The 57,016-nt window shown below is 57.7% G+C and carries 50 protein-coding genes and 1 riboswitch; of the genes, 36 read left to right on the top strand and 14 right to left on the bottom strand.

What is annotated here, in order from left to right; translation table 11 throughout:
• Positions 1 to 233 precede the first annotated feature (233 nt).
• Both rhtA and RX972_RS21640 read left to right on the top strand, forming a co-directional pair.
• Positions 234 to 1,121 carry a threonine/homoserine exporter RhtA gene (rhtA, locus tag RX972_RS21645; RefSeq protein ID WP_255878610.1) on the top strand — a complete coding sequence of 296 codons (888 nt, stop codon included), beginning with the start codon at positions 234 to 236 and terminating at the stop codon, positions 1,119 to 1,121.
• A gap of 176 nt (positions 1,122 to 1,297) precedes the next feature.
• Complete coding sequence (locus tag RX972_RS21640) at positions 1,298 to 1,597, top strand: hypothetical protein (RefSeq protein ID WP_255878609.1); 300 nt, start codon at positions 1,298 to 1,300, stop codon at positions 1,595 to 1,597.
• A 47-nt stretch (positions 1,598 to 1,644) separates the two neighbouring features.
• Here the strand turns inward: RX972_RS21640 and RX972_RS21635 are convergent, their stop codons facing one another.
• Positions 1,645 to 3,453, bottom strand: coding sequence for an aminopeptidase P family protein (locus RX972_RS21635; RefSeq protein ID WP_316878373.1), 1,809 nt, complete (start codon positions 3,451 to 3,453; stop codon positions 1,645 to 1,647).
• Between the two features lie 57 nt (positions 3,454 to 3,510).
• Positions 3,511 to 4,689 (bottom strand): aminotransferase class V-fold PLP-dependent enzyme, encoded by a 1,179-nt coding sequence (locus RX972_RS21630; RefSeq protein ID WP_316878371.1) that lies wholly within the window; start codon positions 4,687 to 4,689, stop codon positions 3,511 to 3,513.
• 884 nt (positions 4,690 to 5,573) lie between these two features.
• Here RX972_RS21630 and RX972_RS21625 point away from each other — a divergent pair.
• From RX972_RS21625 to ssuE, 17 genes are all read left to right on the top strand, one after another.
• Positions 5,574 to 6,368, top strand: coding sequence for a hypothetical protein (locus tag RX972_RS21625; RefSeq protein WP_316878369.1), 795 nt, complete (start codon positions 5,574 to 5,576; stop codon positions 6,366 to 6,368).
• A gap of 33 nt (positions 6,369 to 6,401) precedes the next feature.
• Positions 6,402 to 7,523 carry a DegT/DnrJ/EryC1/StrS family aminotransferase gene (locus RX972_RS21620; RefSeq protein ID WP_316878367.1) on the top strand — a complete coding sequence of 374 codons (1,122 nt, stop codon included), beginning with the start codon at positions 6,402 to 6,404 and terminating at the stop codon, positions 7,521 to 7,523.
• A 5-nt stretch (positions 7,524 to 7,528) separates the two neighbouring features.
• The gene (locus RX972_RS21615) at positions 7,529 to 9,043 is read left to right on the top strand and encodes a lipopolysaccharide biosynthesis protein (RefSeq protein ID WP_316878365.1); all 1,515 of its coding nucleotides are present in this window, start codon (positions 7,529 to 7,531) and stop codon (positions 9,041 to 9,043) included.
• A gap of 3 nt (positions 9,044 to 9,046) precedes the next feature.
• Positions 9,047 to 9,973, top strand: a complete 927-nt coding sequence (locus tag RX972_RS21610) for a glycosyltransferase family 2 protein (protein WP_027899253.1) — start codon at positions 9,047 to 9,049, stop codon at positions 9,971 to 9,973.
• Positions 9,963 to 10,412 (top strand): low molecular weight protein-tyrosine-phosphatase, encoded by a 450-nt coding sequence (locus tag RX972_RS21605; RefSeq protein ID WP_099267206.1) that lies wholly within the window; start codon positions 9,963 to 9,965, stop codon positions 10,410 to 10,412. The genes RX972_RS21610 and RX972_RS21605 overlap by 11 nt, the downstream gene beginning before the upstream one ends.
• Positions 10,413 to 12,623, top strand: a complete 2,211-nt coding sequence (locus tag RX972_RS21600) for a polysaccharide biosynthesis tyrosine autokinase (RefSeq protein ID WP_316878360.1) — start codon at positions 10,413 to 10,415, stop codon at positions 12,621 to 12,623.
• A 46-nt stretch (positions 12,624 to 12,669) separates the two neighbouring features.
• Positions 12,670 to 13,470, top strand: a complete 801-nt coding sequence (locus RX972_RS21595) for a WbqC family protein (RefSeq protein WP_316878358.1) — start codon at positions 12,670 to 12,672, stop codon at positions 13,468 to 13,470.
• Positions 13,471 to 13,475: 5 nt separating this feature from the next.
• On the top strand, positions 13,476 to 13,988 hold the full coding sequence (rfaH, locus tag RX972_RS21590) for a transcription/translation regulatory transformer protein RfaH (RefSeq protein ID WP_316878356.1): 513 nt from the start codon (positions 13,476 to 13,478) through the stop codon (positions 13,986 to 13,988).
• 264 nt (positions 13,989 to 14,252) lie between these two features.
• Positions 14,253 to 15,254 (top strand): glycosyltransferase, encoded by a 1,002-nt coding sequence (locus RX972_RS21585; RefSeq protein ID WP_263267681.1) that lies wholly within the window; start codon positions 14,253 to 14,255, stop codon positions 15,252 to 15,254.
• Positions 15,251 to 16,495, top strand: coding sequence for a glycosyltransferase family 4 protein (locus RX972_RS21580; RefSeq protein WP_316878351.1), 1,245 nt, complete (start codon positions 15,251 to 15,253; stop codon positions 16,493 to 16,495). Before RX972_RS21585 ends, RX972_RS21580 begins: the two co-directional genes overlap by 4 nt.
• A 165-nt stretch (positions 16,496 to 16,660) precedes the next feature.
• Positions 16,661 to 17,857 (top strand): hypothetical protein, encoded by a 1,197-nt coding sequence (locus RX972_RS21575; protein WP_316878349.1) that lies wholly within the window; start codon positions 16,661 to 16,663, stop codon positions 17,855 to 17,857.
• A gap of 186 nt (positions 17,858 to 18,043) precedes the next feature.
• Positions 18,044 to 19,156 (top strand): glycosyltransferase family 1 protein, encoded by a 1,113-nt coding sequence (locus RX972_RS21570; protein WP_316878347.1) that lies wholly within the window; start codon positions 18,044 to 18,046, stop codon positions 19,154 to 19,156.
• Between the two features lies 1 nt (position 19,157).
• Positions 19,158 to 20,195, top strand: coding sequence for an acyltransferase (locus RX972_RS21565; RefSeq protein ID WP_316878345.1), 1,038 nt, complete (start codon positions 19,158 to 19,160; stop codon positions 20,193 to 20,195).
• 32 nt (positions 20,196 to 20,227) lie between these two features.
• Entirely contained in the window at positions 20,228 to 21,445 is a 1,218-nt protein-coding gene (locus RX972_RS21560; RefSeq protein ID WP_316878343.1) for a glycosyltransferase family 4 protein, read from the top strand.
• A 12-nt stretch (positions 21,446 to 21,457) separates the two neighbouring features.
• On the top strand, positions 21,458 to 22,882 hold the full coding sequence (locus tag RX972_RS21555; protein WP_316878342.1) for an undecaprenyl-phosphate glucose phosphotransferase: 1,425 nt from the start codon (positions 21,458 to 21,460) through the stop codon (positions 22,880 to 22,882).
• Between the two features lie 160 nt (positions 22,883 to 23,042).
• Positions 23,043 to 24,131: a polysaccharide biosynthesis/export family protein gene (locus RX972_RS21550; protein ID WP_231676770.1), complete on the top strand. Its 1,089-nt coding sequence runs from the start codon at positions 23,043 to 23,045 to the stop codon at positions 24,129 to 24,131.
• A gap of 239 nt (positions 24,132 to 24,370) precedes the next feature.
• Positions 24,371 to 24,952 carry an NADPH-dependent FMN reductase gene (ssuE, locus tag RX972_RS21545; protein ID WP_316878340.1) on the top strand — a complete coding sequence of 194 codons (582 nt, stop codon included), beginning with the start codon at positions 24,371 to 24,373 and terminating at the stop codon, positions 24,950 to 24,952.
• 120 nt (positions 24,953 to 25,072) lie between these two features.
• Here the strand turns inward: ssuE and RX972_RS21540 are convergent, their stop codons facing one another.
• From RX972_RS21540 to pcsA, 4 genes are all read right to left on the bottom strand, one after another.
• The gene (locus tag RX972_RS21540) at positions 25,073 to 25,678 is read right to left on the bottom strand and encodes a LysE family translocator (protein ID WP_122395945.1); all 606 of its coding nucleotides are present in this window, start codon (positions 25,676 to 25,678) and stop codon (positions 25,073 to 25,075) included.
• Positions 25,679 to 25,813: 135 nt separating this feature from the next.
• Positions 25,814 to 26,089, bottom strand: coding sequence for a hypothetical protein (locus tag RX972_RS21535; RefSeq protein ID WP_099267216.1), 276 nt, complete (start codon positions 26,087 to 26,089; stop codon positions 25,814 to 25,816).
• A 212-nt stretch (positions 26,090 to 26,301) separates the two neighbouring features.
• Positions 26,302 to 27,501, bottom strand: coding sequence for a hypothetical protein (locus RX972_RS21530; RefSeq protein WP_316878337.1), 1,200 nt, complete (start codon positions 27,499 to 27,501; stop codon positions 26,302 to 26,304).
• Positions 27,502 to 27,944: 443 nt separating this feature from the next.
• Positions 27,945 to 28,664 carry a phosphatidylcholine synthase gene (gene pcsA, locus RX972_RS21525; RefSeq protein ID WP_027898053.1) on the bottom strand — a complete coding sequence of 240 codons (720 nt, stop codon included), beginning with the start codon at positions 28,662 to 28,664 and terminating at the stop codon, positions 27,945 to 27,947.
• Positions 28,665 to 28,875: 211 nt separating this feature from the next.
• Positions 28,876 to 29,071: riboswitch (cobalamin riboswitch) on the top strand.
• 202 nt (positions 29,072 to 29,273) lie between these two features.
• Here pcsA and RX972_RS21520 point away from each other — a divergent pair.
• The 3 genes from RX972_RS21520 to RX972_RS21510 are packed head-to-tail and all read left to right on the top strand — an operon-like array spanning position 29,274 to position 32,148.
• Positions 29,274 to 30,314, top strand: coding sequence for an ABC transporter substrate-binding protein (locus tag RX972_RS21520; RefSeq protein ID WP_316878334.1), 1,041 nt, complete (start codon positions 29,274 to 29,276; stop codon positions 30,312 to 30,314).
• Positions 30,311 to 31,354, top strand: a complete 1,044-nt coding sequence (locus RX972_RS21515; RefSeq protein ID WP_049826706.1) for a FecCD family ABC transporter permease — start codon at positions 30,311 to 30,313, stop codon at positions 31,352 to 31,354. The genes RX972_RS21520 and RX972_RS21515 overlap by 4 nt, the downstream gene beginning before the upstream one ends.
• Positions 31,351 to 32,148 carry an ABC transporter ATP-binding protein gene (locus RX972_RS21510; RefSeq protein WP_316878330.1) on the top strand — a complete coding sequence of 266 codons (798 nt, stop codon included), beginning with the start codon at positions 31,351 to 31,353 and terminating at the stop codon, positions 32,146 to 32,148. Before RX972_RS21515 ends, RX972_RS21510 begins: the two co-directional genes overlap by 4 nt.
• 330 nt (positions 32,149 to 32,478) lie before the next feature.
• Here the strand turns inward: RX972_RS21510 and RX972_RS21505 are convergent, their stop codons facing one another.
• Positions 32,479 to 32,979 (bottom strand): GNAT family N-acetyltransferase, encoded by a 501-nt coding sequence (locus RX972_RS21505; RefSeq protein ID WP_316878328.1) that lies wholly within the window; start codon positions 32,977 to 32,979, stop codon positions 32,479 to 32,481.
• A gap of 41 nt (positions 32,980 to 33,020) precedes the next feature.
• Positions 33,021 to 33,905, bottom strand: coding sequence for a LysR family transcriptional regulator (locus RX972_RS21500; protein WP_122706127.1), 885 nt, complete (start codon positions 33,903 to 33,905; stop codon positions 33,021 to 33,023).
• A 261-nt stretch (positions 33,906 to 34,166) separates the two neighbouring features.
• Between RX972_RS21500 and RX972_RS21495 the strand changes: the two genes are divergently transcribed.
• A complete protein-coding gene (locus RX972_RS21495; RefSeq protein WP_316878325.1) occupies positions 34,167 to 34,637 on the top strand; it encodes a multidrug/biocide efflux PACE transporter in 471 nt (156 codons plus the stop codon).
• Here the strand turns inward: RX972_RS21495 and RX972_RS21490 are convergent.
• Positions 34,573 to 35,508, bottom strand: coding sequence for a LysR substrate-binding domain-containing protein (locus tag RX972_RS21490; RefSeq protein WP_316878375.1), 936 nt, complete (start codon positions 35,506 to 35,508; stop codon positions 34,573 to 34,575). The genes RX972_RS21495 and RX972_RS21490 overlap by 65 nt on opposite strands.
• A gap of 178 nt (positions 35,509 to 35,686) precedes the next feature.
• On the opposite strand from RX972_RS21490, the gene RX972_RS21485 reads away from it, so the two are divergent.
• The 9 genes from RX972_RS21485 (at position 35,687) to RX972_RS21445 (ending at position 46,025) form a co-directional block, all read left to right on the top strand.
• Complete coding sequence (locus RX972_RS21485; protein ID WP_316878323.1) at positions 35,687 to 37,207, top strand: ABC transporter substrate-binding protein; 1,521 nt, start codon at positions 35,687 to 35,689, stop codon at positions 37,205 to 37,207.
• A gap of 86 nt (positions 37,208 to 37,293) precedes the next feature.
• A complete protein-coding gene (locus tag RX972_RS21480) occupies positions 37,294 to 38,211 on the top strand; it encodes an ABC transporter permease (RefSeq protein WP_027902510.1) in 918 nt (305 codons plus the stop codon).
• A 209-nt stretch (positions 38,212 to 38,420) separates the two neighbouring features.
• Positions 38,421 to 39,326: an ABC transporter permease gene (locus RX972_RS21475; RefSeq protein ID WP_099267225.1), complete on the top strand. Its 906-nt coding sequence runs from the start codon at positions 38,421 to 38,423 to the stop codon at positions 39,324 to 39,326.
• 16 nt (positions 39,327 to 39,342) lie between these two features.
• Positions 39,343 to 40,359, top strand: coding sequence for an ABC transporter ATP-binding protein (locus RX972_RS21470; RefSeq protein ID WP_122395955.1), 1,017 nt, complete (start codon positions 39,343 to 39,345; stop codon positions 40,357 to 40,359).
• The gene (locus RX972_RS21465) at positions 40,356 to 41,345 is read left to right on the top strand and encodes an oligopeptide/dipeptide ABC transporter ATP-binding protein (protein ID WP_316878318.1); all 990 of its coding nucleotides are present in this window, start codon (positions 40,356 to 40,358) and stop codon (positions 41,343 to 41,345) included. Before RX972_RS21470 ends, RX972_RS21465 begins: the two co-directional genes overlap by 4 nt.
• Positions 41,342 to 42,766, top strand: coding sequence for a M20 family metallopeptidase (locus RX972_RS21460; protein WP_122395956.1), 1,425 nt, complete (start codon positions 41,342 to 41,344; stop codon positions 42,764 to 42,766). The genes RX972_RS21465 and RX972_RS21460 overlap by 4 nt, the downstream gene beginning before the upstream one ends.
• A complete protein-coding gene (locus RX972_RS21455) occupies positions 42,763 to 43,917 on the top strand; it encodes a M20 family metallopeptidase (RefSeq protein ID WP_316878315.1) in 1,155 nt (384 codons plus the stop codon). Before RX972_RS21460 ends, RX972_RS21455 begins: the two co-directional genes overlap by 4 nt.
• 109 nt (positions 43,918 to 44,026) lie before the next feature.
• Positions 44,027 to 44,464, top strand: coding sequence for a carboxymuconolactone decarboxylase family protein (locus RX972_RS21450; RefSeq protein WP_231667509.1), 438 nt, complete (start codon positions 44,027 to 44,029; stop codon positions 44,462 to 44,464).
• A 727-nt stretch (positions 44,465 to 45,191) separates the two neighbouring features.
• The gene (locus RX972_RS21445; RefSeq protein ID WP_316878312.1) at positions 45,192 to 46,025 is read left to right on the top strand and encodes a PhzF family phenazine biosynthesis protein; all 834 of its coding nucleotides are present in this window, start codon (positions 45,192 to 45,194) and stop codon (positions 46,023 to 46,025) included.
• Position 46,026: 1 nt separating this feature from the next.
• Here the strand turns inward: RX972_RS21445 and RX972_RS21440 are convergent, their stop codons facing one another.
• The gene (locus tag RX972_RS21440) at positions 46,027 to 47,178 is read right to left on the bottom strand and encodes an MFS transporter (protein WP_316878310.1); all 1,152 of its coding nucleotides are present in this window, start codon (positions 47,176 to 47,178) and stop codon (positions 46,027 to 46,029) included.
• A 296-nt stretch (positions 47,179 to 47,474) separates the two neighbouring features.
• Between RX972_RS21440 and rarD the strand changes: the two genes are divergently transcribed.
• Complete coding sequence (gene rarD / locus RX972_RS21435; protein WP_316878308.1) at positions 47,475 to 48,353, top strand: EamA family transporter RarD; 879 nt, start codon at positions 47,475 to 47,477, stop codon at positions 48,351 to 48,353.
• Here the strand turns inward: rarD and zapE are convergent, their stop codons facing one another.
• The gene (zapE, locus tag RX972_RS21430; protein ID WP_316878306.1) at positions 48,354 to 49,469 is read right to left on the bottom strand and encodes a cell division protein ZapE; all 1,116 of its coding nucleotides are present in this window, start codon (positions 49,467 to 49,469) and stop codon (positions 48,354 to 48,356) included.
• 277 nt (positions 49,470 to 49,746) lie between these two features.
• On the opposite strand from zapE, the gene RX972_RS21425 reads away from it, so the two are divergent.
• Positions 49,747 to 51,192 carry a SulP family inorganic anion transporter gene (locus RX972_RS21425; RefSeq protein ID WP_316878304.1) on the top strand — a complete coding sequence of 482 codons (1,446 nt, stop codon included), beginning with the start codon at positions 49,747 to 49,749 and terminating at the stop codon, positions 51,190 to 51,192.
• Between the two features lie 203 nt (positions 51,193 to 51,395).
• Here RX972_RS21425 and RX972_RS21420 read toward each other — a convergent pair whose 3' ends face one another.
• The 3 genes from RX972_RS21420 to RX972_RS21410 form a co-directional block, all read right to left on the bottom strand.
• Positions 51,396 to 51,716, bottom strand: a complete 321-nt coding sequence (locus tag RX972_RS21420; protein ID WP_027902473.1) for a hypothetical protein — start codon at positions 51,714 to 51,716, stop codon at positions 51,396 to 51,398.
• A complete protein-coding gene (locus tag RX972_RS21415) occupies positions 51,713 to 53,068 on the bottom strand; it encodes an acyclic terpene utilization AtuA family protein (RefSeq protein ID WP_316878301.1) in 1,356 nt (451 codons plus the stop codon). Before RX972_RS21415 ends, RX972_RS21420 begins: the two co-directional genes overlap by 4 nt.
• A 147-nt stretch (positions 53,069 to 53,215) precedes the next feature.
• Complete coding sequence (locus RX972_RS21410) at positions 53,216 to 54,508, bottom strand: CitMHS family transporter (protein ID WP_027902475.1); 1,293 nt, start codon at positions 54,506 to 54,508, stop codon at positions 53,216 to 53,218.
• A 158-nt stretch (positions 54,509 to 54,666) separates the two neighbouring features.
• On the opposite strand from RX972_RS21410, the gene RX972_RS21405 reads away from it, so the two are divergent.
• Together RX972_RS21405 and ampC are read left to right on the top strand one after the other, a co-directional pair.
• A complete protein-coding gene (locus RX972_RS21405; protein ID WP_316878297.1) occupies positions 54,667 to 55,548 on the top strand; it encodes a LysR family transcriptional regulator in 882 nt (293 codons plus the stop codon).
• Between the two features lie 157 nt (positions 55,549 to 55,705).
• Entirely contained in the window at positions 55,706 to 56,854 is a 1,149-nt protein-coding gene (ampC, locus tag RX972_RS21400) for a class C beta-lactamase (protein ID WP_410478250.1), read from the top strand.
• Positions 56,855 to 57,016 lie beyond the last annotated feature (162 nt).

Here is a 57,016-nt window from a genome sequence, read left to right as displayed (position 1 = left end):
TCCAACTCATTGATTATCAAGGAGTTTTTCGTTCTGTCTGCGCCAGAAGAGGTGCGAATTATAGAGAGATTAGAGAGGCCGTCAACCCCTAATTTCAGTTTTCCCAAAAAAGCTAAAAAGATACTGCTTATATAGAAGAACAACTCACCATGAGCATTATATTGCGCAGCAAGATCTTCTTAAGCATCATATAGCCTTTGCACCAACTGCCCGCTGACTGGAACACCCTCCCCATGAGCAACAACCTGCGCCCTCTTTCCCACACGCTATTCCCTATCGGACTACTGCTCATTGCCATGGCATCCATTCAGACCGGAGCATCAATGGCGAAGACGCTGTTTCCTTTGGTAGGTGCGCAGGGCACGACTTCTTTAAGGTTGATCTTTGCCAGCGTTATTCTGCTGCTGGTACTCCGCCCATGGCGCGCCAGATTCACCGCGAAGTCATTGCGGACAGTGCTGTTCTACGGACTGGCACTGGGAGGCATGAATTTCCTCTTCTATATGTCGTTGCGCAGCGTCCCGCTAGGCATTGCCGTAGCCCTGGAGTTCACCGGGCCGCTGGCTGTTGCTTTGTTTGGTTCACGCAGACCACTCGACTTCGTCTGGATCGCGCTGGCCGTAACGGGATTGTTGCTGCTCATTCCGACCGGCGCAGAAAGCGCGAGCCTGGATATGACCGGTGTGGCCTATGCGTTAGGCGCCGGAATCTGCTGGGCAGGCTACATCCTGTTCGGACAGAAGGCGGGGGAAGATAACGGCATTCAAACGGCAGCGCTGGGCGTACTCATTGCTGCCCTCTTCATTGCCCCGATTGGTGCCGTGCATGCAGGCTGGGCGCTCCTCGATATTGGCTTGATTCCTACCGCTATCGGCGTAGCGATCTTGTCCACTGCCCTCCCCTATAGCCTGGAGATGGTCGCACTGACCCGGATGCCTGCACGAACATTCGGGACCCTGGCCAGTCTGGAGCCGGCATTCGGAGCGTTATCAGGCATGCTTTTTCTTCACGAAAATCTGACCCTTACTCAATGGCTGGCCATTGGCGCGATTATTCTGGCCTCAGCAGGCGCAACCCTTACAGCACGACGTGAAACCGCACAATTGGTCCCTGCCGACTGAGCCTTTACCTGCTCAGATACAAGATGTCACTGGCGTTTTTAGCGATGTTAAGCCATGTTTACCCCATGGCAACGCCACAGCCGAATCCAGCTACGGCAGAATGCCAAATCATCTGAGTGAGTAACCGCATCCGGGCTGGGCACTGGCGCTCAACAAAGGCCAGAGTAAGGAAGGTAATGAATTATATTTTTATAGCGCTAGCGACACTAATAATCACAGGCTGCGCAGCTACTTCGGCCCCCGTCAAGCAGACCAAACGAGGGATTCATATCAACTGCTCAGGCTTATCGTCTTCGTGGCAAAGGTGCTACGAATTGGCAGCTGACTCATGCGTTTCGAAAAACTTCAGAGTCATTGCCAAATCAGGCGATGGCCTGGAAGACCCGGGCGACTATCCTTTCGGTTTGAACCCCGCCGGCTACACCAGTCGCAGCATGATTATCATCTGCAAAAAACCTGCAAAAGCCGCTGACTAAAGGAAAGTATGGCGGCTGCATTCACCGCCATATAAACCTCAAGCAGATCAGACCGCCACAGTACGCATTCGCAGCCACTCAAGCGCTGCACCCTGCAACAGTGGGCTCAAGCGCTGATTCACCTGAGCGTGATAGTCGTTCAACCATTCACGCTCATCCTGCGTCAGCAGCCCGATCTCCAGGCATCGGGTATCGATCGGGCATAAGGTCAGGGTTTCGAACCCGAGGAAGTCGCCGAACTCCGTACTCTGTGCCTCACGATTGATCACCAGATTCTCGATTCGGACACCCCATCGACCCGGACGATAAGTACCCGGCTCGATCGACGTAATCATGCCTGGCAACATGGCGGTTTGAGGCGTAGCCGGAGCCTGGTAGGCAATAACCTGCGGTCCTTCGTGGACGTTGAGGAAATAGCCAACACCATGCCCGGTGCCGTGACCGTAGTTCACACCTTCAGACCATATTGGCGCCCGGGCGATGGAATCCAGCAGCGGCGACAGAATGCCTTTAGGAAAGTGCGTACGGGATAACGCGATCAGGCCTTTGAGTACTCGAGTGCAATCACGCTTCTGCTCTGCACTTGGAGTACCGACAGGAACCATGCGCGTGATATCGGTCGTGCCCCCCAGGTATTGGCCACCGGAGTCAATGAGCAGTAGCCCGTCCCCCTCGATCTGCGAGAATTCCTCCGGTGTAGCACGATAGTGCGGCATCGCTCCATTACCATTGAATCCGGCAATGGTAGCAAAACTGGGCGAGATGTAACCTGGACGGCGTTGACGAGCCTGTCCCAGCTTTTCATCAACAGTCAGCTCGCTGACAGGGTCGTGCCCCAATGCAGAATCAAGCCAGCAGAAGAATTCACACAACGCCGCGCCGTCCTGCTCCATGGCCTGACGGATGTGTGCGGTGTCGGCTTCACTTTTCTGGGACTTGAACAAGGTTGTCGGGTTGAGGCCCTCCACCAGCGTGACTTCTGCATCCAGGTAATCCAGTAGTCCGCAGGTCACCCGGGCAGGATCAACCAGCAGGCGAGCATCTTTAGGCACTTCACGCAATGCTGCGCCAATCTGGGTGTACTCCAGCAACGTAACGCCGTCCTGCTCGAGACTCAGGCGTACGCCTGCGCTCAGCTTGTCCGAGTCAACAAACAGACTGACGCTGTTCGGCCCGATCAGAGCGAAGGAAATGAACACGGGATTGTAGGAGACATCTGAACCGCGAAGATTGAACAGCCAGGCAATGTCATCAAGCGTAGCGATGAAATGCCAGTCCGCACCACGCTCGGTAATGACCTGACGCAGACGAGCGAGCTTTTCTCCTCGTTTGACAGAGGCCTGAGGCGGCAAATGCTCATAAACAGGGCTGACGGGTAACGCAGGTCGGTCTGTCCATAACTCAGTCAGCAAATCCAGGTCAGTACGCAACCTTGCTCCACGCTCATAGAGCTTGCTCGCAAGAGTCCGGGAAGAGGCAACCGCCAACACAGCACCATCGACTGCCACAACCGTTTCGGTCTTGGCCTGATCAGCCAGCCACTCCAAAGGCCCTTGCAGCCCCGGCTGGAGCTTGACCAGTTCAATGCCGCTGCCAGCCAGCTCTTTGGTGGCCTGCTCCCAGTAACGGCTGTCCGCCCATAGCCCGGCAAAATCCTGAGTAACGATCAGCGTTCCGACCGAACCATGAAACCCCGACAACCATTGTCGTCCTTGCCAGTAACCTGGCAGGTACTCAGAAAGATGCGGGTCGGCCGAAGGCACCAGATAAGCATCGATACGCTCGCGACTCATCAAGGCCCGTGTCTGCGCCAGACGTTGCGCGACGGCTGCGCTGGGTTTCGATTGCGTACTCATTGGTTCTCCTGCTGACCCGATAAATTAATCTCTTGCGGGCAGATAATGGAGCACCAATCAGGACTGAGCAACCGCCCAGAACGCAGGTTGTACCCTTGCAGCCTTGATCAGCGACGCTGCGCGCTCGATTTCTTCTTGAGTGGTAAAGCGTCCGAGGCTCAGGCGAATGGTTTGACTGGCCGCCTTTGCGTCATGACCCAGCGCCAGCAAAACATGTGACGGGGTGTTTTTTGCCGAGTTACAGGCAGACGTCGAGGAAAAAGCCAGACCGTGGCCCAGGACTGCAATGTCCAGATCACTGTTGCCGAACGTGAGACTCAAGGTATGAGGTATGCGCTGAGCCGCGTCGCCATTGATACGCAAGCCGGAGACATCGGCCAGCTGTGTACATAAAAGCTCGTTCAAACGCTGAATATGAGCAGTTTCTTCGTCAAACAGCGTCTGCGCCAACGCAAAGGCTGCGCCCATACCGGCAATCTGATGCGTGGCCAGCGTGCCTGAACGCAGGCCACTTTCGTGCCCCCCACCATGAATCTGCGCTTCTACACGCTGTTCGGCTCGCGGCCCCACATACAGCGCACCAATACCTTTGGGACCATAGATCTTGTGCGCCGAGAACGACATCAGGTCCACCGCCAGTTCGGCCAGATCAATCCTGACCTTGCCAGCCCCTTGAGCAGCGTCAACATGGAACAGTGCCCCATGCTCGCGCACATGCCGACCGATCTGTGCAATATCGGTGAGCGTCCCCAGCTCGTTGTTGACCAGCATCAACGACACCAGAAAAGTATCTTCACGCAGAGCAGCGGTCACTGCCTCGGGAGCGATCAAGCCATTCGTATCAGGTGCCAGGTAAGTGACTTCAACACCCGCCAACTGCAGCTGATGAGCGGTATCCAGAATCGCCTTGTGTTCGATCAGGCTGGTAATAATGTGCCCGGAGGTAAGCCCGTGGCGCTCTGCATAACCTTGAGCAACGCCCTTCAGCGCCAGATTGTTAGACTCGGTCGCACCCGAAGTCCAGATGACCTGCTCCGCCTGAGCACCTACCAGATCAGCAACCTGCTGCCGCGCAATGTCAACGGCAGATCGCGCTTCGCGGCCATAAGCATGTGAATTGGATGCCGGGTTACCAAACGTGCCAGACCTGCCCAGGCATTGCACCATGACCTCAATGACACGCTCATCAACGGGAGTGGTAGCAGCGTAGTCAAAATACAGCGCAAGATTTTTCATCAAACCACCTTCAAATGCGCAGCCCGGAACGCCGGACTGTTTGCGTAATACGAGTCGCGATTCCTGCGACGCTCAAACTGAACCTGTGGAGCATCATGCATGAACAGACATAGATCAAAAAATTATTAATTAATATTTGCTTATTCAAAAAAGACATATACAAGCAACTGTCTCAAGAGCTCCATGATACTCCACGCACATTCCATGCCCAACAGCAGGAGTAACAAGCCCCTGTCAGTACTGACCGGCACCCTTCTAGCGCCTATAGATATATTCAAAGGGAGTGAATATCAATCATTACACTCATTTGAATAATATTATGTTTCCTTTAAAGATTTATATAACCCTCTCTTTCGCCGACGAACTTCTGGCGTTATAAAAACGATAACGGCGTTTAGAGCCTTCAGTTTATGAAAATTGTAAGAGTGCCCAAAAACCGTCACCGCACCGAAGCAGTGCGCGTAATGTTTTTTTGACTCCTTATAAATCAACAACTTGAGATATATTTAAAACCACTTATCAAAAACTTAACAGAATGTTGACGAAATAATTTGACAGAAAGCCAGGCGAGAACGATATATACGCATGTCAGACATTTCCTTGTCAGTGCAGTGTTACCAAAGAGTAACGCGCAGGAAATATCGAGCCAACACACTTCTTGAAATGCCTCACGTTAGTTATCTGCACGGCGCACTTTAGCGCCGGTGGTCGTCCTTTGATTAACAGAAAAGAGCCCAGCTGCTGAGAGCAGTCGGAATGGCGGTAGCGTGGCCCGGGAATCTGCGCCACGTGACGGGAAATACGCTCAAGACCTCCACACACTGGATCAAAGGATTCGGGCGGTAGCGTGGACGAGCTCACCTTCAATATCAGGGATTGAATTGATGCCATCTTCATTTGCCATGGATCAGCCGCAGATAAAGCAGATTGCTGAGCAGATCGATGCTCAGGGGTTCTGCCAGATAAGCGGCGCACTCAACGCCAACGACCTGCAACTGCTGCGCACCTACACCCAAGCCGAGGCGACACTGCATCGGGGTGAGTACTTCGCTCACCACGGTAAGCAGTTACTGTCGCAAAGTTCGCTGTCATCGCTGTGGGAGTCTGCGGACTTCCAGCAAATGCTGGCCGGCCTTTATCGCTCGGCCACCGGCGTGGAGCCCGCCAGCACCGAAATTTTTCCGGTTCTGCGCTGTGTTCAAGGCAACCAGGGGCGTCGTGAATCCAACTGTTTTCATTTCGATGCCAGCCTGGTTACCGTGCTGGTGCCTGTGTTCATCCCTACCGAAGGGGACGATCGCGGTGACCTCATGCTGTTTCCCAACCTGCGCAAAGTGCGGCATAACGCGGTGTTCAACGCCGTTGAAAAAGCGTTATTGCAGAACGCCTTCAGCCGCAAGTTGCTGGTCATGGCCATCCAGCGAGGCTGGCTCAAGCCCGAAACACTGACGCTCAAACCGGGCGATATCTACGTGTTCTGGGGCTACCGGACACTGCATGCCAACAAGCCCTGCGGCCCCGAGATTACCCGGGCGACGGCAATCTTCCATTTCGGCGATCCCCATGCCGGCAGCCTGACCACGCGGCTGATCCTGAACATCAACCAACGCCGCGCCCGACGCGCCAGCATCAAAGCGGGCGCAGTCCCCACGGCAGTCACACCCGGCAAATCGCTCTGACACCTGCGTTAAACGTCAAACATGGAGGCTTCGATGATCAACGTAACCAAGACATACCTGGGCGATATCGGCAAGTTCAAGGCTTATGTAGAAGGCATTTATGCCCGGGGCTGGCTGACCAATCACGGACCTCTGCTGGGCGAACTGGAAGAACGCCTTAAAGAATATCTGGGCGTCAAACATATCATCCTGACCAACAACGGGACGCTGGCGTTGCAAGTGGCTTACCGTGCGCTGAACCTTGGTGGCAGCGCGGTCACTACCCCCTTCAGTTTTGTCGCAACCAGCAGCTCCTTACAGTGGGAAGGTATACGGCCATTGTTTGCCGACATTGATCCCGCCACCTGGAACATCTCGCCGGACCACATCGAAAGCCGCATCGAGGCCGATACAACCGCTATCGTCGGCACCCATGTATTCGGCAATCCCTGTGCTGTCGAACGCATTGAACAAATTGCGCTCAAGCACAAACTCAAAGTGATCTATGACGGTGCCCATGCTTTTGCCGTGCGTCATGCGGGCCAGTCGGTGCTCAATTGGGGCGATGTCAGCACCTTGAGTTTCCATGCCACCAAACTTTTCCACACCATTGAGGGCGGCGCGATCATCACCAATGATGACGAAATAGCCAAACGTGCCTATCTGCTGTGTAACTTCGGTATCTCTGACGTAGACAAGATTGACAGTATTGGCATCAACGCCAAGCTCAACGAATTTTCTGCCGCCATGGGTCTTTGCATCCTGGATGACATCGAGAACATTCTTGAAGAACGGGCTGAAATTGCTTACCGCTATACATCCCGACTGGAAAACTATCTGGATCTGCAGCAAACCGAGGCAGACAGCCAGCTCAATCACAGCTACTACCCGGTAGCCCTGCACAACGAACAACAATTGCTGCGCATACGCACTGCACTCAACCATCGGGACATCAACCCACGACGCTACTTCTATCCGTCGCTGGATACCCTTGAGTACCTGCAGCCGCAGGTTCCCCAGTGCGAATCCCGTGCGTTGAGCGAACGCGTACTGTGCCTGCCGATCTATCCCGGCCTGCAAAGAAGCGATCAGGAAAAAGTCATCAACACGCTGCTCGAAGAGTGCAGCATCAATAGCGCGCGCTACCGCAGCCCGCTCATCGCTCGGGCGATGTAATTGCCATGGTGCAAAGTCGCTCGGTCGTTCGCAATACCGCACTCAACTATGTCGGCCAGGCCTACGTTTTGCTGGTGGGAATTCTGATCATGCCGTTCTACCTCGGGCACCTGGGTGCCGAGGCTTATGGTTTGATCGGATTCTTCGCCGTTATGCAGACATGGTTGCTGCTACTTGATGCGGGTTTGTCACCCAGCCTGGTGCGTGCCGTCGCCCACCAGCAGGGTACGCTTGCCCGTGAACGCAGCTCAGGGCAGTTATTGCGTTCGTTCGAAATCATTTTCCTGCCAATGGCGCTGCTGTGTTGCATCGGTATTTACCTGAGCAGCCCGTGGATTGCCCTGCAGTGGCTCAACGCTAAAGACCTGCGGCCCGAGACATTGATCAACTGCATCAGCCTGATGGGACTGGTGGTTGGCCTGCGCCTGTATGCAACCCTGTATAAAAGCGGCATTCAGGGCCTTGAACAACACGCCTGGCTGAATATCGCCAACATCATCATTGCGACACTGCGTTATTTCGGCGGCCTGGTGTTAGTCAGTACCTACTCTCAGGACCCTGAGGACTACTTCAGATTCCAAGTCCTGGTCGGGCTGATCGAGACCCTGATGTTTGCTGCCCGGGCGTATCAGCAAATGCCCACCCCGCACTTCCTCACGGGTTTCAACTGGCAGCTGGTCAAGCCGATTATCCCGTTTGCCGCCAGCATGACCCTGACTTCAGTGCTGTGGATTGTGCTGACCCAGATGGACAAGGTGTTGCTGTCCGACCTGCTGCCGCTGGATCAATACGGCTATTTTTCGCTGGTGACCCTGACCACCACCGGCATCATGATGCTCACCAACCCACTGGTGCAGGCGTTGTTACCGCGCATGACGGTGATGGTGGCCGAGGGTCGTCAGAGTGAGATGAACGTCCTGTTCCTGGCCGCAAACCGCTTTGCCTGCACGTTTCTGTTTCCGCTGGCCGCCCTGATCGGCTTGCATGGCAAGTACCTGATCTATGCCTGGACCGGCGACTGGGTCGCGGCGCAATGGAGCCATCAGATTCTGTGCTGGTATTCCCTGGGCAGCGCGATCATGGCCGTCAGCGCCTTTCAGTTTTACCTGCAGTACGCCTATGGGCAGATAAGTCTGCATATCTGGTACAGCGTGGTTTCCGCCATCGTCACGGTACCGGTGATGTTCTTCGCCATTCGTTACCAAGGCGCCTATGGCGCGGCCATCTCTTGGTTTCTTCTGCGCGTGGTGTCGTTCGCCATCTGGCCGATGATCGTTCACCGCCGTCTGGCTCCCGGCATCCATGGCCAGTGGTTGCGAGACATTTTACGGATCAGCGTGATGACAGCAGTGGGTCTGACACTCAGCGAACCCTTGTTCCTGCTGATTGCCGGGGATGATCGCCTCAGCGTGTTTTTGGGCCTGGCAGTCAGCGGCCTGATCACCCTATTGATCGTCGCCGCCAGCTACAAACCGGTGGCAGCCAGAATTTTCGTCTTGTTCAGCAAACCGAGTACATGAGCCATGGATGAGATTACAAAAACTGACCCAAGCGCACCGCCATTACTGAGCATCGTGTGCCCGGCCTACAACCAGGAAGACTTCATCGCTCAGACACTGGACAGCTTTCTCGCTCAGCAGACGACCTTCAATTTCGAAATCCTGATCAATGACGATGCCTCTACAGATGGCACGGCACGGATCATCGCCGAGTACACCCAACGTTACCCGCACATCATTCGGCCCTTCTATGAGCAGGTGAACCAGTTCCAGCATGGTCGGCCTTGTGTGCCCGGTCTGTTTGCCAAGGCGCGCGGTCACTACATCGCCTATTGCGAAGCTGATGACTATTGGACCGACCCACACAAGCTGCAGATCCAGGTGGACTTCCTCGAAGCTAACCGGGACTACGTGATGACCTATCACGACGCCATGGCCTTCGATAAAAACGGTCTGCGAGGCATTCAGCTAAAAGGCAATCTGCGCAGCGATGCCAGTGCTCTGGACCTGCAGAAAGCACGACCGATTTCGACCCTGACGGTGTGCTTTCGTAATCTGCTGAGCACCCTGCCGCCCGAGCTAATGATGCCCGTCGCGCCGCTCAATGACATGTGCTGGTGGTCGCTGTTGGGCGCCTTTGGTAAAGGCAAGTTCATGGCCGAGATCAAACCGGCGGCGTACCGGGTGCACCCGGGCGGAATTTTTTCCATGCGCAGCAACAAACGCAAATTGCACATGAGCCTGCAGACCAGCAGCAGCCTGGCCAACTATTACCAGCGCATTGGCAATCAGGCCCTGTACGAACACTTCCTGAAACAGGTCTTCTGCCTGTCCCTGGCAGCACTCGGCCCGATGCACAAAGTCCAGGCGCTGCTGATGGCCATCCGCAACATGAGCGTCAATCTGCGCAGGCGTCTGCTGCCATCGATCAGCAAAGGCCATGTTCAGTAACGTGCTGGTGATCTGCGTTGGCAACATCTGCCGCAGCCCCATGGCCGAGGCGCTGTTGCTCCAACGTATCGCGCCGCATGTGCAGGTGACTTCGGCAGGAACACACGCGGTTCTCGGCTCGCCGATGGACCCGCTGGCGCAGGCGGTATTGCAAATGCATCAAGTCCGGACACCTCGACATCAAGCCCGTCAGGTAGAGAGAGCCATGCTGCACCGCGCCGAACTGATTCTGCTGATGGAGCCTTCGCAGTTGAACAGCGTGCTGAAGCTGGCTCCTGAAGTACGTGGCAAAACGTTTCTGATTGGCAAATGGCAGCAACAGCTGGAAATCGCCGACCCCTACCGGCAACCCCAATTAGCCTTTGAACAGACCTACGAGCAGCTCTCGAGATGCGTCGACGACTGGCTACCTTTTCTTCAGTCAGGAGAAACAAGATAAATGACCGCTATGAACCGCTCTTCCCTGGACTACTACCAGGACTCCCGGATCGATCTGGCAACTATCTTGCGCACATTATTCGACCACAAGGGCCTTATCCTTTTGATCGTCGGGCTCTTCAGCCTGGCGGGCGTGGCCTATGCGTTGCTTTCCACACCGATCTATCAGGCCAACGCGATGATCCAGATCGAGCCGAAAAAAATCGGTATCGAGGGCACACCCGAGGTCTCCGGCAAACCCATGTCGGTGTCTCAAGCCACGACTGAAATCGAGCTGATCAAATCCCGCGCCGTTCTGGGCAAAGTCGTCGAAGACCTCAAGCTCAATATCGTGCAGCTTCCGAAACTGTTCCCGGTGATTGGCCCTTATTTGAACCGCACGTTCAAGCAGGAGACACCCAACGCACTGGCGGAGCCTCTGTTTGGCCAGACTGCCTACGCCTGGGGCGGAGAGAAGATCGACGTGTTTCAGCTCGACGTCCCGGAAGGCCTGCTCGGCGAAAGCCTGATTCTGGTTGCAGGAAAACCGGGGTTCTTTTCTCTTTATGACGAAGACCGTACGTTGATTCTGAGTGGTGCCATCAACCAGACCGTCGAGGGCAAAGGCGCAAAAATACAGGTGGCTGCGCTCAATGCACGACCAGGCACTGAGTTCATCGTCGCCAAACTGCGCACGCTGACGGCCGCACTGATTTATCAGGACCGCCTGAAAATCACCGAAGCAGGCAAGGATTCCGGGATCATCTACCTCGCCATTCAGGACCCCGGTCCAGAGAAAGCCAATCACATCCTCAATGAAGTCAGCCGCCTATATGTGCGCCAGAACGTTGAGCGCAGCTCGGCCGAAGCTGCGCAACGCCTGGAATTCCTGCGCTCCCAACTGCCTGCCGTACGCAAGCAACTGGAAGAGTCGGAAATGGCCCTGAACGACTTTCAAACCAGCGCCAAATCCGTGGACCTGAGCATCGAAACCAAAGGCATCCTGGATCAGGTGGTCAAGCTGGATTCGATGCTGTCCGAACTCAAGCTCAAGCGCGTCGAGATAGAGCGTCTGTACACCCGCGAACACCCGACCTATCGCGGCCTGATGAATCAGATGAGCCAGCTGGAAGCGCAGAAACAGGGCCTGCTGAAGAAGATCGAAGCGCTGCCCGTTACACAACAGGAACTGCTGCGCCTGACCCGCGACATGCAGGTCACCAGCCAGACTTACACCCTGATGCTCAACAAGAGCCAAGAGCAAGACATCCTGCGTGCAGGCAGTATCGGTAACGTCAGGATCATCGACAATGCCGACGCCAACGTCGAACAGCCGGTCAAACCGATGAAAAAACTCATCGTGCTGCTGGCTGCATTGCTCGGCGTTGTCGTGGCAGTTGGCACCGTCTTCGTCCGCCAGGCGTTCTATCGCGGCGTGGAAAACCCCGAAATCATCGAAAATATTGGCATGCCGGTCTACGCGTCGCTGCCCTACTCCCGCCAGCAAGACCGACTGGAAAAGAACAGTCAGGGACGCAGCAAGGAATCGAAACTGCTGAGTGTTTCTGCACCCACCGAGCTGGCCATCGAATCCTTGCGCAGCCTGCGTACCAGCCTGCACTTCGCGATGCTTGAGGCGCGTAACAACGTCCTGATGATTTCCAGCCCGTCGCCCGGCGCTGGCAAGTCCTTCGTATCCAGTAATCTGGCGGTGATCATTGCCCAGGCTGGAAGGCGCGTGCTGCTGATCGATGCCGATATGCGCAAAGGCTACCAGCACAAGATCTTCGGTCTGAACCCCAAGCACGGTTTGTCAGACACTCTGGCAGCTCGCGTGAAAAGCACGGACGCCATCAATCACACCGAGGTACGCAACCTCGACGTGATGGCCTGCGGCTTCGCAGTGCCGAATCCTTCTGAGCTGTTGATGCATGACAACTTCAACAAAATGCTCGCCGAGCTTTCCCCGCTCTACGACCTGATTCTGGTGGACACACCACCGATTCTGGCCGTCACCGACGCCACCCTGGTCGGGCGTCAGGCGGGCACGTGTCTGCTGGTGACCCGCTTCGGCCTGACCACGGTTAAAGAAATCGAAGCCTGCAAACGTCGCCTTGGCCAGAACGGCGTGCTGATCAAAGGCGCGATCTTCAACGGCGTGCTGCGCAAGGCGTCCACCGCTGACTATGACTGCGCCGCTTATGGCTACAACTACAGCCCGGTCCGTAAATAGCGTCCAGACGCGCACTTTATTTCCCCGCATGCTCAAGGAGTTACACATGACACGGACGATCGCAATGATGCAGCCCTATCTCTTCCCCTATCTGGGCTACTTTCAGTTGATTGCGGCGGCGGACGTGTTTGTCCTCGGTGACGATCTGCAGTACATCCGCTCCGGGTGGGTCAATCGCAATCGCATCCTGAACAACGGTGAAGCAAAGCTGATGACCTTCCCGTTGAAGAAAGACAGCTTCGAACTGCCGATCATGAAACGCCAATTGTGCGACAACTTCAGCGATGAGGCTGATCGATTGGTCAACCTGATCTCCCAGAGTTATCGCAAGGCGCCGCACTTCGCGCAGGTGATGCCTTTTCTGGAGCGCTTGATTCGCTTCCCGCAGACAAACCTTGGCGTCTACACAGAGCACACGATTCGCGAACTGTGCGCTTACCTGCATATCCTCACGCCCATTCTGCGCGGTTCGGACCTCGAACTCGTGTCCTGCCTCGACAAACAGGACCGTGTCATCAACGTCTCACGCGTCTTCGCGGCCACCACGTTTCTCAATCCAATCGGTGGCGTCGAGCTGTACGACCGCAGTCACTTCGCGCGTCAGGGGCTATTGGTTCGTTTCTTCAAAATGGACCCCATCGTCTACCCACAACTGAACCAGCCTTTTGTACCCAGCCTGTCGATCATCGACGTGTTGATGTTCAACAGCGTGGAGCAGATCCAGGCGATGCTGGCCTGTTACAGCGTCGGCGATGGCGTGCAGCCCGGCGAAACAAACCCAATGGCTGAACTGGTCAACCAGGGCGATGCCGACTCCATCAAACCTGCCCACGCTGCTGCGGAGTGATTGCCATGTCTTTGAGTAACCCAGCCCGCTGGTACCTGATTCAGACCAAACCCCGCCAGGAAGCACGCGCCGAAGAACACCTGCAGCGTCAGAATTTCGAGTGCTATCGCCCGTTCAAGCCTGGCGATACGAAAAAACGCAGTGCTCGATCTGTGAATCAGGAGGAACTGTTCCCCGGCTATCTATTCATTCGTATGGATCAGATCCATGACAACTGGTACCCGATCCGCTCAACTCGAGGTGTTGCCAGAATCGTAACGTTTGGTGGCCATCCGGTGCCGGTGCAAGACGAACTGATCGAGCAGATTCGCCTGCGCCTGAGCACTCCGGCCCCAAAAGCCGAGTTCAGGTACGGCGAACATGTGCTGATCAAAGCGGGCGAGCTGTGCGATATCGAAGCGATATTCCTCGCCTGCGATGGCACCGAGCGCGCCGTCATCCTGCTCAACCTGCTGCGACGCGAACAGAAAGTGGTGTTGCCGATGAGCAGCTTGCTGCGGATGGAAGCACGGGTTTGACGCTCGCTGCGCCTGAGCCCACTTCTTGTTTCCCTGATCTGAAATGAGATCCCTGCCCACACCAGGGCAGCGCCTGTCAAACAAATGCAGTTACCTGATTTGCAATGCTTTTCTGTAGGAGCTCACGAGCACCGCGAGGCAGCGATGGCGTCTTTTCTGATACACCGCTATCGCGGCCTCGCGGTGCTCGTGCGCTCCTACAAGTCAGTGTTTGATAGCCACAAGACCGCTCCTGCTCTCTGACCTCATCCACCGGAACTCACCATGACCCAACTCACAACGCTGGTGACGCTGACCTATGGCGATCGCTACAACTACTTGCATACGCTGGTCAGCCGCTCGCTGGAGAGTCCGCTGATCAATCGGGTGATTATCGTCAGCAATGCCTCGGTTGCGCCGCTGGAAAACCTGCGCACAACCTGGCCGGGTCAGGTCGAGGTCATTTATCTGCAGAGCAACACCGGTTCAGCCAAAGGCTATTCAATAGGCATTCAGGCTGCGCTGGACGCTGGCGCTGAATACATCTGGCTGATGGATGACGACAACGCGCCGACGATCAACGCCATTGCGACCCTGCATCAGAGCCTGGCTCAGCGCCAGGCCATTGATGGTAAAGACAAGGCCGCCGTGCTGGGCTTTCGTCCTACTCACCAGGCCGACATCGCGGCCGGTGTACCGCGCCGCTTTGCTATCCAGCGTCGTTCCAGCTTCTTCGGTTTTCATATCGCGCAACTGCCCTACAAAATCTGGCGACGCTTGCCTTGGGGTCAGCCTCAGGGCAAATACAAAAAAATCGAAACGGTACAACTGCCCTTCGCTACTTACGGCGGTCTGCTCGCCCATCGCAGCCTTTACCAGCGCATCGGCCTGCCACTGGATGCGTTGATGCTGTACGCCGACGACAGTGAATACACCTGGCGCATTACCGCCACCGGCGGACGCATTTTTCTGGTGCCGGATGCACTGCTGGATGACCTTGAGGACTCATGGAACATCAAAGCGCGCACCAGCAATATCTATGAAAGTTTTCTGCTGGGCGGCTCGGATCTTCGCGCCTATTACGGTGCCCGTAATCAGGCCTGGTTCGACAAGAACATCTGGGCCTCGTCGGAATGTCTCTACAGCTTCAATCGCTGGGTATTCTTCCGCCTGTTGCGGCTGATTGCCAAGCGACGCGGTGCCGAGCAACGCTTGAGTCTGATCGAACGAGCCATCGCCGATGGCGAGTCCGGTGTGTTGGGCCTGCACAAGTCATATCCGCTATGAAGGCCCTGTTCATCAGCAGCCTGTATGCCCCGGACATCGGTGGCGGCGCAGAAATCATCCTGCAACGCACGGTCGAAGGCCTGCAGCAACGTGGCTACCAGGTCGCAGTACTTGCCACCGGCCCGCAGTCAGGTCTTGTCGAAGAGACCGTCAATCTGGTGAAGGTCTACCGCGCCGGATTGCGTAATTTCTATTGGCACTTCAGCGCCCAGCGCCCCGGTAAACTGGCGCGACTGGGCTGGCACCTGCGCGACCGCTACAACGCAGGCATGCGCGATTATGTGAAGCAAGTGATCGCCTTGGAAAAACCGGATCTGGTGGTGTGCCACAACCTGACCGGCTGGTCGGTTTCAGCCTGGGACGAGATCACCGCCGCCGGACTGCCCATCGTCCAGGTGCTTCATGATCTCTACCTGTTGTGTCCCGGCAGCACCATGTTCAGCAAAGGTCAAAGCTGCAAGACTCAATGTGGCCGCTGCGAGCACTTTCGCAAAGGCCACGAGGCCCGCTCGGCCCAGGTCAACACGGTCGTCGGCGTCAGCCGCTTCATGCTCGACACCCTGCAAGCCCAGGGTTATTTCAAAGGAGCCCGTGGCTACGTAGTGCACAACGCCAGTCCTCGTCCGGCCATACCGATCAAGGTCAAAAGCCTGGGGCCGCCGGCGAAAAATGCTCCGCTACGCTTCGGCTACATGGGCACCTTGTCCGAACCTAAAGGGCTGCGCTGGCTGATCGAACAATTCCAGCAACTGCCTATTGACGCCACTTTGCAGATTGCCGGCCGGGGTCAACTGGACGATGAAGAACGCTTCAAGGCACTGGCTCTCTCGCCAAAAATAAGCTTCGTGGGGTACCAGTCTCCTGAAGACTTCTACAAGCAAATCGATGTGGCCATCGTGCCGTCAATATGGAACGAGCCCTTCGGCATGGTCGCGGTTGAGGCCTGCTCCTGGTCGGTGCCGGTGATAGCCAGTCGAATGGGCGGACTCCCGGAAATTATTCAGGATCAGTTCAATGGCCTGCTGTGCAGCCCCGACGATCCGGACTCGCTGGGTGTGGCGATGCTCAGGTTGCATCAGCAGCCTGAGCTGCTGGCACGTTTGAGCGCTCAGGCCCGAATCAGTGTCGGGGCCCTGACAGACCTGCAACTGATGCTCGACAGCTACGAAAGCATTCTCGAACAGACCTTGCTGGACGGCACGTCATACCAGGCAAAGCCTGGTGCGTCAGGTCCAATCTGACATACCGGGCTCCGTCTTTATAAGCAGTGTTATTTACCGGCCCGTGACCAACCAGAGCCTGGACGCTTACGCTCCGGACCGTGCCTCTTCATTGAGACAACCATGCGCAAGCCGCCTCGAAGACTGTCAAGAACGCCACTGACCCTTTGTCTCCTGAGCCTGTTATTGAGCGGTACTGCAACCGCTGACGAACGATTCATTATTGGTGTCGCGACTCACTTGATGAACAAAAACGGCCTGTCGGCCAAAGTGCTGCAACTGCTCGAAGCCGCTGGCGTCGATTCGGTTCGCGATGATGCCTGGTGGCCCATAGCAGAGCCCCATTACGGCCAGTTGCAGATCGATCCCGCCTGGCAGGCATATCTGAACAGGACACAGAAGTACAAACTCAGACCCCTGCTGGTATTGAATGATAGCAACGCGAACTACGTCAGTTTCGTCAGCGGTAATCTGGCCGACCGCGTGGACTTTTACGAAATAGGGAATGAGTGGGACGAAGAGAACCCGGTCGACCTGGCCATTGCCCGGGACTACAGCAACCTGATTGAACAAACCGCCAACACACTGCGACAGCGAAAAAATCCTGTGACAATTCTGGCCAGCGCAGTAACAACCCAAGGGATGGAAGCGGGATTTGCCGACCGTCTGGTGACAGCCGGATTGCTCGATCATGTGGATGGCCTGTCTCTGCATCCTTATGAGTATTGCCGTCAGGACGGACAGCATACCCCGGAACGATGGATTGCCTGGTTGCGCTGGATCGATGCCGACCTCAGGGCTCGGGTTGCACGGCCTGTGCCGCTATACCTCACCGAAATGGGCTGGCCCGGCAACAGCGACAAATGCGGAGTCAGTGAACAGGCCAAGGCCGCCTGGCTGGCCAGGAGCTTTTTCCTGGCCCAGACCGTGCCGGATATCAAAGGTTTGTGGTGGTACGAGTTGCTGGACGACGGCAAAAATCCCGGCAACCCGGAACAGAATTCCGGTTTTTTCAATCAGGACCTGACGGCCAAGCCGTCTTATCTGACCCTGAAAGCCATCAGCCCGTTTCTGCACGACTATCGCTATGACGCCGAAAAGAGCCGGGAACTGGATAGTGTTTACCTGCTGCGCTTTGCCAAAGGATCGGAGCAGGTTCTGGTGGCCTGGAGCACCGGGCCGCCGAGTTCAATTGCAATCGATGCCAGTAGTGTTCAGACAGGCAATGTACTGCTGACCGACAGCGGCCAACCGGAACGAGGCCAGCACGACAGCGGCGTCCCCTGGAACTGCAACGACAGCCGCTGCTCGGCCCAGGTGCCGATCAACGAGTTTCCGAAAATCATCCGCCTGGGCAGCAAGCCACCGTTGTTTGCCCGGTGATACACAGCTCCCGTCAACACATGTTTCCAGTAGGAGCTGCCGAAGGCTGCGAAATCATTTTTCCTGACACGACGCCATTCGCAGCCTTCGGCAGCTCCTACAGAAACCTGGGTTCATTGTGCACCAGCGCAATCATTCATCAAGCAGACCACCACCTACCGCCATCCTGCGCAGAGACCTTCGACCATGATTGTGATCAATGCCCGATTTCTTACCCAGGAAATGCGTGGAATTCAGCGCTTTGCCGAGCAGATTTGCCTGGCGCTCAAGCAATTGCGCAATGACCTGGTTTTTGTCGCCCCCCATGGCATAAAAATGAGCGAAAGCGCCAAGGCTCTGGACGTGCAATGCATCGGCCACAACAAAGGCCACGTGTGGGAACAGCTGGATTTACCGCTGTACCTGGTGCGTCACGGTCGGCCGCTACTGGTCTCACTGTCCAGCACCGCACCCATGTTTTACGCCAATCAGATCGCCACTCACCACGACATCAATTACGTGCGCCACCCACAAAGTTACTCGCGAATGTTCCGCGCGGTTTACCGCACCGTAACGCCTGTCCTGTTATGGCGACTCAAGTCGTTGCTCACCGTCAGCAACTTTTCACGAAACGAAATTGCCCGATTCTACGGCTACCCGGAACAACGTGTTTTCGTCGTGCCCAATGCAACCAGCGATGACTTTCGCCCCGGTGTCGCACCTGCCGATAACCAACGCTATCTGCTGGCCGTTTCCTCACCCAGCGCACACAAGAACTTCAACCGCATGATTCAGGCATTCCTGACCTTGCGCGGTCATGACGACGTGCAATTACACATCGTCGGTGCCGCCAGTGAAATCTTCGCCGCGCCGGAACTGCAACGTCTGGCCTGTCGTGATCCGCGTATCCGCTTTCTAGGGCGCCTCAGCGATGCCGAACTGATCAAGCAGTATCAGGGTGCTACGGCGTTTGTCTTTCCATCGCTGTACGAAGGTTTCGGCATCCCGCCACTGGAGGCCCAGGCCTGCGGTTGCCCGGTACTGGCCGCCAATGCGGCGTCCATTCCAGAAGTGCTACAAGCCAGCACGCTGTATTTCGACCCCCTGGACGTTTCACACATGGCCTCAGCCATGGAGCGCATTCTCACAGACGAACCGCTGCGCCAGGCCTTGCGCCGCCGCGGGCTGCACAATGTCGAACGCTTTTCCTGGGAAGAGTCGGCTCGCCGTGTTTCTCAGCGTATCGACGCATTGATTCAAATCGATCCGCAGTCCAGTCCGCTACAGCACACCGCTGAAACCACGTCGGGCAAGTCTTGACATGAAACGCCTGGCTTATCTGGATGCATTGCGCGGCATCGCAGCATTGCTGGTGGTGTTCACTCACCTCTATGCCCCGCTGCTGGGTGATTTCTGGCTATTTCACGAACTGGATATCGGCAAATTCGGCGTGCTGTGGTTCTTCATGATCAGCGGTGTGGTCATTCCGTTCAGCCTGCGTCCCGGCCCTGAAGGTGCGCGACGTTTTGTGATTTCGCGGTTCATGCGTCTGTACCCGGCTTACTGGCTGTCGCTGCTGGTGTATCTGGTCCTGCTGCAACTGTCCGGCGGACTGTTCCCCTCCTGGCCGCAAATCGTTGCCAACATAAGCATGGTCCAGACGCTGATGGGTTTCGATGACGTAATCGGACTGTACTGGACGCTGTTCATAGAACTGGTGTTCTACGGCTTGTGTCTGCTGCTGTTTCTCAGCGGCAAGCTCTATGACCTCGGCGTGCGAACCCGCTGTGCACTGGGCATGCTCGTGCTGGGCCTGCTACTGGCCGTTGCCCGCGAACTCACCGAGCGCAAAGTTCCTGTGGCCCTGCCCCTGGCTTTGTCGTTGATGTTCTTTGGCTCGATCTGGCGTCAATGGTTACTCGCCGAGCACAGCCGCCAACTGACCCGCTGTCTTTTGCTGATGCTGGGGGCTTACCTGCTGCTGTTACCGCTCACGTTGCTGTTGGCCTACGGCGAAAACCTTATCGAAGGAGAAGCCGGCGGACGTTACTTGCTCACTTACGCGCTGGCGATCGCCAGCTTTCTGTTGCTGACCCGTCGTGCCCGCCTTGATCACCCGCTGTTGGTCTGGCTCGGCAGCGTCAGTTACTCGTTGTACCTGCTGCATCCGTCAATGCTGATGCTGGCCGAATACATGCTGCGCGGCCTGCAACTACCACCGCTATACGACGCCTTGCTGGCAACCGTACTGACCCTGGGCATCGCCCATTTGTCCTTTCGCTGCATCGAAACGCCATTTATCCAGTGGGGCAAACGCCTCAACAATCGCCACGCCAAGACGCAGACAGCCCGCGCCTGATGTAGAGCCTGTGCATACAGAAGGGAACCTCAATGAGAATCGCAATAGTCCACGACTGGCTGGTGACGTATGCCGGTGCCGAGCGCGTATTGGCATCGCTGATCAATATCTGGCCCCAGGCCGATCTGTTTTCAGTAATCGACTTTCTCAGTGACCAGGACCGCGCCCACTTGCAAGGCAAAGTGGCCAAGACCACTTTTATCCAGCGTTTGCCCAAGGCTAAAACCCACTACCAGCGTTACCTGCCTCTGATGCCGCTGGCCATCGAACAACTGGATCTCTCGGGTTATGACCTGATCATCAGCAGCAGCCACGCCGTGGCCAAAGGTGTGCTCAGCGGCCCGGATCAATTGCATGTCAGCTACGTGCACTCGCCGATCCGCTACGCCTGGGACCTGCAACACCAGTACTTGCTGGAGTCGGGCATGAGCAGCGGTTTCAAGAGCAAAGTGGCGCGGATGATCCTGCATTACATCCGCATGTGGGATCAGCGCACCTCGTCCGGTGTTGACGATTTCATTGCCAATTCGCACTTCATCGGCGGGCGTATTTCAAAAGCCTATCGCCGGGACTCCACGGTCATTTACCCGCCAGTGGATACCGTCAACTTCACTCCGCAAGACACCAAACAGGACTACTACTTCACTGCATCGCGCATGGTGCCTTACAAACGCATGCCGATGATTATCGAAGCGTTTGCGGCGATGCCGGACAAGCGCCTGATCGTGATCGGTGACGGTCCGGAAATGGCCAAGGCAAAGCTGATTCATGCACCCAATGTCACGCTGTTGGGCTTTCAGCCGTTTGCGGTGTTGCTGGAACACATGCGCAATGCCAAAGCCTTTGTTTTTGCCGCCGAAGAGGATTTCGGCATCAGCCCCGTAGAAGCCCAGGCCTGTGGCACGCCAGTGATCGCCTTCGGCAAGGGTGGCGTACTGGAAACCGTCTGCGGCCTGGACCATCCACAACCGACCGGCGTGTTCTACGACCAGCAAACCGTGTCATCGCTGGTCGCCGCGGTCGGTGAGTTCGAAGCCGCTCACGCCCGTATCAGTGTCCAGGCCTGTCGCGCCAACGCAGAACGGTTTGGGGCGCAACGCTTCGAAGATGAAATGAAGAGCTTTGTCGAAAGTCGCCTCGCCGCTGCACGTCTGGCACGTCAGCCCGCCCGGCACAGAACGCTTCAGGCATCCCCGATTCTGGTCAGCAACGAACAGACCGCCCGGGTCATTCCGATCAAATCCGTCTGAGCGAGCACTGCCATGCGTAATCCCGTTCGCGGCATTCTTCACGCGCATCAATCCTTGTTATCGGTTGCCCACCGCCTGCTCGACCTGACGGTCATTGTGCTGGGCGGCTACTGGCAGAGTCAGTTGAATCCAGATACATCCAGCGCCGAAGCCTGGATCCAGATCCTGCTGGCAGTGCTGGTCTTCCACTGGCTCAGTGAGTATCACCAGATGTACGGCTCGTGGCGTGGCGAGCGAATCCTGCGCGAGCTGATCAAGGTGTTCAATTACTGGGCGCTGACCTTTGTGGCTCTGCTGTCCATGGATTACCTGCTGCTCAACCATGCCGACATGCCGAACAACGCCCAGATGGCCTGGTTCGCCTCGGTGCTGGCCGTACTCTGCGGCTATCGCTTGCTGATTCGCAGCGTCCTGCATGGCTTGCGGCGACGCGGGTTCAATACCCGGCGAGTGGCGATTGTCGGGACCGGTCAGGTCGGCGTGCGGCTTGCCAAATCGATCTCCAGCGCACCGTGGATGGGGCTGCGGGTGTTGGGCTTCTATGATCTGGCAAACCCCTTGAATAAAAACCCCGAAACCGGTGCCGAGATCGCAACGGACATCAGAATACAGGGTGATCTGGAGCAGTTGATCAATGACGCTCGCGAAGGCCGCATCGACAAGGTTTACATCACCTTGGCACTCACCGCCCAACCCCACGTCCAGGAGCTGGTCAAGGGGCTCAGTGACACCACCGCTTCGGTGTACCTGATACCGGATGTGTTCATGTTCGAACTGCTGCATGCCCGCAGCGAAAGCATCAACGGCCTGGCAAGTATCAGTATTTTCGACTCGCCCATGGACGGTGCCTGGAGTCTGGTGAAGCGCGTCGAGGACATTGCGTTGTCCAGCGTGATCCTGAGCATGATCGCCCTGCCCCTGCTATTGATTGCCGTCGCGATCAAACTGACTTCCCCCGGGCCAGTGCTGTTTCGCCAGCGCCGTTACGGGCTGGACGGGCGACCGATCATGGTCTGGAAATTCCGCAGCATGAGCGTCCAGGAAAACGGCGAGGTAGTGAGTCAGGCGACCCGCAACGATGCACGCGTCACGCCGCTGGGCGGGTTCCTGCGACGAACCTCGCTGGACGAACTGCCGCAGTTCTTCAATGTATTACGTGGCGATATGTCCATCGTCGGCCCGCGTCCTCACGCGGTCGCGCACAACGAGCAATACCGTAAACAGGTCAGCGGCTACATGTTGCGGCACAAGGTCAAACCGGGCATCACCGGCTGGGCGCAGATCAACGGCTGGCGGGGCGAAACCGACACCCTGGACAAGATGCAGAAGCGCGTCGAATACGACCTGGAATACATCGAACACTGGTCCCTGTGGCTGGACCTGAAAATTATTCTGCTGACCCTGTTCAAAGGGTTTCTGCACAAGAACGCCTTCTAGTTAGCCCCTTTCAAAAAACCTTTCAAGACATCAACAACCGGCCCGAGAGGCGCTGGAGGAGGTGCGTGCATCCATCAAAAAAGCCCCGTAACACTCGGTGTTGGTAAGGGAAGCAATGAAATCACTGTGGTGCCAACGCACCTTTAGGAAGGAACACTATATGAAGCTAACCCTAGCTGTTGTGCTGCTCTCCAGTCTGATTTTGCAAGGCTGTGCTTTTGCACCCGGGCAGCACATGACCCCAGGAGATGTTGAAGCGAAAGATCCGGACGGTCCGGATGTTCAGTTGGTACAGATCACCCCGCAAACCCTCAAGCAGCAGAAGCAACAAGCCGCAGCCAGCTCCAGGCCGTTGCCCGCCGAACTGCTCAATTACAAAACGCCTGAATACATCGTCGGCCCCGGCGACACCTTGCTGGTCATCGTGTTTGAACACCCTGAGCTGACCGCACCTGGCTCGCAGGACCAACTCGACGCCAACAGCCGGGAAGTATTGAGCGACGGCACGCTCTATTTCCCTTACGTGGGCAGAATCCAGGCGGGAGGCAAAACCGTCGGGCAGATCCAGAAACAACTGAGCATGGGGCTATCGCCGCAGTACACTGAGGTCAAGGTCGACGTCAAAGTGCTGCGTTACAACAGCCAGCGCATCCTGCTCTCGGGTTCATTCAAAAGCCCCGGCCCGCAATCCATCACGAATATCCCGTTGAGTCTGGTCCAGGCCATCAGCACCGCCGGCCTTGACCTGGCCGACGCCAACCTTGCGGGGCTGACCTTGCGCCGCGACGGCAAGGATTACGTGATTGACGTCGACGCGTTGAACCGCAAAGACTCGCAATTGAGCAAGATCTTCCTCAAAGACGGCGACTATCTGCACTTGAACAGCAACTCCAAGAACAAGATCTACGTGCTGGGCGAAGTCCAGCGCCCGCAGGTCATTTCCTTTGGCACCACCAGCGTGACATTGCTCGAAGCTCTGGGTAATTCAGGCGGCCTGAATCCGGAAAGCGCCGACGGTGATGCGGTGTACGTGATCCGCGGTGCGGAAAATCAGGCTAACGCGCGCTCAACGGTTTATCACCTGCTGGCGAAAAAACCGACGGCTTACCTGCTGGCCAAAGAGTTTGAACTCCAGGCCCAGGACGTCATATTCGTCGGCCCGGCGGACATCACTCGCTGGAGCCGTTTCGTCAGCCAGTTGCTAGGCTCGGCCAACGTCATTCAGACAGGCGCCGCTTTCAGAAACTGACACGCAGAACAAACGTCCCCGCATCTGCCGATTGCGGGGATTTTTTTGCCTGCGATTTGCCTGCAAGTGTTGGTTCAGCAACAGTGAATCAACAGTTGGGGCCGGCATTGAGCACCTACGTCGTTGAGCCGCTCACCTGCGATCTGAATATTTACCTTTAATTTCAGCAACTTAAGTTATTAAACGGCGCTGGCATGCATGCTGCTTTGAAGTCCTTACGCTTTTAAAAGGAATTCAGCATGTTGGTAGTTTCACTGTCAGGCAGCCCCGCTCTCAAATCCCGTTCAGGCGTAGTCCTGGAACACGCCGGTCGCTGGCTTCGCGCCAAAGGCGTTGATGTGACGACCCTGCGTATTCGCGATTTCAACGCTGAAGATCTGATCTTCGCCCACTTCGACAGCCCGCAAGTGCTGGACTTCATCGAATCCGTCAAACAGGCCGACGGCTTGCTGATTGGCACACCGGTTTATAAAGCATCGTTTTCCGGGGCGCTGAAAACCCTGCTGGACTTGCTGCCTGAGCGCTCGCTGCACGGCAAGGTGGTTTTACCGCTGGCAACCGGTGGCAGCATCGCTCACATGCTGGCCGTGGATTACGCGCTGAAGCCAGTGCTATCGGCGCTCAAATGTCAGGAAGTCCTGCACGGCATTTTCGCCATCGATAGCCAGATCAACTATGCGGATAACGAACAAGGCGGCGAACTGGACGAGATTCTTCAGGAGCGTTTGCAGGAAGGGCTGGAGCATTTTTACCTGGGCCTGCAGCATCGCGTACAAGCGCGGCAGAAACAGGCTGGCGGGCATTTGCGGTTGGCGTTGTGATTTAAGGTCCTGCGTTGAATGTATCGCGGACAAGCACCGCTCCCACATGAGATCCCATTCCCCCTGTGGGAGCGGTGCTTGCCCGCGATAAGGCTGGACGCGATCTAAAGTGAACGCTAATCACCCCTTTAACATCGGATACAGCGAAACCACCAACAGCACCGCCATCCCTATGTTAAACACCCGCAACCAGAAGGGATCGCGCAACGCGTTGCGCAGCAGGCTGCCAAACCCTGCCCAGATACTGACAGTGGGCAGGTTGATCAGCGCAAACACCGCAGAGATGATCATCACATTGGTGAAGTACCCCTGCAGGGGTGTGTAGGTGCTGATCGCACCAACGGCCATCACCCAAGCCTTGGGGTTGACCCACTGAAACAGCGCGGCTTGCATGAATGTCTGTGGCTTGCCCTCTTCACCCACTGCGTCAGACGCCGGGCCTGATGTGGCAATCTTCCACGCCAGATACAACAGATAGGCAGCGCCGACATAGCGCAGGATGGTGTAAAGCAGCGGGTACGCCTGGAACGCGGCCCCCAACCCCAGCCCGACTGCAAGCACCAGGCTGAAAAACCCGCAGCAGATGCCCAGCATGTGCGGCACCGTCCGGTTGAACCCGAAGTTCACCCCGGAGGCCAGCAGCATCATGTTATTGGGGCCCGGCGTCACCGACGTGACGAACGCAAACAGGGCAAAGGCAAGTAGCAGATCGAGAGAGAGCGACATGGTGCGATCCAGACATCTAAAGGGCAGGCCTTCACCCTATCGAATCGGCAACCAGAAACACACGAACAGTCAGGAGAAAATACAACCGGTACAGTTCTAATCGACTACGAATTTTACGAGACTGTACTTAAGCACTTAACCTTGACGATCTTTGCTGACTTCAGCGTTATCAGCACTGATCTCACCGCGATTATCAAATGCTCGAACAGCCTGCATCTGTGGCTCAGCCAGCAGTTTCGCCTTGGCGATCTGATACTCATCGAAGGGCAAACCGCGACGATTCAGATCTTCCAACGCTAGCTGATGAGTTTCCTGAGCGGTGTAGGGACGCAATTCAACGGCATGGTGGGTCGAGCAGCCGGAGACAACAGCAACGGTCAATAACAGGGCAAATGCGTAAATGCGGTTCATGAGAGCCTCCGGATCGGGTTCATTTCGGGAATGAACCAAGGTTACGCCCGGAGCCGTTTACGCAAAAATCACTGCTCTTGATAGTCGGTATTGGTGGGGGTGGCCATTTCGCGATATGAACCCCGAACCTGGCAGACAGTCTTCGCGGACGACTTTAAAAGTCGATCGCGAAGCTGCCTGTTGTAACAAGTGATACTTGAAACCGATCATCCTTAACTACCCATATAGCGTGCAACGCCGACCCCGCTCCCCTTATCAAAATCAATGACTCGGCCGCCAAGTAAAATTTGACCGTTTGGCTGGACGAATACGTTGGAAACCGAGTCGAAGCCGCCCAGATCAGTCATCACCCTCGCATCGCTACCAAACTCCATATCCAGACGGCCAGAAGGAAGAATACGCATCAACGTGAAGTTCGAAGTGTCAGGAGTGCCAGTTGAACCACCCGCCGCGAGAATTTTCCCGTCAGGCTGCACGGCAACGGCGAAGTTCTGCACCTCATAACCGTCAAAGCTATCAAGAACTGGCAGGCCATGGTTGAACGAATTATCGCCCTGCCCCGTTGAGAGGATGCGGATCACCAGCGGAAACAACTGGGAATCGATGCCCGCAGATCCTGCTGCCACGATCGACCCGTCATCCTGGAGCGTCAACCCCGCCACTTCTGAATATGAGGCTGACTCAACTTCGACAACCAGTGCGCCCGCGTTACCGAACTGTTTGTCTAACTGACCGTCAGGGAGATAGCATTCGAACAGCAGAGCGTTTTTTGCACGACCTCCTACCAACAGTCGACCATCCGGCAGGTTCAACAGCGGACCATACCCCATCCTGAAAGTCCTGATGATCCCCGTTCCACCAAATCCAGGATCAAGCTGGCCCGACTCCGTGAGACGTATAAGTATCGCGTCATAATCATCATATGCACGCCAACTCTCGCCGGACAGCACAATCTTCCCGTCAGACTGTACGACCAGAGCTCTGAACCGTTCGGCGCTTTGGAACAGATCAATCAGCACCACACCGTTATTACCAAATCTGGTATCTACCGTTCCGTCCGCAGCACAGCGAACAACGAAGATCATTTCCCCTTCAAGGTCGCCATGAATCAGGATCTTGCCATCAGGCTGAATTGCAGGCCTGGCAGTTGTGGCCGAGATTCCTGTGCCCAGCGAGATATTGACCTGACCTTCATCACCAAACTCAGGATCAAGTTGGCCATTCGGAAGACACCTGAGTATGACGACCTCACCACCTGCCTCTGCGCCAGCAATAAGAATGCGGGCGTCCTCCTGAAGAAGAGCTGCGCCAGAGAAGTGTGTAGCCCCGGTGACCCTGTAAACCAGCTTGCCGGCATCACCAAACCCTGGATCCAGTTCACCTGCCGCCTTGCCTGTTCTTATCCTGTCCATTTCGAGATCCCTTTATTGATCGTGTTATCAGCAACACAAAATTCAATATCCAGCACTCGAAGAAGCGCTACAACTGTCAAAACTGACAGTTGAAGAGAACGTTTGGTAATTAAAAAGAGGGGGATATTTCGAATGTATTGGTCGTATTTAGAGCCACTAAAAGAACGCCGATTACATAGAATCAAGCGGACTTAAGACCTAAAATAATCTGTGCCGGATAAGATTTATCGGTCGCTGAATCAGAAAGATTGCATCAAGCAGGGGGGTAAGACATGCATATCTAAAACGCCCAGCATTTGTTTGGAGGCAACCCATTGCAGGCAAACCTTATGCTTATGTTCACGCCGTGGGACCGGCTTTAGCCGGGAACAGGCAGGCAAGGACTGCATACAGTCGCTTTAAATACTGCCCTCCCGGCCAAAGCCGGTCTCACGTCTAGCCCGTCAAGCCCGCCACTTACCCCAATATTCCAGCGACGTACGCCACAAGCAGATGCCGATAAAGTAGGCCGACATGGTGAACCATATGCCCATGACCACTGGCCCGTTATGCGGGTGGTTGATGATCAGCAACGCACTGGTGATCAACCAGATCGTAGTGACCAGGATGTTCAGCGGCATGAAACGACGCACTCTGAATGGGTGCAGAAACTTCATTCTGGTTACGGTCAGCAATGCCAGACCGATAATCGTCAGGAACGTCACCCAAGGTGTCGGCTGAATGATGTAAAGACACAGCGCCACCACGTTCCAGGCCGCAGGGAAGCCCTGGAAGTAATTGTCCTTGCTCTTCATTTCCAGATTGCAGAAACAGAACAGCGACGAGACCAGAATGATCGCCGTGCTCAGTAACAGCGTATAAGGCGGCAACGGAATGTAGCTATAAATGAACAACGCAGGAATAAACACATACGTCAGGTAATCAATGACCAGGTCCAGTACCGAACCGTCAAAGCCCGGCAACACGGATTGCACGTTGAATTTGCGTGCGAGCGAGCCATCGACGCCGTCTACCGCCAGTGCCAGGCCTAGCCACAACAGGCAGGCTTTGGCCTGATCATCGAACAGGGCAATGGTCGCCAGAAATGCGATGACCACGCCGGTGGCGGTAAAACCGTGGGCACCCCAGGCTTTAAGCCAGGCCACTCGTTGAGTCGATATCACAGGAAAATGTCTCCAAAAGGTGAAGCGGACCAGTGTAAACCTGGTTGGACGGACTATCGACCGGCTATCGGTCGATAAGGTTCACCGCCGGACGGTGTTAACACCCGGCCATTAAAGGCTTGCATCATGCGCCGAGCAAGCGAAACGTACGATAAAAAACTGTCTGCCAACGGCTGATACAGGAAAAATCCCCACTCTTTTAAACATATCCATTACCATGCCGCCCGTCGGTTTCCAAACGGGATTAATAGGGAATCCGTGATGACCTTAAGGTCGTCAACCGGAACTGCCCCCGCAACTGTAGGCGCTGAGCCCTGCTCCATCGATGCCACTGGGTTACTCCGGGAAGGCCCGAGCACGGCGATGATGCGTCAGTCAGGAGACCTGCCGACATCAGGAGGCTGCATCACCGTTGCGGGACAACCCGTCAAGCGGTCGCGCTTTCTGGCAACTGACCCACCGGCGGGGTGTCCGGGGAGTACATCCGTCAGCACGGCGAAATAGCCGTGACTGATTGACCCTGCCGGACCTATGCCAGCAGCAAGTCGTGATGTGTATCCAGCCAGAACACCATCGTGCGGATAACCGTTCGAATGGAGATCGTTTTTCATGTCTTTGCCTCGTTTTGCTGTGCTGCTTGCCGGTCTGGGTTTTTCTGCGCTGACGCTGGCGGCCGACCCTGCCCCACACACCTCCGCCACACAGACAACCTACCCGTTGACCCTCGATAACTGCGGCGTGCCGCTGACCTTCGCCAAAGCACCCGGCAAAGCGGTGACCATTGGCCAGTCGGCCACTGAAATCCTTTACTCCCTCGGGCTGGGCGACAAAGTGGTCGGTACGTCACTGTGGTTCAACAACGTGCTGCCCCGGTTCAAGGACCTCAACGACAAAATCCCGCGTCTGGCCGATAACGATCCCAGCTTCGAAGCGGTGATCAACAAGCGTCCGGAACTGGTCGCAGTACAATTCGAATGGATGGTGGGTCCCCAAGGCGTGGTCGGCACCCGACAGCAATTCAACGAAATGAAAATCCCCACCTACCTCATGCCGTCGGACTGCGAAGGCAAGGACAATCTGGTGGGGGCGGACGGCACGCGCCTGCGTCCGTTCTCGATTGACAGCCTGTACAAGACCGTCACGCAACTGGCACAAATCTTTGACGTCCAGGCCCGCGGTGCCGAGTTGAACGCCGACCTGCAGGCACGTCTTGCCAAGGCTCAGGACAGCGTCAAAGGCAAACACTTGAAAGACGCCTCGGCAGTGTTCTGGTTTTCCAGCGCCGACCTGAACGTCGACCCTTATGTCGCGGGACGCAAGGGTATTCCGGCGTTCATGATGGACACACTGGGCATCCGCAACATCGTACAGTCCGATGAGGAATGGCCGACGGTCGGCTGGGAAACCATCGCCAAGGCCAACCCGACCATTCTGGTACTGGCACGCATGGACCGCCGCCGCTTCCCGGCCGATGACTTCCAGAAAAAACTGGAATTCCTCAAGACCGATCCAGTCACCAAAAACATGGACGCGGTGAAGCACAACCGGATCGTGATTCTCGACGCACAAGCCATGGAAGCGACGATACGCACATTCGACGGCATCGATGAACTGGCGGACGCCATCGACAAATTTGATCTGCACCCATGACAGCTCAGTTCGCCGGTCGCTTGTTGCGCAAGATTTGCCTGCACGGGGCCTGGGTGCTGGCCGTTTTGCTGGTGGCGATCGTCGCGGGCATTGCGATTGGTGAAACGCCAATCAGCCTGTCACTGGTGTTTCAGGTGCTGGCCAACAAACTATGGGGCGCCGGTTTCGTGCTGGACCCTATCGATGAAGGCATCGTCTGGAATTACCGACTGACCCGTGCCCTGGTTGCCGCAGCATGCGGCGCAGGGCTGGCTATCTCAGGTGTGGTTCTGCAATCACTGCTGCGCAACCCATTGGCCGATCCTTACTTGCTGGGCATTTCTGCCGGGGCCTCGACCGGCGCGGTGCTGGTGGCGATCATCGGCGTTGGCGCTGGTGCCATTTCCTTGTCAGCCGGAGCCTTTGCCGGGGCCATGGCCGCCTTTGTACTGGTCGCCCTGCTCGCTCGCAGTACCGGCGCGGTCAGTGGCAGCGGGCAGATCATTCTCGCAGGCATCGCCGGTTCGCAACTGTTCAACGCCCTGACCTCCTTCCTGATCACCAAATCGGCCAACTCCGAACAGGCACGCGGCATCATGTTCTGGCTGTTGGGCAACCTCAGCGGCGTGCGTTGGCAATCGGTGACGCTGGCCGTGCCCGTGGTGTTGATCGGTCTGGCAGTCTGCCTATGGCATCGGCGTTCGCTGGATGCGTTCATGTTCGGCAGCGATTCTGCCGCCGCCCTGGGCATTCCGGTACGGCGGGTTCAAGTGATATTGATCGCGACCGTAGCGCTCGTCACAGCAGTGATGGTCTCGTTGGTGGGTTCGATCGGTTTTGTGGGTCTGGTCGTGCCCCATGCGGCGCGCTTGCTGGTTGGCGTGCGTCACGGTCGTCTGATTCCCGTCAGCGCTCTGGCCGGCGCGGTGTTTCTGATCACCGCCGATGTGCTGTCCCGCACGGCGATCAAGGGCCAGGTATTGCCCGTCGGGGTGATTACTGCGCTGATCGGCGCACCGGTATTCGCTGTGATTCTGATCAAAGCCAAGGGGGGTCGATGAGCACTCTGAAACAGCCAGCGCCCGACATCGACCGCGACGTGTTGTCGTGCTCCGGTCTGAACTGGTCGATCAAGGGCGTGCCCATTGTTCGAGACGTAGCGTTGCAGTTACGGCGCGGTGAAACCCTGGGGCTGATCGGCCCCAACGGCTCCGGAAAATCCAGCCTGCTGAAGTTGCTGTCCGGCATCCGCACTCCGGCCAGCGGTGAGATTCACCTCAACGGCGTTGCCCTGGCCGAAATGAAACGCCGCGATGTGGCACAGATGATTGCGGTGGTAGAACAGCAAGCGGAAACCTCGGACGCGATTACGGTGCTGGACGCTGTGGAACTGGGCCGCACGCCATGGCTTTCCGCCCTGGAACCCTGGTCAGCCGCAGACGATGGGATTGTTCGACAGGCCTTGCTTGATGTCGACATGGCCGACAAACCCAAGCGCGCCTGGCACAGCCTGTCAGGGGGCGAACGACAACGCGTCCACATCGCCCGCGCCCTGGCTCAAAGACCGCAGATCCTGTTACTGGATGAACCCACCAACCACCTGGATATCCAGCATCAGCTGAGCATTCTGGGTCTGGTCAGGTCGCTGTCAGTCACCACCCTGATCGCCCTCCACGACCTGAATCAGGCGCTGGCCTGCGACCGGCTGGCCGTGATGGACAACGGCGCACTGATCGCCATTGGTGAGCCGTCCGAGGTGCTGACCTGCGAATTGCTGCGTGAGACGTTTGGTGTAGAAGCGCACTACCTGACAGACCCTTATGACGGCACGCGGATATTGCGGTTCAGGTCATAAGCTGAAGGTGTAAAAGCATCTCAAGATGGTCACGGTCCAGTAGGAACCGAGCTTGCCCGCGATAAGCCGGACACGTAGGCAGGTATATCGCGTTATCGTTCTTCGCGGGCAAGCCCGGCTCTTATCAAACAAACTACAACCATCTGGTTTGGAATGCTTTTCTGTAGGAGTGAGCTTGCTCGCGATGGCGTCAGGACAGGCCATATCTTCATCGAATGACAGACCGAATCGCGAGCAAGCTCACGCCGACAAGGTCCGTGTTTGCTACGCGACAGCGCGGTGCCAGGAACACCGGGGCGGCTCCTACAGCGGAAACGCGCAGCCTCGAACCTAAACCAACCCGCACTCCATATGCGTCGTCTGCCATACCGGATCGCTTTCCACATCCACTACCCGGAAACCCTGTCGCTCCCAGAAGCCAATCGCCCCCGGTAAAAACGGATGGGTGTGCAGGTAAAGCACATCCACACCCTGTTCAACGGCACGCGCCTTGAGGGCAAGGAAGATCGTGGTCGCCAGCCCTGAACGACGGAACTCCGGGATCACAAACAACCGGACGATTTCCACCACCTTGCGCTGCCCGTAATCCAACTGCGGGAATCGACCGTCGTACGGCAAGTAACCAATTGCCGCGACAATTTCCCCGTGGCTCCGAACGATCAGAAAACGGCCACCGCCCTCCTCGCTGTAAACCTGAGCAAACTGCGCCAGATCTGCGGGCATGCCTGCCAGGTCGAGCTTCGGGAAGATTTCCGCACGGGCTTGCAGGACAAAATCCACGACGGCGGGGATGTCTTGAGGTTCTACAGAAACAATTTCTACGGCAGCCATATTCAGCGTTCGATCTGCGAATGGAGCGTCATCCTAGCTGATCACTCGCCGCGATGCCGGGTGAACGTTTCCAGTAACCAGGCGCCCGCTGGCCCGAGGCTGCGTTGCCGTGACCAGATGATGTCCACCGCAGAACTGCGTGGCCAACCCGGCACGTCGAGCTCCTTGAGCTTGCCGCTGGCATAGCCCGACACCAGCCAACGCGGCAGCGCAGCCCAACCGAAGCCGAATGCAGCCATGTCCATCAGCAGCAAGTAATTTGGGGCTGACCAAGGACGATGGCCGCTGATGGGCAAATCATCAGTGGGGACGCTTTGGTCCACCAACGTATTCAAGCGCAACGCCCGGTACTGGGCCAGATGCTGATAGTCGACCTGCGCCTGCTGAGCCAAGGGATGCTTGTGCGCCACGAACAAGCCGAAGTCGGCACGCTCGGCAATCGTCGCGTAACCGACTTCAGGCGGGTAGCTGGCCTGTGCCGACAGCAGTCCAAGGGACGCGCGCCCTGATTGAATCAGGCTAATGGCGTCACCGTGCTCGGCAAATACACACTCCAGTTCCAGCTCGGGGAAGCGCTGGTCGAGCTCAGCCATGCGGATTTCGAAATCGGCGAACTGATTGGCGTCGGACAGCACCAGCGTAAGACGAGGCTCCATGCCGTCTGCCAGACGTCCGGCAGCGCGGCGTAGTTTGTCGGAAGCAGCCAGCACATCTTCGATACGTCCGAGCATGGCCCTGCCTGCTTCGGTCAGGGCCGGATGTTTTGAAGAGCGATCGAACAGCTCGAGGCCCAGGTCGATTTCCAGACGGGCTATAGCCTCGCTGATCGTCGACTGGCTTTTGCCCAAACGCCGCGCCGCTGCGCTGAAAGAACCCAGCGCGACAGTCTGGGCAAAAGCTTCCAGGGCTTCCGGGGAATAACTCATGCGAACCTCGTATCGGTTTTACCGATGGAAACGATTTTCACTTTAACGCAGGGGCCGATGACAATGCACGTCATCGGAAGCAAACACCTATCCCCTGTGGGAGCGACCGTGGTGGCGCTCCACCTTGCTCGCGATAAGGCTGGACGCGATAGACCTGATATCTGCGGTGACCTTATCGCGAGCAAGCTCTGCTCCCACATAAGAACGCACTCCAAGGCAGCAATGTATGCGTCAGTTGCTGGAAAACCAAAAGGCCAACCTATGCCAACCAAATCCATCAAGGAACGCGCCTTCCACGCGCTTCTTTTCGAAATCATCGGCGTCCTGCTGTTTGCGCCCCTGCTCGCCTGGGCCATGGGTCACTCGCTGGCGAAAATGGGCGCGATGACCGTCATGATCTCCACCGTGGCCATGCTCTGGAACATGCTGTTCAATGCAATGTTCGATGGCCTGCGTCGCAAATGGGGCTTCAAGCTGTCATTCGGGACCCGCATGTTGCATGCGCTGGGCTTCGAGAGCGGCCTGATTCTGGTGATCGTGCCGTTGGCAGCGTGGTGGCTGTCGATCAGTCTGCTGGAAGCGTTCCTGCTGGATATAGGTCTGCTGTTGCTGTTTTTGCCTTACACACTGATCTTCAACTGGGCATACGATGCGCTTCGGGAACGTGTCATCCAGCGCCGCCAGCCTGATCGCCAGCGGTTTTCGCCAGCTCGGCGATCAGAAAATCCCTGAAGGCAGACACGGCGGCCGGCAGGTTACGACCGGCCATGCTTTGCATCTCGATCCTCCGTGCCTGCATGCCCTCATCGAGAATCGGCAGGCATCGCAACTCTTTGCCCACCACCTGCTTGTGCAGGGTCATCTCACTGGAAAGGCTGATACCGCCCTCCTCACGCACAAAGCTGTACAGCGCGCCGATGTAGTTGCTGGTGAGCACCGGCTCGAACATCAGGCCTTGCACCCCGCAGCAGATATCGAACAGTTGTCGCAGGGTCGTGTCAGGTCTGGGCAGTGCAATCGGGTATGGCTGCAGTTCGGCAAGACTGACAGCGTCGCGTTCGGCCAGGGGATGGGAGTTAGCAACTACGGCAAAAATCGCTCCGCTCATGACGTGCTCGACGCAGATCTCCTTTTGCGGCGTCAGGCTGAATGTCAGCGCCAGATCAGCCTCTCCGGAACGCACTTTCTCTGTGGCTTCAGCCGGTGCGCACACCTCCAGCGTGAAGTGAATGCCCTGATACTCGCGCCGAAATGCAGCGATGCTGTGGGGCATGTAATCCAGCGCAAAGCCTTCCGAACAGGCGATGTGTACGTGCCCGCGTTGTAGGCCGTGCAGTTCGGTAATCTCCAACACCACCTGCTCGGCTTCCAGTTGCGATTTGCGCGCATACGCCGCGAGTCGCGTGCCTGCTTCACTTAGCACCATGCCTCGGGCGCGGCGCTCGAACAGCGTGGCGTCCAGGGCGAGTTCAAGCTTGGTGATCTGCCGACTCACCGCAGAGGCTGCGACGTTCAGGCGCATGGACGCTTCGCTGATGGAACCGCAACGCGCCACTTCAAGGAAATAGCGCAGGGCTGTGGATTGCACGCCATACAACTGCATCAGTACCTCCATGTATTGCCTTTTCGGCAAAGCAAGTATCGAAAGATTGTGCTTGTGGCATTGGTAAACCATCGCCTACATTCGTGTCCACACCAAAAAGAACATTGCCTGATTTCCTTTCCGCATTTGCGAACAGCTGCCCTTTGATTCAACCACTCTCGCCAACGGAGACGACGGCATGGGCATCAAAGGTTTCGCTTTCAGTATTGCGCTGCTGGGCTTCATCAGCAGCTTCCCGGCCCACGCCGGTAAAGCCAACGACACACTGGTTTACGCTTCCGACAGCGAACCTGAAAACATCAGCCCTTATCACAACGACCTGCGCGAAGGCGTGATTCTCGGCCGACTGATCTGGGACAACCTGGTGTACCGCGATCCCAAAAGCGGCGAATACAAACCCATGCTGGCCACCAGCTGGAAACAGGTCGATGACACCACCATCGATTTCGAACTGCGCAAAGGCGTCAAATTTCACAACGGTGACGCGTTCACCGCCGACGACGTGGTGTTCACCCTCAACTACGTCGTGTCGCCCGAAGCCAAAGTCGTTACTGTGCAAAACGTCGACTGGATCAAGAGCGCCGAAAAAACCGGTGATTACAGCGTCCGTCTTCACCTGAAAAAACCGTTCCCGCCCGCCCTCGAATACCTGTCCAACGCCGTCCCGATGTTTCCGAAAAACTATTTCGAGAAAGTCGGCATGGCTGAATTCAGCCGTAAACCGATTGGCACCGGTCCTTATAAAGCCGTATCCGTGGTGGCCGGTGAAGGTGTAACCATGGACATCAACAAGGACTACTTCAAAGACAGCCCCCAGGGCCTGCCGCACATCGGCCACATCAAATTCCGGGTGATCCCGGACGCCGAAACTCGTCTGGCGGAGCTGATGACCGGCGGTGTCGACTGGGTGTGGCGCGTGGCACCGGATCAGTCGGAGAACCTCAAAGGCATGCCGAACCTGACCGTGACCAGCGGCGAGACCATGCGTATCGGTTTCCTGATTCTCGATGCTCGCGGCACCTCCAGCGAAAACTCGCCGATGAAGAACATCAAGGTGCGTCAGGCGATCAACCACGCCATCAACCGTGACGGGCTGGCTTCGCAACTGGTGGGCGGTGAAGCCAAACCGTTGCAGGTGGCGTGCTACCCAGGGCAATTCGGTTGCGATACCACGGCGGCGACGGTCTACAACTATGACCCGGCCAAAGCCAAGGCGCTGCTTGCTGAAGCCGGTTACCCGAACGGTTTCGAGACAGAGATCTTCGCCTACCGCGACCGTGATTACGTTGAAGCCATCATCGGTAACCTGCGCGCTGTGGGCATCAACGCCAAGCTGCGCTACCTGAAGTACGCCGCTCTGCGCGATCAGCAACGTGGTGGCAAAGTCCCGATGTCGTTCCAGGCCTGGGGCTCGTTCTCGATCCTCGACACCTCGGCCTCGGCCGGTACCTGGTTCAAAGGCAACCCGGACGACAATATCAAGGACCCGCAAGTCCAGGGCTGGCTGCAAACCGCCGACAACGCCCTCGACCCGCAAGTGCGCAAGGACAACTACCGCAAGGCGTTGCAGCGCATCAGCGAGCAGGCCTACTGGGCGCCGCTGTTCAACTACTCGATGAACTACGCCTACACCTCGGAACTTGAGTTCACGCCGTACCCGGACGAGTTGCCGCGCTTCGTGCTGTCCAGCTGGAAATAACCCGCAACCATCGTTGCCGTGGCGCTACGTGATCGCGCCACGGCATACCTCCACTTTTTCAGCTAATGGATACGAGGAAACTTGCCATGCTTGGGTTCCTTCTGCGTCGTCTGGGCATCGCCGTGTGCGTTGCGATTACCGTGTCGATCATCAGTTTTTCTCTTCTGCACCTGTCCGGTGACCTGGCCACTGCCATTGGCGGGCCGGAAGCCAGCAGCGAACAAATCGAGCAGATCCGCGTGCAGTACGGTTTGGACAAGCCTTTGCCGACCCAGTACTTCAACTGGCTGGGCGACTTGCTGCGGCTTGATCTGGGCGATTCTTTTTTCTTTCAGGAATCTGTCTATAACCTGATCGCCAGCCGTTTGCCGATCACCTTGAGTCTGGGTGCCATGGCGCTGGGCATTGCGTTGGTGGTGGCCATTCCGCTGGGTGTTCTGGCTGCGGTCAAACGTGACACCTGGATTGACCGTCTGGCGTTGAGCATCGCCGTACTCGGTCAGGCCATGCCGAGTTTCTGGTTTGCGCTGATGCTGATCGTGGTGTTCGCCGTCACCCTGAAATGGCTACCGGTGTCAGGCAACTCGACGTTCCTGCACTTCGTGATGCCGGCCATTGCGCTGGGTTACTACGCAACGCCGGCCATCATGCGCCTGACCCGGGCGGGCATGCTGGATGTGCTCAATTCCGACTACATCCGCACCGCCCGCGCCAAAGGCTTGCGCCCGGCACGGGTGCTATTCAAGCACGCGTTGCGCAATGCGTTGATTCCGGTGGTGGCGCTGGCCGCTGTGGAGTTCGGCTTCATGCTCGGCGGCTCGGTGGTGATTGAAACCGTGTTCTCCCTGCAAGGCGTCGGGCAACTCGCCTGGGACGCCATCGCCCGCGACGACTTCCCCGTGGTGCAAGCCGTGGTCCTGCTGATCGCAGTGATCTACATCATCCTCACCTTGCTGGCCGACGTGCTCAACGCACTGCTCGACCCGCGCATTCGTGTGCGCTAAGGAGGCTTTGCCATGTTCTTGACGACACGCCATTCAAATCCTGACGACCCAATGCTCATGTCGAACACAAAACCTGTGGGAGCGGTGCTTGCCCGCGATAAGGCTGGACGCGATAGGCCTGATATCTACGGTGCTCTTATCGCGGGCAAGCACCGCTCCCACAGGGGATCTCCATTCCTGCCGAATTCCCGCGCTGCCCGGAGGCTCCCATGAGCACACCTGCCGCCCCTCTCGCCATCAACGACTACCTGCCGCCCCCCAGCAGTCTCAGCCGGGTACTGGGCAAAAGCTTTCGCCATCGCGGTTTTGCGATTGGCATGGTGTTACTGATGATCATCTTCATCGGTGCACTGTTCGCGCCGTGGCTGGCGCCTTACGACCCTTACGTCCAGGACGTGATGCTGCGCATGAAACCGCCAGTCTGGATGGCCAACGGCACGTGGGAATACCCGCTGGGTACCGACAAGCTGGGCCGTGATTATCTGTCGCGGCTGCTCTACGGCGCGCGTATCTCGCTGTTCATCGGCGTCGCCGCAGCACTGATCTCCGGTTTCATCGGCACGGTCATGGGTCTGCTCGCCGGTTACTACGGCGGCAAGGTCGATGCCTTCATCAGCTACCTGATTACTACGCGCCTGGCGATGCCGGTGGTGATGGTTGCACTGGCTTCGGCTTCACTGATGGGCGGGTCATTGAAAGTCGTGATCGTGCTGCTGGGTTGCCTGTTGTGGGATCGCTTCGCGGTGGTGGTCCGGGCGTCGGTGCAGCAGATTCGCGATGCTGAATACGTTGCCTCGGCCCAGGCACTGGGCTGCTCGACTCTGCGCATTCTGGCCAGTGAAATCCTGCCCAATCTGGTCGGCGCGCTGATCGTGGTCGCCACCCTGGAAATGGCCCACGCGATCCTGCTGGAGTCAGCGCTGTCGTTCCTCGGTGTCGGCGTGCAACCGCCCACCCCTTCGTGGGGGCTGATGATCGCCGAAGGCAAACCCTACATGTTCTTTTCCCCGTGGGTCATCGCCATTCCCGGCGTCGCCCTGATGATTCTGGTGCTGGGCATCAACCTGGTCGGCGACGGTCTGCGCGACCTGATCCTGCCCGACGGCCGCAACTGATAGAGGAGCCACGAACATGGCACTACTCCACGTTGAAAACCTGCGCGTCGACATCCCCATGGGCAACAGCCCGACGCCGGATGACATGCTCCACGCCGTGCGCGGCCTGGACTTTGAAGTCGAGCGCGGCGAGATGCTGTGCATCGTCGGCGAGTCCGGTTGTGGCAAATCCCTGACGTCGCTGGCGCTGATGGACCTGCTGCCACGCAAGGCCAAACGCACCGCAACCCGCCTGACCCTGGACGGCATCGACATGCTCACCCAGAGCGAGCGGCGCATGTGCGACCTGCGCGGCAACCGGCTGGCGATGATCTTTCAGGAGCCCATGACCTCGCTGAACCCGGCCTACAGCATTGGCGATCAGCTCAGTGAAGTACTGACCCAGCACCGCAAGGTATCCCGCAAAGACGCCTTGGCACGCGCCGCGCAAATGCTGGAAAAAGTCGGCATCAGCAACGCCACCGAACGGCTCGGTCAGTACCCGCACCAGCTCTCCGGTGGCCTGCGCCAGCGGGTGATCATCGCCATGGCCTTGATGTGCGAACCGGACCTGATCATCGCCGACGAACCGACGACGGCGCTGGACGTGACGATTCAGGCGCAAATCCTGCGGCTGATCCGCGACATTCAGAAAGAATTCGGTCTGGCGGTGATTTTCATCACCCACGACCTGGGTCTGGTGGCGCGGATCGCCGACCGTGTCGCGGTGATGTACGCCGGGGAAATCGTCGAAACCGCTCCCGCCCTGCAACTCTTCGAAAACCCGCAACACCCTTACACCAAGGGCTTGCTGGCGAGTATCCCGATCCCCGGCAAGACCAAACCCGGTGAAGCGCTGGGTTCGATCCCTGGCCTTGTGCCCAGTCTGGTCGGTGAACAACAAGGCTGTGCGTTCCGTAACCGTTGCGGTCAGGCCATTGATGCCTGCGCCCAGAACATTCCCGAAATAATGCGCGACGGCCACATGGCGCGCTGCCTGTTTGCAGCGCCGGGTCCGGAGCCGATTCGGCAGATGGAGAGTGTACGGTCATGAAAAAGGACATCGCTCTTGAGCTGTGCGACATCCGTCGCGAGTTCCGCATGAACAAAGGCTTCTTCAAAGCACCGGCCACCCTCAAGGCTGTCGACGGTGTGTCGCTGCGCCTGATGCGCGGCGAAACCCTCGGGCTGGTGGGCGAATCCGGGTGCGGTAAAAGCACCTTGGCGAAAATGCTGCTCGGCCTGCTGCCGCCCACCAGTGGCGATGTACTGGTTAATGGCAAACATCTGGCCGCCACCGATCGTAAGGAAATGTCCCGGCATATCCAGCCGATTTTCCAGGACCCGTATTCGTCGCTGAACCCGCGCAAAACACTGCGGGAAATCGTCACCCTGCCGCTGATCGTTCACGGCATCGGCACCACTGCCGAGCGCCGTAAAAAGACTGAAGATATGCTCGACGTAGTGGGCCTGCCCAAGCGCGTCATCGACAGCTACCCGAGCCAGCTGTCCGGTGGCCAACGTCAGCGGGTGGCGATTGCCCGCGCCTTGATCATGCGTCCGGACGTGCTGATCTGCGACGAACCCACCTCGGCGCTGGACGTTTCGGTGCAGGCGCAGATCCTCAACCTGCTGCAGGATCTCAAGCGCGAATTCGGCCTGACCTACCTGCTGATCAGCCACAACCTGGCGGTGATCGAACACTTGGCTGATCGCGTGGCGGTGATGTATCTGGGGCGTATCGTCGAAGAACGCACCCGTGAGTCCTTGTTCGCTGAACCCGGCCACCCTTACACCCGCGCCCTTCTGGATTCGGTGCTCACGCCCGATGCGCGTTTGGGCATACCCGACATCGGCCTGCACGGTACTTTCCCCAACCCGATGTCGCCGCCGTCCGGTTGCGCGTTTCACCCGCGCTGCCCCAGCTGTTTCGCACCCTGCAAGACGGCCTACCCGGCCAATGATTCGATCATCGGCGGCAAAGTGCGCTGCCACCTCCACGACAGTCCTGCCCAAACTTTGGAGCTCGTCCACTCATGAGTCGTTCACAGGCCATCAGCTACACCACCGAGCAGTTCGACAACGGCGCATTCCTGTCCCTGCTCGAACGCAGCGTCGCTCTGCACACTGAAAGCCAGATCCCGGATCAGTTGCCGGAGCTCTATCGCTACCTCAAGGAGTTCATCACGCCCCACGTCGAAGCGCTGGGCTTCAGTGTGCAGATCTACGACAACCCGCTGCCCAAGCGCGGCCCACTGCTGATCGCCACTCGTATTGAAGACCCGGCATTGCCGACGGTGCTCAGCTATGGCCATGGCGATGTGGTCAATGGCTATGACGCGCAGTGGCGTGAAGGTCTTTCACCATGGGAGGTCAAGGTCGATGGCGAGCGCTGGTACGGTCGAGGTACTGCCGACAACAAAGGTCAGCACCTGATCAACCTGACGGCACTGGAGCAGACACTCAAGGCACGCGACGGCAAGCTGGGTTTCAACGTCAAACTGCTGCTGGAAATGGGCGAAGAAGATGGCTCGCCGGGTTTGCGTGCGTTCTGCGAAGCGCATCCTGAAGAACTCAAGGCGGACGTTTTCATCGCCTCCGACGGCCCGCGTCTGGCGGCTTCACGGCCAACGATCTTTCTCGGTTCGCGGGGCGTGTTCAACTTCGAACTGAGCGTCAACCTGCGTGAAGGCGCACACCATTCCGGCAACTGGGGCGGCCTGCTGTCCAACCCCGGCATCATCCTGGCCAACGCCATTGCCAGCATGGTCGATCAACAGGGCCGGGTGAAAATCCCTGCGTTGATGCCCAAGGAAGTGCCCGAAGCCGTGCGCCTGGCGCTGGCGGATATTGAAGTCGGTGGCGGTCCCGGCGACCCGGAAATCGACCCGAACTGGGGCAACCCCGAGTTGACCCTGAGCGAAAAAGTCTTCGGCTGGAACACCCTCGACGTCATCGCCTTCAAGACTGGCAACCCCGATGCGCCGGTGCATGCGATCCCCGGTAAAGCTAACGCCCACTGCCACATCCGTTTTGTGGTGGACAGCGACTACAGCACCTTCATCCCGGCGGTGCGCGCTCACCTGGATGCCCACGGCTTCACTCAGGTGGAAGTCAAACAAGGCCGCATCGACATGATGAACGCCACCCGTCTTGACCCGCAAAGCCCGTGGGTTGGCTGGGCGCTAAACTCCCTGGCTGAAACCACCGGCAAAAAACCGGCCCTGCTGCCTAATCTTGGCGGCTCGCTGCCCAATGACGTGTTCGCTGACGTGCTCGGCTTGCCAACGCTCTGGGTGCCGCATTCGTACCCCGCCTGCTCGCAACATGCGCCCAATGAACATTTGCTCGCCCCCGTGGTGAAAGAGAGCCTGCAAATCATGGCCGGGCTGTTCTGGGATCTCGGCAACGACGCTTCGCGATTGACGCAGGAGCATCAACAGCGGGAGCAAGCCAAATGAGCGACGCGCGACAACAGGCGCTGGACTGGCTCGCGGGCCAGGGCGAGGCGATGGAGTCATTGCTGCAACGCATCGTCGACACAGATTCCAACAGCTATGACAAGGCGGGTGTCGATGCCGTGGGCGCACTACTGGCGGCCGAACTGGAAGCAGACGGCATCCTGCTCGAACGCATGCCGGTGGAGGGCTTCGGCGATGTGATGCTCGCTGAAGTCTCCGGCGCAGCGGGCAAGCCGGTCTTACTGCTGGGCCATCGCGACACGGTCTTTCCCAAAGGCACCACCGCAACCCGGGGTTACAGCCGGGACGCCACCCTTGCTCACGGGCCCGGTGTGGCTGACATGAAAGGCGGTCTGGTCCTCAACTGCTTTGCCCTCAAAGCGCTGAAACGTGCCGGTCAACTGCCCTACCCGGTTCAGGTGCTGTACACCGGTGACGAAGAGATCGGTTCCGGCAGTGCTCGCGGCCATATCGAAACCGCTGCGCGTGCAGCTCGCGCCGTACTCAACACTGAACCCGGCAGAGCCAGCGGCAACGTAGTAAGCGCTCGCAAAGGCGGCGCTACTTTGATCATCGAAGTCAGCGGCCGCGCCGCGCATTCGGGGGTCAACCATGCCGACGGTGCCAGCGCCATCGAGGCCCTTGCGCGCAAGATCGTCAAGCTACATGCCTTAACTGACTATCCGGCGGGCATCACCACCAACGTCGGGCTGATGTCTGGCGGCACATCGAGCAATACCGTCGCGCCCAGTGCCACGGCGAAGCTGGATGTACGCTTTATCGAACTCAAACACTGGGATCAAATATTCGAAGCGATTCAGAAGATCGTCGCCGAAGAAGAATTGCCCGGCACCAGCGCTGTGCTCAAAGAGGCTACGACCTTCCTGCCCATGGAAGCGCAGCACAGCACCCGCTTGCTGGCGCTGTATCAGCAGCAGGCGCAGACGTTAGGTTTCAGTGTCGAAGGCGAATTCACCGGTGGTTGTGCCGATTCGGGTTTCACCGCCAGCCTCGGCATTCCCACGCTGTGCGGCCTCGGCCCGGTGGGCGGCAAGGTGCATACCGATCGCGAATACCTGGAACTGGACACCCTGGTGCCCCGCGCACAGGCATTAGTGGCGACGATTCTGGCCGTGGGTGAAGCCTACTGAGGTAATTGGTCTCTTCGAAACGCCGGGGATTGGCTATCCACACCGCCCGCCCCCGACGTTAAGGTTGGCGCCATCGCCCGATGGGCATTCAACCTAAGAGAACGCCAGCATGAACGAACGCATCCAATGGGCCACCGTCGCCCCTGAAGCCTACCGCGCCATGGCTGCCCTTGAGGCTGCCGTCTGTAAATCCGGGCTGGAAAACTCGCTGCTGGAACTGGTCCGGTTACGCGCCTCGCAAATCAATGGCTGCGCCTTCTGCATCAACAAGCACGCCAACGACGCCCGCCGCGCCGGGGAAAAAGAATCGCGCCTGCAAACCGTCAGCGTCTGGCGCGAAACCGCCTTTTTCACCCCTCGGGAAAAAGCCGCACTGGCCTGGGTGGAAAGCATGACCCTGCTGCCCAATCAGCAAGCGTCGCAGGAGCAATACCTTGCCTTGCAGGAGCACTTCACCGACAGCGAAGTGGTCAACCTCACCCTCGCGATTGCCACCATCAATGCCTGGAACCGTTTTGGTGTCGGGTTTGCGATGGTGCCTGCATAGCCTGAGCTGAAATACTGCTCCTCTGTGGGAGCGGCCGGGTTGGCCTTCTACCTTGCCCGCGATGCTGACACCGCATTATGTCCGATGCACCGGTGCGCCCTTATCGTCGGAATGCCGCCCAGACCAGCCCGGCTCTTATCAAACAAACTACAACTATTTGATTTGGAGTACTTTTTCATCTGTAGGAGCGCGCTTGCCCGCGATCGCGTCAGCACAGGCAATATATTCATCGACTGACAGGCCGAATCGCGGGCAATGTGGATCGCCACCCCGGTCACTCCTACAGGGTCCGTGTTTGCTGCGCGACAGCGTGGTGTCAGGGACACCGGGGCGACTCCCACAGGTTTGCCATCACCTCAGGTCAATGAGAATCTGTGACACAGGTGACGCTCCACCTTATTTGAGGAGGTGGTATTTCAAACGGTACACAGGCTGCTGATGTGCCGCCCTCTTCGCGAATGAATTCGCTCCCACCGGGGTCTGCGCTTGCAGACCAACATGCATCACCCCGCGCCTGATTCAACACAATTCCTGTAGGAGCTGCCGAAGGCTGCGAAGCGGGGTGTCATGTAAAACGCTTTCGCAGCCTTCGGCAGCTCCGACAGGGATTGTGGGCGGTGCATCCATCGATCAAATTTGCAGATGCTTCACATAAGGACTATTGGTTTGAGTACTCACCCGGCTTTGAGGAAACTCACCGGCGCTTTCACTAAAGGCTCTTACCAATATGACCGATAACGTTCTTAAACTGGCTGCATTCAGCGATGGCGACCAAGGCGGCAACCCCGCAGGTGTGTGGCTCGGGGACTTTTTGACGGATGAAGCGACGATGCAGCGGATTGCTGCCGAAGTAGGTTTTTCCGAAACCGTGTTTGCTGCACCCATCGCCGAGGGATTTCGGGTCCGTTATTTCTCGCCTGAAGCCGAGGTGCCGTTCTGCGGTCATGCGACGATTGCCCTCGGTGCAGCGTTGGCAGGTCACTATGGCGACGGTGTTTTTAACCTGACGCTGAACCAGGCGCAGATCAGCGTCGAAGGTCATGCTCAGGGCGATTTGATTTCAGCGGCCCTGCAATCACCGCCCACCCACAGCGGGCCCATTGATGATGCCTTGCTGCACGAAGCATTGGAGTTGTTCGGCTATGCCCAACACGATCTGGACGCGCGTATTCCACCGGCATTGATCAACGGCGGCGCGCAGCATCTGGTGCTGGTGTTGAACAGTCGGGAAAAACTTCGCGCCATGGGGTATGACCAACAGGCCGGGCATGAGCTGATGACCCGTGCCGGATGGGTCACGATATTGCTGGCGTATGCGGAAAATCTGCAGCTATTCCACACACGCAATCCGTTCGCCTGGGGCGGAGTGTACGAAGACCCCGCCACTGGCGCTGCAACGGCCGCATTCGCGGGTTACCTGCGCGATCTTGAATGGCCTCATGGTGGGCACATCGACATTGTGCAGGGCGAGGACATGGGCAGTCGCTCACGGATTCGAGCTGAGATTACTGAACTGAAAGGCAGTTCGATCCGGGTTTCCGGCATGGCCCGCAAACTTTAAGTCAGACCTTGAGCCGTGAGCCGCCAATCGCCACGCCGACCAGCATCACGGCGACAACCATGAACGCAACTTCCAGGCTGCTGGCGTGGGCGATGAAGCCAATCGCTGCCGGGCCGATCAGAATCCCGGCATACCCCAGGGTGGTTAACGCCGGAACGGCGACGTTCTCGGGCATGCTCTTTTGTCGACCCAACGCGCTGTAGCAGACCGGAACGATATTCGAGCAGCCCGCCCCCACCAATGCGTAACCGAGCAATGCGGCTTGCCATGACGGTACGAGGGTGGCCAATGCCAACCCGGCCGCCGCACACAAGCCGCCAAGAATCACTATTTGCCGTGGGCCGACACGTCGCACTACCGCATCACCGAACAATCGGCCTGCGGTCATGGTCAAGGCAAACACCGCGTAACCCAGCCCTGCATAAGAAGTTTCAACTCCGCGCAGCTCGCTGAGGAACACCGCGCTCCAGTCCAGCATCGCCCCTTCAGACAGAAAGACCGTGAAGCACAGCAGGCCGAGGAACAACACCACGCCTCTCGGGATGGCAAACGGCGGGCCATCGGTTTCGCTGCCGTAATCAAGGAAATGCGGTGCGGCCTTGAGCAACGCGATCAGTAAAACCGCTACGACGACAAACATCGAGACCAAAGGCGACGCGCCCACGCTCAATATCCCTGCAACACCCGCAGCCCCGGCGATGCCGCCCAGGCTGAACAGGCCGTGAAAGCCGGACATCATGGTTTTGCCGCTGGCACGTTCGACGATGATCGCCTGAATATTCACGGCACAATCCAGTGCGCCCATCGCCGCGCCAAAAATGAACAGCACAGCAATCAGCGACGGCAAATGCGAAACCGTGGCCAGCAATGGCAGACACAGGCAAATGATCGCCGAGGAAATCAACAGCACCCGACGACAGCCAATCCGCGCAGCCAGTGCACCGGCAAGGGGCATCGCGACAATCGAGCCGACACCCAGACAAAGCAGCAACAGCCCCAGGGTGCCTTCATCGAGCCCAACCCGGGCCTTGGCATACGGCACCAATGGCGCCCAGGCGGCAATGGCAAAACCGGCAATAAAAAAGGCTACACGGGTGGAGAATTGTTCCTTTCGTCCCGGCACAACCGGCGCCGGGGTGCTGATGGAAGTCATGCAGGCTCCTTGAAAACGGCGGACCAAAAGGTCCGGTAACCGGCGCAGCCTAGCAGATGCTGTCAGTTTTTTTGCAGGAGATCGCCCTGTCGTGCAGCAAACACTGGACCTGTAGGAGCTCACCGAGGTTACGAGGCCAGCGATACGGTTTGTCTGACACACCGCCATCGCTGGCCTCGTAACCTCGGTGAGCTCCTACAGGATTTGGGTCAACTCATAAATTCGCAAAGCAGCTAAACTACGCACCATTTTGAACCGGGCCGCCCTGCAACTGCCCACAACGTAAAGAGGCTGCTGTGTATAAAGGTGTGGTGCTGTCGGTTCTGGCTTCGGTGCTGTTTGGGGTGATGTATTTCTATACATCGCTGCTCCAACCACTGGGCGGGGAAGAGATCTTCGGTTGGCGAATGCTGCTGACGGTGCCGTGCGTGACGGTCTTTCTGCTTTTAAGTGGCGATTGGCATCTGGTCAAAAAAATCGCCGGGCGTATCCGCCAGCAACCGACACTGCTGATCGGCATCGCACTCTGTTCGCTGTTGCTGGGCGCGCAATTGCTGGTGTTCATGTGGGCACCGCTGCATGGGCGCAGCCTGCAGGTTTCCATGGGGTATTTCCTGCTGCCGCTGACGATGGTCGTCACCGGTCGCATCGTCTACGGCGAGCGGCTGTCGCGTTTACAGAAGATCGCGGCCTTCTGCGCCATGGTCGGTGTCGCCAACGAGTTGTTCAATCGCGGCAGTTTCGCCTGGGAAACGTTGCTGGTCGCGGTCGGCTATCCGCTGTACTTCGTGCTGCGGCGCAAACTGGCCACCGATAATCTTGGCGGCTTGTGGTTCGACATGGCGTTCATGCTGCCGATCAGCGTCTGGTTCATCGTCAACGGCGATGCGTCGGTGGTTGAGCAATTCCCGATGCTGTATCTGCTGATTCCAGTGCTGGGTCTGATCAGCGCCTCGGCACTGGTCAGCTACATCGTTGCCAGCCGCCTGCTGCCGTTCAGCCTGTTCGGCCTGCTCAGCTACGTCGAGCCGGTATTACTGGTGGGCGTCGCATTGCTATTGGGCGAGAGCATCGGCCGCGACGAGTGGATGACCTACCTGCCGATCTGGCTGGCAGTGCTGGTGCTGATCTTCGAAGGCTGCAAACACGTGCTGGTGCAGCGACGCCGAACCTGATTACTGAATGAAGCGTTCCAGTTGCATTTCCTGCAAGCGGCTCAAGGTGCGGCGGAAGGCAAACGACAGATAGCCCTGGGTGTACAGCTCATGCATGGGCACCGCCGCGTCGACATATAAAGGCACGCGACGGTCGTAGCATTCGTCCACCAGCGCAATGAAGCGCCGAACACCGTCGTCGTGGGGCGACAGCTGCGGCAGTTCACGATCTCCAGCCACTACCTGCTCGACTGCGTCCTCAGTGCCACGGGCGATTTTGGCTTCGCGCTGTGGCGCACTCAGGGCCGGAACTTCGCTGAGCAATATCGTCGAGAACTGGTCGCACAGCTCAATGAAATCCATGGCGGCCAACGGTTGTTCGCACAAATCAACGTAGCGGCACCACAACACGGAATCGCTGTGCCTGACGCTGTTAATGCTGCGATGCCCCACGGACACCGCGCCACTGGAGACTGCTTCATCACCCTTGAGCGTCTCGAATACAGCAGCCAGCGCACTGTTCTGCCCCGGCTCGGTAACGAAATAACGCTGATGCAGCAACCCTGGATGCAAGCGGTGATCTTCGCCGCCATCCACCGTGACAACCTGCATGTAACGCTGAATGGCTGCGATGGCAGGCAGAAATCGCTCACGGTTATGACCATGGCTGTACAACTGCTCGGGCGGCTGGTTGGAGGTGCAGACCAGCACGACACCTGCTTCGAACATCGCTTGCAGCAGACCGCCAAGGATGACCGCGTCGCCAATATCCGTGACGAACAGCTCGTCAAAACACATCACCCGCACATCACGCCCCAGCTCTTGGGCCACGACTTTGAGAGGGTTAGAGGTGCCGATCAGTTCGAACATGCGCTTGTGCACCCAGCGCATGAAGTGATGAAAATGCTGACGCCGTGCCGGAACGCTCAGGCTCTCGAAAAAGCGATCCATCAACCAGGTTTTGCCCCGCCCCACCGGGCCCCACAGGTACACGCCCTGCGCCGATTTCGGGTTGTCGTTCAGCGCCTGAAAACAGGCCTGCAACTGTTGAACGGCATGCAACTGCGCGGCGTCCGGCTGAAAACCCAACTGCTCGACGGCCCGCTCGTAGGCCTGCAACGGTGAAACGGCATTCATGGGTAGCGCATCGCTCGGTTGAGTGAGGGGGTGCAAAGCATATATGAGCAAGTGAACTGATTGCGATCTGTTGGCTGACACAAAATCTTGTGGGAGCAGAGCTTGCTCGCGATAAGGCTGGACGCGGTTCACTTTAGATCGCACCCAGCCTTATCGCGAGCAAGCTCTGCTCCCACAGAATCTATGCAAAGCCGGTCCTGCGTGTAGCACCCACCAGCCACATTCAGTAACATCCCCTCTTTTTGCTTTCCCGGCATTGCCCCCTTTCAGGTACCCCATGAAACCAGCCCGTATACGCGCCGATGTCCTGGCCGGACTCACCACATCCTTTGCTCTGGTGCCCGAGTGCATCGCCTTTGCTTTGGTTGCCCACCTCAACCCGCTGATGGGCCTGTATGGCGCGTTCATCATCTGCACCCTGACTGCCTTGTTCGGTGGGCGGCCGGGAATGATTTCCGGTGCGGCAGGCTCGATGGCGGTGGTGATTGTCGCGCTGGTGGTGCAGCAGGGTGTGCAGTACCTGCTGGCGACGGTGTTGCTGGGCGGCTTGATCATGATCCTGTTCGGCGTGCTGCGCCTGGGCAAGCTGGTGCGCATGGTGCCGTATTCGGTGATGCTCGGGTTCGTCAACGGCCTGGCGATTGTGATTGCCATGGCTCAGCTCGAACATTTCAAAGTGGGTGACGCCTGGCTCACGGGCCAACCGCTGTACCTGATGATGGGTCTGGTGGCGCTGACCATGGCGATCGTTTACCTGCTGCCACGCCTGACCAAAGCTATACCGCCCGCGCTGATTGCGATTCTGAGCGTTGGTCTGCTGGTCTATCTGCTCGATCTGCCGACCCACACTTTGGGTGATATGGCGCACATTGCGGGCGGTCTTCCGAGCCTGGCCCTACCGGAAGTGCCGTGGGATCTGGAGACCCTGCGGATCATCGCGCCTTACGCGATTCTGATGGCGCTGGTGGGTCTGCTGGAAACCCTGCTAACCCTCAACCTGACCGATGAAATCACCGAGAGCCGAGGCTTTCCGGACCGTGAATGCGTGGCGCTGGGCGTGGCCAATATGGCGTCTGGCGTGTGCGGCGGCATGGGCGGTTGCGCGATGATCGGCCAGACCGTGATCAACCTCAGCTCCGGTGGCCGGGGTCGTTTGTCCGGCGTGGTCGCGGGCTTGATGATTTTGATGTTCGTGCTGTTCCTGTCGCCTTTGATTGAAGAAATCCCGCTGGCGGCGCTGGTCGGCGTTATGTTCGTCGTGGCCCAACAAACCTTCGCCTGGGCGTCGTTGCGGGTACTGCACAAGGTGCCGGTCAACGACGTGCTGGCGATCATCGCCGTAACCATCGTGACGGTGTTGACCGATTTGGCCACGGCAGTGATGTTCGGCATCGTTATCGCAGCGCTTAACTTTGCCTGGCAGCAGGCGCGAGAGCTGTACGCGGACACTCATCTGGAGACTGACGGCAGCAAGGTTTACACCCTGCACGGCACGTTGTTTTTTGCTTCTACTACGCGTTTTCTCAACCAGTTCAACCCGGCTGAAGACCCTGCCCAAGTCACCTTGGATTGCCAACATCTGAGCTTCGTCGATTACTCTGCGGTGTCGGCGTTGCAGACCTTGCGCGAGCGCTATACCAAGGCGGGCAAGCATCTGCGGGTGGTGCATTTGTCGAACCGTTGCAAGCAATTGCTCAAGCGGACCGATGTGCAGCATGGGTGAGGCTGGCTGAACGCGGATGCTGTGTTCGGTGCTCATGCCTGAGTTCTATGTTGACCTGCAAGCACAAACCCTGTGGGAGCGAGGCTTGCCCGCGATATAGGCGCATCGGTTAATCAGGCAGACCGTGTCATCGTTTATCGCGAGCAAGCTCGGCTCCCACAGAGGTGACATTCCAGTTCAACTCACTCATGGCACCCAATCCGCTAAACCTCAATATCCAGCAACGCCGCGCCCAGCGCCTTGCCGTGGGCATCCAGCGCCAGCGAACGGGTGACGCCACCACGCAGGATGCCGGGCAGGACGAAGTTCAGGGCATGGACATTGGGCAATTCATAACGGCGCACGGGGCCTGCGTTCGGGTCCAGCAGCTCGGCAAAATACGCGGCGACACGCTGCGCGGTTAACACTTCACACAAGCGTGAAAAGTCTTCAGCACGATAGGCAATCACCGAGATGTTTGACGTGTCGCCCTTGTCGCCGGTTCGGGAATGGGCGAGTTCGCGCAGTTTTACAGGGCGGCTCATGATGCATCCTCCAGATGTACAACAGCTGTCACCGCAGAACGCGGAACAAACAAAGACGCGACCGCCACAACCTGACGTAAACCTTTGGTAGCCCCACCCCCGCCATATGGGCCGTTGGTGTAGAGGGTTTCCACTTCGTTACCGACCCGCACCGCCTGAGCCTTGTCAGCGCAACGTGCCGCCACGCGCAATCGGACTTCCCAAGGTTCAGCCGCAGTGCGTGAACCCAGCTCGTCGCCGTGCAGCGAGTCCACCCCCATCAGTTCGGCGCGGATGTCCTCATAGCTGACGCCGGTCAGTTTAAGACGCTCCAGCACCACATCCCGTGCCAGCCTGGCTCGCGCCAAAGCGCCCGGGCCGCCATAGGAAATCTGTCCTTCGCCAATCCAGCCATCGAGAAAGCCCACCGAGACCTTCAAAGTTTCGGGTCGTGGTTTGCCCTGCGCGCCCATGACCCGAACCCGGTTCGGCCCGTCAGCGTGGAAGGCTACCGCAGAGAAATCAGCGCAGACGTCCGGCGTCAGGTACGCCGCAGGATCATGCACTTCATAGATAAGCTGCTCGGTGCAGGTAGCGGTATCAATACGGCCACCCGAGCCCGAAACCTTACTGATCACCGCAGAACCGGAAGCATCCACTTCAGCCAAGGGAAAGCCCAGACGCGCCAGATCCGGCACGTCTTTATAACCGGGGTCAGCGAAATACCCGCCACTGATCTGCCCCGCGCATTCAAGCAAGTGACCCGTAACGGTGCCGCGCCCCAGCAACGACCAGTCATCTGCCGCCCAGCCAAACTCGAACAATTGCGGTGCAAGGAACAGCGATGGGTCAGCAACCCGACCGGTGATCACCACATCGGCATCGGCCCGCAACGCCTCGACAATCCCGTCGGCGCCCATGTAGGCGTTGGCAGAAATCAGCCGGTCACCCAAAGAGCCAAGCGTTGCGCCGTTGTCCAGCAACTGTTGCGAGTCGGCCTGCAACGCAGCCAGCACGTCATCCCCGGTTACAGCCGCGACTTTCAAACCATGCAACCCCAGCTCGGCAGCAATCCGCCGCACCTCGCGTGCCGCCGCCAACGGGTTGGCCGCGCCCATATTCGTGATCACTCTCAAGCGTCGTACAGAACCGTCCCCTACGAAAGGCAGTACACGTCGCATGCGCTCACTCAGCAACGGGTCGTAGCCGGTCTCGGGATCTGCCAACCGGGCCTGTTGCGCCAAGGCGATGGTGCGCTCGGCCAGACATTCAAAGACCAGATAATCCAGATCGCCGTGTTCAGCCAGTTCAACGGCAGGCTCTACACGGTCACCGGAATAACCGGCCCCGGAGCCAATGCGTAAGGTTTTCATGTTGATACTCCTCTCAAACAAAAGCTGATTGTTTGAATTGAAATGCATTTCTGTAGGAGCTGCCGAAGGCTGCGAAGCATTCATCCAGACACACCGCTATCGCAGCCTTCGGCAGCTCCTACAAATTCTGTGTTTGCTGTTCGGCAGTCAGAACACACCCAGCAGCATCGCCGTCAGGGTCATCAACACCGAGGCGGCAAACAGGAAAGGAATGGTGAAACGCTGGTGGTCGGCCAGCTCGATTTTGCACAGGCCTACCAGCAGGAAGGTCGCCGGGGTCAACGGGCTGACCGGGAAGCCGGTGGTGTGTACGCCCAGCAGCGAGGCCTGAGCCACTTGCAACGGATCGACGCCCAACGCCTTGCCGACTTCGGCAATCACCGGCATGACGCCGAAATAGAACGAGTCGGGATCAAACAGCAGGCTCAACGGCATGGAGATGAAGCCCACCACCATCGGAATCAACTTGCCGTGCCCCGCAGGAATCTGCGCAACCGCTACCTCGGCCATTGCCTTGAGCATGCCCGTGCCTTGCATGATGCCGGTAAATACCCCGGCCGCCAGGAGGATGCTGGCCATGGTCAGGGCCGTTTTTGCATGCGCATCGATGCGAGCGCGCTGAGCGTCGACATTCGGGTAGTTGATGCACAGTGCCACGACGGTGCCGAGCATGAACATCACCACTGGATCAACCAGACCGGAAATCATCACGCCCATGACCGCAATGGTCAGGATCAGATTGAGCCAGAAAAGACGCGGCCGACGCAGCACCTCTTCGTGATCTGCCAGCACCCGCTTCGGCACAACGTCCACATTGGCGCCAGCCCCCAGACCGAGGCGTTTTTCTTCACGACGACCGAGCATAAAGGCACAGAAAAATACGAAGGCCAGACCGACCAGTTGCACCGGAATCAGCGGCTGGAACAAGTCTGCCACGGGCACATGCAACGCTGCCGAAGAGCGCAGTACAGGGCCGGTCCACGGTAGAAAGTTGACCCCGGCTGCCATGGCCGTCACGCAGGCCAGAATACGTTTGTCCATGCCGAGCCGCGTATACAGCGGCAGCATCGCCGGGATGGTCACCAGAAAAGTCACCGCTCCCGAGCCGTCCAGATGGACCAGCAGCGCCAACAACGCGGTACCCATCACAATGCGCGTCGGGCGAGTACCGACAGTACGCAGGATGCGGTCTATGATCGGGTCCAGCATGCCCGCGTCGGTCATCACCCCGAAGAACAGAATGGCGAACACGAACATCCCCACTACAGGGGCGACATTCTTGATGCCGGTGATGATGAAGCCACTGGTTTGCAGACCGAAACCGCCGATCAGGGCAGCAATAATCGGTAAGGCAATCAGTGCGACGAGGGGTGAGAGGCGTTTGCTCATGACGGCGGCGAGCAGACAGAGAATCGTAATGACACCGAGGGTGGCGAGCATAGGTACTTCCTGTTCGTCATCCTTCCCGCTGGCGCGGCGGATGAGCTGTTGTTGTTTTCAACGAGTATTGAAAACACAGGTAAGCTTTGTAAATTGAAATGTTCGGCATGCTGCATTCGAAAAAACAAAACCATACGAATAAAAACAGGCACACGACCATGAAGAATTCGATTCAGCACATCCGAGCCTTTCTCGCCGTCGCCCATAGCGGCAGCTTTGCCAAAGCCGCTGTGGAGCTGAGCCTGAGCCCGTCGGCCCTCACCGTGCAGGTCCAGCAACTCGAAGACTGGCTCGGCGTACCTTTACTGGAGCGCAGCCCGCGCCACGTAAGCCTGACAGCAGCTGGCCAGAGCAACCTGATGCCGATGGAAAAACTGCTGCTGGACCTGGACAACATCGTCAGCGGTTCTCGGGATCTGGCGGCATTGAAGCGCGGCGTGGTGACTATCGCCGCCCTGCCCTCGATGTGCTCCAGCACTCTGCCGCCCGTGCTGCGCCGGTTTCGGGAACAATTCCCCGGCGTCGAAGTGCGTTTGCGCGACGTGGTAGCCCAACGTATCGACGCACTGGTACGCGAAGGCGAAGTGGATTTCGGTCTGGGCGTACGCGCGCGAATGGCGCACGGTCTGGAGTTCGAAGTGGTGCTGACCGACCGTTTGTGTCTCTTCGTGCCGAGCAGTCATCCGCTGGCCACACAGCCGTCAATCAAACTTGAGGACCTGGCCGATCAACCTATTATTCTGACCGGTCGGGACAGCAGCGTGCGCGAGCGAGTCGAACAGTTGTTCGCCGACGAGCACCTGACACTAGTGCCCGGGCTGGAGGCCAATTACATGTCCACGGTGCTCGCACTCGTTCGCCAGGGTCTGGGCATGACGCTGCTGCCGGAGTCGGCTGACGAGGGTCGGGATGATATGGTTTGCGTGCCCGTCGACCACCCCGGCGTGAGTCGCGACATCGGTTTGATCACCCGAAGCGGTCAGGGTTTGAGCCCGGCGGCACGGCAGTTTATTGAGTTGTTGCAGAATAGTGTTGGTTGAGGATGGGCCAGACCTGGAATGCTTTTTCCGTGTGGGAGAGAGGCCTGCCTGCGATGCATGAGACGCAGCTTGCAGTCATACCGCGTCATCGTCTATCGCGGGCAAGCCCGGCTCCTAGACAGTCTGCACAGGACCCATTACATATTCGAGAACAAGGATGAATCACACGATGCATAACCTTCCACAGCGTGTGCTGCTGACCTGCTGCCTGTCGCTAGCCTGCATCACTGAGGCCGCAGCCAGCAATTTCGATGTCCAAAACTCAGCCACCCAAATCATGCAGCAATACAACATTCCCGGCATGAGCATCGCTTTGACAATCGATGGTCAGCAGCATTTCTACAATTATGGCGTCGCCTCCAAAGACACCAGTCAGGCAGTCAGCAGCGACACGCTGTTCGAGCTCGGTTCTATCAGTAAAACGTTCACTGCGACCCTCGCGACGTACGCCCAGACCAACGGACAGTTATCTCTTGGCGATCATCCGGGCAAATACCTGCCGCAACTGAAAGGCAGCGCCTTCGATCATGTCCCCCTGATCAACCTCGCTACGCACACGGCGGGCGGATTCCCCCTTCAGGTGCCCAACGAGGTGCAGAACAACGAGCAACTGATGGCGTACTTGCAGGCCTGGCAACCACAATACCCGGCAGGCAGCAAACGCACCTACGCCAACCCGAGCATCGGCATGCTGGGGATGATCACCGCCAAGGCGATGAACATGACCTTCGAAAATGCCATGGAGCAGCTACTGTTTCCAACGCTCGGACTGACCAATAGCTATCTGAATGTGCCTGCCGACAAGATGAAGTTGTACGCACAGGGCTACAACAAACAGGACGCGCCGGTCCGCTTGCAAGGCGGCGTGCTGGGCAATGAAGCTTACGGGATGAAATCCAGCAGCAAGGATTTGCTGCGTTTCGTTGAGCTGAACATCAATGCTGGCAAGTCAGACAACGCGTTAGCCAAGGCGATTACTGATACGCATGTTGGTTATTTCAAAGTGGGAGAAATGACTCAGGACCTGATCTGGGAGCAATACCCCTACCCGGTCAGCCTGGAAACTTTGCAGGAAGGTAACTCGAGCAAGATGGCCTTGGAGACTCAGCCTGCCGCCGCGATCAATCCGCCACTCGAACCGCAGCAAAACGTCTGGATCAACAAGACCGGCTCCACCAACGGCTTTGGCGGTTATGTGGCATTTGTTCCGCAGAAGAAAATCGGCATCGTGATTCTGGCCAACAAGAATTACCCGAATGAGGCGCGGGTGAAGTTGGCTTATGAGATTTTGCAGGCAGCCGAGTAAGGCTTGCCGGTCTGGACCGCGCTCGAATGATAAGACGGGCGCGGTTCACTGTTAGATCGCATCAACCCTATCGCGGGCAAGCCCGGCTCCTATCAAACAAACTACAACTATTTGATTTGGAGTACTTTTTTCATCTGTAGGAGCGCGCTTGCCCGCGATCGC

The sequence above is a fragment of the Pseudomonas syringae group sp. J309-1 genome, from assembly GCF_032582135.1.
GTDB classification, from domain to species: Bacteria; Pseudomonadota; Gammaproteobacteria; order Pseudomonadales; family Pseudomonadaceae; genus Aquipseudomonas; species Aquipseudomonas quasicaspiana.
This window is presented reverse-complemented; position numbering and strand designations above follow the sequence as displayed.

Coding starts and splice junctions, on each gene's coding strand:
- RX972_RS21540 (WP_122395945.1), bottom strand. CDS start 25,678: ATGTCGCTCTCTCTCGATCTGCTACTTGCCTTTGCCCTGTTTGCGTTC.
- RX972_RS21505 (WP_316878328.1), bottom strand. CDS start 32,979: ATGGCTGCCGTAGAAATTGTTTCTGTAGAACCTCAAGACATCCCCGCC.
- RX972_RS21415 (WP_316878301.1), bottom strand. CDS start 53,068: ATGAAAACCTTACGCATTGGCTCCGGGGCCGGTTATTCCGGTGACCGT.
- RX972_RS21640 (WP_255878609.1), top strand. CDS start 1,298: ATGAATTATATTTTTATAGCGCTAGCGACACTAATAATCACAGGCTGC.
- RX972_RS21615 (WP_316878365.1), top strand. CDS start 7,529: ATGGTGCAAAGTCGCTCGGTCGTTCGCAATACCGCACTCAACTATGTC.
- RX972_RS21595 (WP_316878358.1), top strand. CDS start 12,670: ATGACACGGACGATCGCAATGATGCAGCCCTATCTCTTCCCCTATCTG.
- rfaH (WP_316878356.1), top strand. CDS start 13,476: ATGTCTTTGAGTAACCCAGCCCGCTGGTACCTGATTCAGACCAAACCC.
- RX972_RS21600 (WP_316878360.1), top strand. CDS start 10,413: ATGACCGCTATGAACCGCTCTTCCCTGGACTACTACCAGGACTCCCGG.
- RX972_RS21475 (WP_099267225.1), top strand. CDS start 38,421: ATGAGCACACCTGCCGCCCCTCTCGCCATCAACGACTACCTGCCGCCC.
- RX972_RS21535 (WP_099267216.1), bottom strand. CDS start 26,089: ATGAACCGCATTTACGCATTTGCCCTGTTATTGACCGTTGCTGTTGTC.
- RX972_RS21620 (WP_316878367.1), top strand. CDS start 6,402: ATGATCAACGTAACCAAGACATACCTGGGCGATATCGGCAAGTTCAAG.
- RX972_RS21425 (WP_316878304.1), top strand. CDS start 49,747: ATGAAACCAGCCCGTATACGCGCCGATGTCCTGGCCGGACTCACCACA.
- RX972_RS21635 (WP_316878373.1), bottom strand. CDS start 3,453: ATGAGTACGCAATCGAAACCCAGCGCAGCCGTCGCGCAACGTCTGGCG.
- RX972_RS21445 (WP_316878312.1), top strand. CDS start 45,192: ATGACCGATAACGTTCTTAAACTGGCTGCATTCAGCGATGGCGACCAA.
- RX972_RS21490 (WP_316878375.1), bottom strand. CDS start 35,508: ATGCAGTTGTATGGCGTGCAATCCACAGCCCTGCGCTATTTCCTTGAA.
- RX972_RS21410 (WP_027902475.1), bottom strand. CDS start 54,508: ATGCTCGCCACCCTCGGTGTCATTACGATTCTCTGTCTGCTCGCCGCC.
- RX972_RS21510 (WP_316878330.1), top strand. CDS start 31,351: ATGAGCACTCTGAAACAGCCAGCGCCCGACATCGACCGCGACGTGTTG.
- zapE (WP_316878306.1), bottom strand. CDS start 49,469: ATGAATGCCGTTTCACCGTTGCAGGCCTACGAGCGGGCCGTCGAGCAG.
- RX972_RS21450 (WP_231667509.1), top strand. CDS start 44,027: ATGAACGAACGCATCCAATGGGCCACCGTCGCCCCTGAAGCCTACCGC.
- RX972_RS21420 (WP_027902473.1), bottom strand. CDS start 51,716: ATGAGCCGCCCTGTAAAACTGCGCGAACTCGCCCATTCCCGAACCGGC.
- RX972_RS21440 (WP_316878310.1), bottom strand. CDS start 47,178: ATGACTTCCATCAGCACCCCGGCGCCGGTTGTGCCGGGACGAAAGGAA.
- RX972_RS21470 (WP_122395955.1), top strand. CDS start 39,343: ATGGCACTACTCCACGTTGAAAACCTGCGCGTCGACATCCCCATGGGC.
- RX972_RS21625 (WP_316878369.1), top strand. CDS start 5,574: ATGCCATCTTCATTTGCCATGGATCAGCCGCAGATAAAGCAGATTGCT.
- RX972_RS21515 (WP_049826706.1), top strand. CDS start 30,311: ATGACAGCTCAGTTCGCCGGTCGCTTGTTGCGCAAGATTTGCCTGCAC.
- RX972_RS21455 (WP_316878315.1), top strand. CDS start 42,763: ATGAGCGACGCGCGACAACAGGCGCTGGACTGGCTCGCGGGCCAGGGC.
- RX972_RS21530 (WP_316878337.1), bottom strand. CDS start 27,501: ATGGACAGGATAAGAACAGGCAAGGCGGCAGGTGAACTGGATCCAGGG.
- rhtA (WP_255878610.1), top strand. CDS start 234: ATGAGCAACAACCTGCGCCCTCTTTCCCACACGCTATTCCCTATCGGA.
- RX972_RS21550 (WP_231676770.1), top strand. CDS start 23,043: ATGAAGCTAACCCTAGCTGTTGTGCTGCTCTCCAGTCTGATTTTGCAA.
- RX972_RS21520 (WP_316878334.1), top strand. CDS start 29,274: ATGTCTTTGCCTCGTTTTGCTGTGCTGCTTGCCGGTCTGGGTTTTTCT.
- RX972_RS21485 (WP_316878323.1), top strand. CDS start 35,687: ATGGGCATCAAAGGTTTCGCTTTCAGTATTGCGCTGCTGGGCTTCATC.
- RX972_RS21580 (WP_316878351.1), top strand. CDS start 15,251: ATGAAGGCCCTGTTCATCAGCAGCCTGTATGCCCCGGACATCGGTGGC.
- RX972_RS21495 (WP_316878325.1), top strand. CDS start 34,167: ATGCCAACCAAATCCATCAAGGAACGCGCCTTCCACGCGCTTCTTTTC.
- ampC (WP_410478250.1), top strand. CDS start 55,706: ATGAATCACACGATGCATAACCTTCCACAGCGTGTGCTGCTGACCTGC.
- RX972_RS21605 (WP_099267206.1), top strand. CDS start 9,963: ATGTTCAGTAACGTGCTGGTGATCTGCGTTGGCAACATCTGCCGCAGC.
- RX972_RS21570 (WP_316878347.1), top strand. CDS start 18,044: ATGATTGTGATCAATGCCCGATTTCTTACCCAGGAAATGCGTGGAATT.
- RX972_RS21405 (WP_316878297.1), top strand. CDS start 54,667: ATGAAGAATTCGATTCAGCACATCCGAGCCTTTCTCGCCGTCGCCCAT.
- RX972_RS21610 (WP_027899253.1), top strand. CDS start 9,047: ATGGATGAGATTACAAAAACTGACCCAAGCGCACCGCCATTACTGAGC.
- ssuE (WP_316878340.1), top strand. CDS start 24,371: ATGTTGGTAGTTTCACTGTCAGGCAGCCCCGCTCTCAAATCCCGTTCA.
- RX972_RS21460 (WP_122395956.1), top strand. CDS start 41,342: ATGAGTCGTTCACAGGCCATCAGCTACACCACCGAGCAGTTCGACAAC.
- RX972_RS21560 (WP_316878343.1), top strand. CDS start 20,228: ATGAGAATCGCAATAGTCCACGACTGGCTGGTGACGTATGCCGGTGCC.
- RX972_RS21500 (WP_122706127.1), bottom strand. CDS start 33,905: ATGAGTTATTCCCCGGAAGCCCTGGAAGCTTTTGCCCAGACTGTCGCG.
- RX972_RS21585 (WP_263267681.1), top strand. CDS start 14,253: ATGACCCAACTCACAACGCTGGTGACGCTGACCTATGGCGATCGCTAC.
- RX972_RS21480 (WP_027902510.1), top strand. CDS start 37,294: ATGCTTGGGTTCCTTCTGCGTCGTCTGGGCATCGCCGTGTGCGTTGCG.
- RX972_RS21630 (WP_316878371.1), bottom strand. CDS start 4,689: ATGAAAAATCTTGCGCTGTATTTTGACTACGCTGCTACCACTCCCGTT.
- RX972_RS21465 (WP_316878318.1), top strand. CDS start 40,356: ATGAAAAAGGACATCGCTCTTGAGCTGTGCGACATCCGTCGCGAGTTC.
- RX972_RS21565 (WP_316878345.1), top strand. CDS start 19,158: ATGAAACGCCTGGCTTATCTGGATGCATTGCGCGGCATCGCAGCATTG.
- RX972_RS21555 (WP_316878342.1), top strand. CDS start 21,458: ATGCGTAATCCCGTTCGCGGCATTCTTCACGCGCATCAATCCTTGTTA.